This window comes from Luedemannella flava, from assembly GCF_039528515.1.
In the GTDB taxonomy this organism is placed as follows: domain Bacteria; phylum Actinomycetota; class Actinomycetes; order Mycobacteriales; family Micromonosporaceae; genus Luedemannella; species Luedemannella flava.
The window spans coordinates 1-55,364 of record NZ_BAAALT010000141.1 but is presented as its reverse complement, the minus strand read 5'-3'; the positions used below and the strand labels follow the sequence as shown (position 1 = coordinate 55,364).

Sequence of the window (55,364 nt, the reverse complement as noted above, 5' to 3'; positions counted from 1 at the left end):
GGCGGCCGCCGCCCGGATGTCGCCCTCGACGAGGGCGGGCTCGGCGTCGAGGAGCGCGCGGGCGGCCGCCCACCGGTCGGGGCCGTCCACCCGGCTGTAGGTGAGGCAGGCGAGCCGGCAGAAACGGTCGGCGACGCTCTCGTCCGTGGGCGCGGCCTCCGGCACCCACCCGTGCTCGGCCACCACGTCGAGGTAGTGACGAAGCCGCGGCCAGCTTCCGAACCCGTACTCCCGGGCGAGGACGAGCTGCGCGGCGGCGAGGCCCAGCGCGGACATGTCGGCCGGCGGCGTGGGGTGGGTCCGGACGATCCGCGCGGTCGCGGCGGGGTCACCGGCGCGGGCGGCGCGCCACAGCTCGCGGGCCTGGCGGCGCAGTTGGTCGAGGTTGGGGTTCTCCGGCAGAGACACGGTCGCCATCGCGACCTCCCTTCGGCGCCCGGGGTCCGCGTGGTCGGGCTGAAAGGAGGCGCGTGGGCAGGTGCGTCACCGCTCACCCAGGTGGGCTCTGCCCTGCCCGCGGACCGGTCGGCTGCCTGGAAGCCGGCCTCAGCCTAACAGCGGCCGCCCGCCCGCGGCGGCGTGCAGATCGCGCATGAGGGCCACCTCGGCGCCGTGGTGGATCAGCTCGTCGAGGATGTGCAGCACGAACCCGCGCCGGGTCGCGTCCGCGTACGGGCCGGCGACCGGGCCGAGCGTCGTGGCCAGGCTCTCCTCGGTGGTCGCCTCGAGCACGGTGCGCCAGTGCGCGAGGGCCAGGTCGAGGGCGTCCAGCGCGTCGGCCGCCGTGCCGGGGTCGCCGACGTCCGGCCAGGTCAATACGTTGGTCACGGCCAGCCAGCCCGCGACGCGGTCGGCGGTGAGCAGGTCGATGATGTGCGCCAGGCGCCAGGACACCGTGGTGAAGGCGCGCGGGTCCGCCTGGTCCGTTCTCGGGCCGTCGGAGCGGAACCGGCCGTCGCCGGTCGGCCGCACCGTGCGGCAGTTGGGCACGGGCTCCCACGAGTACTCCTCGTCGGTGAGGCCCGCCAACCGCTGGCGCAGGCGACCGCCGGCGTAGTCCGACAGTTGGATCAGGTCGTCGCGTGGTGAGATCACGCCTCTATTGTGACGATTTGCGGCTTCACTGCGCGGAGGGTCGAGTCGGCGGCCTGCAGGATGTCCATCGGCACCTTGAAGTCGTGCAGCGTGGTGAGCAGGTGCAGGCTGACGCGCTGGTAGGCGGCGTCGGAGATGTCCAGGCCGCCGTGGGCGGCGCCGAGGTCGCGGCCGTCGTAGTGGTCGGGGCCGCCGAGGACCTTGGCGAGCAGCAGGACCTGGTGGCGCTTGAGTGCGGCCAGCCCGTCGATCTCGACGAGGGCGCTGAAGAACCCGGCGGTCTGCGGGTCCGCGAGCAGGCGGCTGTAGAACTCCTCCACCACCGCGGACACGGCACTGGCGCCACCGATCGCCACGAACGGCGACTCGCTGTGCTTCTCCGCGGCAACCTCGTCAAGCTCGGCAAGGAAAGACATGCACCCACCTCTTCGGACAGTAAGGGATCCATAGACTATGGGTAATTGATCGATGGCTGCAACGGTCCCGGCGACGGGGAAATGCGGCGACAACTGTCCGACCCCGTCGATACTGTGCGCCCCATGGGCGACGGCGGGGCGGTCATCAGCGCACGGGGGCTGGTGAAACGATTCGACGACTTCACCGCGGTGGACGGCATCGATGTCGAGATCGCGGCCGGGGAGTCCTTCGGCTTCCTCGGGCCCAACGGCGCCGGCAAGAGCTCGACCATGCGCATGATCGGCTGCGTCTCCCCGCCCAGCGGAGGCGACCTGCGCATCTTCGGCCTCGACCCGGTGCGCGACGGGGTGCGGATCCGTTCGCGCCTCGGCGTGTGCCCGCAGGATGACTCGCTCGACCACGAGCTCACCGCGATGCAGAACATCACGACGTACGCGCGGTATTTCGGCGTCTCGCGGGCGCACGCGCGGAAGCGCTGCGCCGAGCTGCTCGACTGGGTGCAGCTCGGCGAGCGCGCCCGCAGCCGGGTCGGCGACCTGTCGGGCGGCATGCGCCGGCGGCTGGCCGTGGCCCGCTCGCTGGTCAACGACCCCGACTGCGTGCTTCTCGACGAGCCCACCACCGGCCTCGACCCGCAGGCCCGCCACCTGTTGTGGGAGCGGCTGTTCCAGCTCAAGCGCCGGGGCGTCACGCTCGTGCTCACCACGCACTACATGGACGAGGCCGAGCAGCTCTGCGACCGCATCGTCATCATGGACGGCGGCCGCATCGTGGCCGAGGGCTCCCCGCACAACCTCATCAAGGAGCACGTCACCCGCGACGTCGTCGAGCTCCGCTACGCCGGCACGCCCGACGACGCGGTGCTCGCGACGCTGCCCGGGCGCGTGGAGAAGCTGGGCGACCGCGCGCTGCTCTACGCCGACGACGGCGACGCCGCGCTCGCCGCCGCGCACCGGGCCGGCCTGGAGCTGACCAGCGTCTTCGTCCGGCGGTCCACGCTGGAGGACGTCTTCCTCCGGCTCACCGGCCGCACGCTGGTCGACTGATGGCGACCCCGGCGGTCTCCGTGCTGGAGACCCACCTCACGAGCTACCGGCAGACGTGGCGCGCCGACGCCGCCTCGTCGCTGATCACCCCGTTCCTCATCCTCGTCACCTTCGGCGTGGGCGTCGGGGCCTACGTCGGCCGGATGGACGGCGTCCCCTACGCCGACTACCTGGTCCCCGGCCTGCTCGCCGCCGGCGCGGTGCAGCTGGGCACCTGGGCCGGTTCCTATCCGGTGTTCAGCGGCCTCAACTGGCTCAAGAACTTCCACCTCATGTTCACCGCGCCGCTGCGCGTCGGCGACGTGCTCGCCGGCCACGCGCTCTTCGCCCAGGTGCAGATCGCCATCAGCGGGGCGGCGTTGCTGCTCGTCGCGGCCGCCTTCGGCACCCTGCACTCCTGGTGGGCGCTGGTCGCGCTGCCCGTCGCCGGGCTCGTCGGCCTGTCGGTCTTCCTGCCGATGTACGCGCTGGCCGCCAGCGTGCGCGTCGAGATGTACATGAACATGACGCTGCAGTTCGTGGTGCTGCCGCTGACCCTGTTCGCCGGCGTCTACTTCCCCGTGTCCGACCTGCCGACGGTGCTCCGCGCGCTGGCGTACGCGTCGCCGCTGTGGCACGCCGCCGACCTGTGCCGCGCCGCGACGCTGGGCCGCGCCCCCGACTGGAGCGCGTCCGGCCACGTTGTCTACCTGCTCTGCTGGGTGGCCACCGGCGGCTGGCTCGCGCACCGGGCGCTGCGCAAGCGGCTCTACGTCTGACCCCGGGGGAACGGATGATCCTGCAAATCATGGCCGCGCGCGCGATGGCCTCGCGCGGGCGCCTCGCCGATGCCGGCGGGCTGCGGGGCACCGGCCGACGGTCCGGGTCGGTGACCGAACGCAACTTCGCGACCATCAGCGGGCGGTCGTGGGGGTTCTTCCTCGGCGGGCTCGCCGAGCCGTTCCTCTACCTGTTCTCGGTCGGCTACGGCCTCGGCGCCCGGATCGGGTTCGTCCCGTTGTCGGACGGCCACCTGGTCACCTACGCGGCGTTCGTGGCGCCCGCCATGCTCGCGGCGTCGGCCATGAACGCGACGTTCGCCGCCATCGCGACCAGGTTCTTCGGGCTGCACCGGTTCGTCCGGCTGTACGACACGGTGATAGCCACGCCCGTCCGGCCGATCGAGATCGCGCTGGGCGAGATCGCGTGGAGCGTGCTCTGCGGCGCGGTCTACTCGACCTCGTTCGTGACGCTCATGGTCCTCATGGACCTGACGACCTGGCCGCGCGCCCTCCTGGCGCTGCCCGCCAGCCTGCTCATCGGCGCGGCGTTCGGCGGGGCGGGCGTCATCATCGCCACGTTCATGCGCGGCTGGCCCGACTTCTCGCTGGTCTACCTCGCGCAGTTCGTGCTGTTCCTGCTGTCGGGCACGTTCGTGCCGCCGCAGCACTACCCCGTCGTGATCCAGTGGCTGATGTACGCCAGCCCGCTCTACCAGTCGATCAACCTGCTCCGCGCCATCACGCTCGGCACGGGCAACCCGGCGAACTGGCTGGTCTCCCTGGCCTACCTGGCGGTGTTCGGCGTCGTCGGCATCGCGATCGCCGCCCGGCGCGTCAACCGGATGCTCTACGTCTGACCGTCCTCGGCGTCGTACTCGACCTCGTCGAGCTCGTCCACGGCGACGCTGTCGGGGACCTGGTGCATGGCCAGCTCCTCCATCGAGGCGCCGCCACCGGCCGGGCCGGCGTCGTAGGCGAAGTCCTCCGGCTCGGCGTCCGTGCCGGAGCCCTCGTCAGGGCTGACGAGCCGGCCGACCGTCGCGCCGGCCGAGTCCGCGTAGTCGTAGAGCGACACCTTCGAGTGGGGGTCCGCCGCGATCGGGGCGCCGTCGAGGTCCTCGGCGCGCAGCGGGCCGTCGGCGGTGGCCCACACCTCCGGGACCTCCCGGCGCAGCCGGGCGTCGAGCGGCTCGGCCCGGCTCGCCTCGTCGGCCGTCACGCCGTACTCGTCGAGGCCCAGCGGGCCGTCCTCCCGGTCGGGGGGAAGCGGCGCGGGTGACCGGCCGTCGGCCTCCCGGACGGAGGGGTACGCGTCGTACGCCGTCGACTCGTCGTCGGCGATCTCGGGGACACCCTGCTCCTCGGGATCCGAGACGGGGTGCGGAAAACTGTCCTGCCGCATGTCCGGCTAATACCCCGATGGGGCCCGCTCACACCCAGTCGTTGTCCGATGAAGCATGCCAAATGACGCGTTCACGGCGTCCCGTGCCATATCTCTGGTGACCTTGACGGCCGGTGCGCGACGCTCGTCGACGTGACCCTTCACCGCGTCGCCACCTACCGGAACTACTGCCGGGCCGCCGCCGTGGCGTTCGGCCTCTACACCGCGTACCCCGTGGTCGTGAAGATCGCGGAGGACCGACTGGCCCACGACTGGGCGCACAGCGCGCTGCACCTGCTCTCGGCCCTGTTCGCGGCCTACGCCGGCTGGCTCGCCGCCACGGAGCTGCCCGCGAAGCTCTTCACCTGGGGCATCGGCGCCCTCTACGGGGTCCTCGGCATCGTCGGCTGGTTCATCGACGGCCTGTTCCTTACCACCCACCTGGCCATCCCCCTGGGGCCGCCCGACAACGTCTTTCATCTGGTCATCGCGGTACCCGCAGTGGTTGTCAGCGCCGCGTCCGCGAAGTAGCCCACCTTCGCCATACTTCGGTATGGTAAAGGTATGGCAACGAGGAAGGTGACCATCACACTGCCGGATGATCTCGCGGACGCGCTCGCGGCCGAGGCCCGGTCGACCGGCATTCCCGTCTCAAGGCTCATCGCCAGCGCCGCCGAGAGCGAGTTGCGGCGCCGGATCGGCCGGCAGGTCGTCCGTGAATGGGAAGCGGAGCACGGCTCTTTCACGCCCGAGGAATTGGCCGCGGTCCGCGCCGAGTTGGCGGCCGCTGACGCCGAGGCGCTGGATCCCTCGCGCTCCTCCGCGGCGTGATCGCCGTGAACATTCCGTATGTGTACGACGCCGGGGCGCTGATCGCCGTGGACAACGGCGACCGGCGGATGTGGGCGATTCACCACCTCGCGATGGAAGAGGAACGGACGGTCGTCGTGCCGTCCGTCGTCGTGAGCCAGGTGTGGCGCAACGGCCGCGATCAGGTACGCCTCGGCCGCCTGCTGGCCAGCTGCGACGTCGTTCCGATCGGTATCGACACGGCCAAGAGCGCCGGCGTTCTGTGTGGACAGGCCAGGACGCGCGACATCGTGGACGCCACAGTGGTCACTATTGCGCTCGCGTACGGCGGGATTGTTTTCACGAGCGACCCCGACGATCTGGCGCACCTTTCGGCGGCATCCGGTGCCAAACCGGGTCTAGTCGTACGCCGCGTGTGAGGCGGTACCCAGGTCCCATTGACATTGCTCTACGGGGTGCGAGGCTGTAATCACATTTCGATATGTGAATCAGAGGAGCCCCGATGAGGTACGTCCCCCTCAGCGGCGCGACATTCCGGGCGCGGCGCAAGATCGCCGCAACCGCGGCCGTCGCCGCCCTCGCCGCGTCCGGCGCGTTGATCGCCACCTCGGCACAGGCCCTGTCCCCCGTCGCCTGCACGTATGCCTACAACATCGTCGGTCAGTGGCCCGGCGGCTTCCAGGCCGAGGTGGCCGTCACCAGCAGCAGCCGCGTCAACGGCTGGACGGTCGCCTGGACCTTCGCCGGCGACGAGCGGATCAACTCCGGCTGGAACGGCACGTTCGCGCAGTCCGGCAAGGCGGTGACGGTCACCAACCCGTCCTGGCAGCCGGTGATCGAGGCCGGCCAGACCGTCCGCCCCGGCTTCGTCGCGTCCACCAGCGCCACCCCGGTGCGGCCGGCCTCCGTGTCGCTCAACGGCCTGTGGTGCGCCACCACCGGCGTGACGACCGCCCCGCCGACCAGCACCCGGCCCACCGGCACCACGTCCCGGCCGCTCACATACCAGCCCACGACCCGGCCGCCCACGTCCCGGCCGCCGACGAGCGGGCCGGCCAGCTCGGCCCCCGTCACCAGCAACCCGGTCACGTCCGGCCCGCCGGTGCCCGTCACCAACCCGTACGCGGGCGCGATCGGCTACCGCAACCCGGACTTCGCCGCCCGCGTCGCCGGCTCGGCCGCGACCCGCACCGGCGACGTCGCGGCCGCCATGACCCGGGTCGGCCAACAGCCCACGGGCGTGTGGCTGCCGACGATCGCGTCGGTCGCGGGCCTGCGCACGCACCTCAACCAGGCGCTCGCCCAGCAGGCCGCGGCCGGACAGCCCGTCGTGGTCACCGTCGTGCTGGACAACCTGCCGAACCGGGACTGCAACGAGTGGGTCCTGCACGGCGAGCTGTCCGTCTCGAACAACGGCCTGGCCCGCTACAGGACCGAGTACGTGGACGCGATCGCGGCCGTGCTGCGCGACCCGGCCTACGCGGGCCTGCGCGTCGCGACGATCATCGAGCCGGCCGCGCTGGGCACGATAGCCCTCGGCTGGAACCGCACGGCCGCGTGCGCCGAGGTGTCGGCCGGGATGGTCTACCACGACGGCATCCGGTACGCCCTGAACGCCCTCGCCCCGATCGCCAACGTCTGGAACTACCTCGACGCGAGCCACTCGGTCGCGCTGGGGTACGAGAGCAACCTGGGCCCGGCGGTCAGCACGTTCGCGTCGCTCGCGGCGAGCACGAACGCCGGCCTGGCCAGCATCGACGGGCTCGCGATCAACACAGCGGGGTACAGCCCGGTGGTGGAGCCGTTCCTCACCGACGCCCGCGCGACGGTCACCGGCTCGCTGATCGTCCAGTCGTCGTGGGCCGACTGGAACTACGTCCTCGACGAGGAGGACTACGTCGCGGTGCTGCACGCGGCGATGGTCAGGGCCGGCTTCCCGGCCACCATCGGCATCGTGATCGACACCTCCCGCAACGGTTGGGGCGGCACGAGCCGGCCGACGGCGGTCAGCACCTCGACCGACCTCAACACCTACGTCAACCAGTCCCGCGTGGACCGGCGGATCTACCGCAGCAACTGGTGCAACCAGGTCGGCGCCGGCATCGGCGAGCGGCCGCGGGCCAACCCGATGGCGCACGTGGACGCGTACATCTGGGCCTGGGAGCCGGGCGCGTCCGACGGCGCCGCGCCGCCGGCGGCGGGCCAGCCGCGCCCCGAGGGCGCCGATCCGATGTGTGACCCGTCGTGGGCCCCGCCGATGGGCAGCTTGCGGCTCAACGGCTCCACCTACGGCGCGCCGGGCGAGGGCGCCTGGTTCGACGCGTACTTCGAGACGTTGGTACGCAACGCCTACCCGGTCCTGTAGGCAACGTCACAGCCGCCCCGGCGCGACCCCTAGGGATAGATCGGGGGAAGCGTCGGGGCGGCTCGCGCCCTGGTAAGACATGATCCACCGACCGCGTACTGGGGCTAACCCCCGTACCGCGCACGGGTTGTCCCGTCGGGGTCACACCCGATGTGTGCAACCACCGCTGTCCCTAGCGTCTCTGGTGACGAAAAGACCGATGACACCAGGGAGAAATCCGATGGAGCGCAAGCCTTTCACCGTGCGGGTGGCGCGGTGGAGCGCCGAGCACCCGTGGCGCGCCATGGCACTGTGGACGGTCTTCGTGATCGTCTCGATCGCCCTCGGCACGGCGGTCGGCACGAAGGAGGCCACCGACGGTGGCAACGTGGGCGAGACCGCCCGCGCCCAGCAGATGATCGAGGCCGGGGACTTCCCCGACGACCCGACCGTGGAGCGGGTGCTCGTCACGGCCCGCGACGGCGCGCTCGACCGGGCCAGGGCGACGGCGGCGCTGACCGACGCCGCGACCCGGATGCGGGCCCTGCCGGAGGTCGCCAGCGTCGGCGAGCCGGTCACCTCGCCCGACGGCACCACGATGTTCCTGCCGGTCACCATGGCCGGCGACCCCGAGACGGGCGAGGACCGGGTCCAGCCGCTGCTGGACACGACCGCGGCCGTCCAGGCGGCGCACGCGGATCTCCGGGTCGAGCAGGTGGGCAACGCCTCGATCCACAAGGGCCTCAACGACACGATCGGCGAGGACTTCAAGAAGGCGGAGATGTTCAGCGTGCCCGTGACGCTGATCATCCTGCTGGTCGCGTTCGGCGCGCTCATCGCGGCCGGCGTGCCCGTCCTGCTGGCGATCTCGGCCGTGGGTGCGGCGATCGGCCTGTCCTCGCTGGCCTCGTACCTCGTGCCCGCGCAGGAGGCCACCAACAGCGTCGTCCTGCTCATCGGCATGGCCGTCGGCGTCGACTACTCGCTGTTCTACCTCAAGCGCGAGCGCGAGGAACGGGCCAAGGGTGCCGGCCACCTCGACGCGGTGGAGATCGCGGCCGCCACCTCGGGCCACGCGGTGGTCGTCTCCGGCCTCGCCGTCATCGTCGCGATGTCGGGCATGTTCCTGGCTCAGGACAACATCTTCTCGTCGTTCGCGGTCGGCTCGATCCTCGTCGTGGCCGTCTCCGTGCTCGGCTCGCTGACCGTCCTGCCGGCGCTGCTGGCGAAGCTCGGCCGGTGGGTGGACCGCCCGCGCATCCCGTTCGTGTGGCGGCTCACCGCCCCGCGGGTCAACGGCGGAGAGGTCACCTCGCGGTTCTGGAACGCGATCCTGCGCCCGGCGCTGCGCGCCCCGTGGCTGACCCTGATCCTGTCGGTCGCCGCCCTGGTCGCCCTCGCGGCGCCCGCCCTGGGCATGACCCTCAAGCTCACGGGCCTGCAGGACGTCCCGCGCAGCACGGCCGTGATGCAGGCCTACGACCGTCTGACAAAGGCCTTCCCGAGTACGGGCACGAGCCACGTCGTCGTGGTGCGGGCGTCGGCCGCCGATCAAGCCAGGGTCGACACCGCCCTGGGCGCGCTCGCGGCGAAGACCGCGAACGACCCGCTGTTCGCCCACGACCGGGAGCCCAAGCTCATCCACTCGCCCAACGGCACGGTCACCATGCTGGAGATCGGCACCCCGACGATCCCCGGCACCGCCGACGCCGACAGGTCGCTGGACAAGCTGCGCGCCGACTACGTGCCGGCAACGCTCGGCGGGCTCGAGCACGCGGTCACCGGCGAGATCGCCGGCACGACCGACTACTCGAACCACGTGAAGGACAAGCTCCCGCTCGTGGTCGGGTTCGTCCTGCTCCTCACGTTCCTGATCATGGCGTGGACGTTCCGCTCCGTGGTCGTGGCCGTCACCGCGATCGCGCTCAACCTGCTCTCGGTCGGCGCGGCGTACGGGCTGCTCGTGGTGGTGTTCCAGCACACCTGGGCGGAGGGCCTGCTGGACTTCACGTCCAACGGGGGCGTCATCTCCTGGCTGCCCATCTTCCTGTTCGTCGTCCTGTTCGGCCTGTCGATGGACTACCACGTGTTCGTGGTGAGCCGCATCCGCGAGGCCCGGCTGGCCGGGGCCTCGAACCGCGACTCCGTGGCGAGGGGCATCACCAGCTCGGCCGGGGTGGTCACGAGCGCCGCCGTCGTCATGGTGGCCGTGTTCGCCATCTTCGGCACCCTGAGCACCCTGGACATGAAGCAGCTCGGCGTCGGCCTGGCCGCCGCCATCCTGCTGGACGCCACCATCATCCGGGCCGTCGTGCTGCCGTCGATCATGACGCTGCTCGGCGACGCGAACTGGTGGGGGCCGCGCTTCCTGCGCCGCCGCGACGCCGAGGGGGTCGCCGCGGCGGACCCGACACCCGCACCGGAACGCGAGCCCGTACCGATCGGCTGATACCAGCCGGCGGAACTGCGGCGGGAAGGTGCCCTATAAGGCACTTTCCCGCCGCAAGCCCGTATCTAGGCGGTGATCATTTCGGCCGTGGTGACGATCTCGCGGTCGGGGAGGAAGTTCGTCAGGACGCGCTCGCGGGCGCGTACGCCCATGGTGTGGTTTTCGGGGGTGTCGCGGAGCGCCTTTGTTACCAGGGCGCCGAAGGCGGCGAGGTCCGTGGGGTCCTCCACCAGGAGGCCCGTGTCGCCGTGGGTGATCTGGGCGCGGATGCCGCCGACGGCGCTGGCCACGACGACGCGGCCCTTGAACATGGCCTCGGCGACCGTCAGGCCGAAGCCCTCGACCAGGCTCTTCTGGGTGACGGTCGTGGCGGACCGCTGGATCGCGTTGACCAGCAGGGCGTTCTCGCTCAGGTCGGCCATGGGCAGGCAGATGATGGCCACCCGGGAGCGCAGGTCGGGTGGCAGGGCCTGCCAGTCGGTGACGCAGCGCTGGAACCAGACGCCCTGCTCGATGTCGTCGGGGATGCTGGCCGGGTCGGGGCCGACGAGGGCCAGGTAGCCCTCGGGCACGAACGTGGTGAACGCGGCCAGGACGCCGTGCATGTCCTTGAGCCGGTCCCACCGCGAGATCTGGGCGGCCAGCGGCTGGCCGGGCTCGGGCGGGCCGGCCGAGACGACCGTGGCGGCGTGGTTGAGGTGGATCGCGCGGCCGCCGACGTCCACTGTGGTCGGGCGGGTGGCGGGCGGCGCGGCCGAGAGGCCGCAGCGGGTCAGCACGTCGGCGATGACGTCCGGCGCCAGGTCGGTGTTCTTGGCGATGAACGGGGCGACGAACGGCGGCAGGATGGTGACCGCGCGCTCGCGCAGCCGCTCCGGCACGTGCCAGTCGACCGAGAAGATCAGGCCGTCGGCGTGGTCGAGCATCGGGGTGAGGAAGTCCCAGCCCAGCGACGAGGCCTCGGTCTGCTCGTCGACGCCGACGTGGCAGCGCCAGTACGTCGCGGCGACGTCCTTGCCCAGCAGGTCGATCAGGCCGGTCGTCTGGAAGTCGTGCAGGATCAGGATGTCGTCGGGGGTGAGCAGCTCGCGGAACGCGTCGGCGACCACGCCGAGGTGGCGCAGGTAGTCGGCCCGCTCCTCGTCACCGAGCGTGCCGCCGTCGCCGATGCTGCCGTACAGCGCGCCGTAGAGCCGCTTCGTGATCGAAAAAAAGCGGTCATCGCCTCCGATGACCGCCCACTTCGCCCGCACCCCCAGACTCGTATAGAGGGGTATCGCCGTATGCAGCATCTCCGCGACGCCGCCGCCGGCACCCGTGGAGTTGACATGCCACAACGTGCCGCCGCCGAGCCGCTCCCGGATGGTGTCCGCGGCGCTTCGCAGCTCCGTCGCCCGGTCCGGGCCTATCAGCGCCTCCAACGCCTCGCGGTCGGCCGTGTTCGCGGTGGCCTGCACAGTCAACATCGCCCTGGTCCTTTCGCACTACGACGCGTCCTCGGTGACGCGCCCAGCACCGACGGTAGCGAGGCGATATGGCGTACAGGTTACGAAAGTCATCTATATATTGCGGAACCGGCTATCACGCGGCGGCCGCGTCGAGCGGGTCCGCCAGCAACCGCTCGAAGGCCAGCTCAGCGGCACCGTACAGGGGTGCGTCGTCGGCCAGATCCGGGGTGCGCAGGCGGACGTGCTCGCGGCACGCGGGAAGCGCCATCCTGGTCAGCCGCTCGCGCACCTGCGTGGCCGAGGCCAGGTACACGTCGCGCAGGGTGCCGCCGAAGATGACCATTTCGGGGTTGAAGATGTTGACCAGGTTGGCCACCCCGAAGCCCAGCCAGCGGCCGACCTGCCGCACCGCCGCCTGGGCCACCACGTCGCCGCGCCGGGCGGCGTCCACCACATCGGACACCGCCTGCCGCCCCGTGCCGTCGCGGTCGGCGGCGCGCAGCAGCGCGTACTCCCCGATTTCTGTTTCCCAGCAGCCCTGCGAACCGCAACCGCACCCGCGGCCCTGCGGGTTGACCACCATGTGGCCGACCTCGCCGCCGTGGCCGCCGTGTCCCGTGACGGCGCGCCCGCCGGCGATGATGCCGCCGCCCACGCCCGCGTCACCGTGCAGGTAGATGACGTTGTCGCAGCCCACGGCCACGCCCCGGGTGTGCTCGGCGAGCGCCGCCAGGTCGGCCACGTTGCGCACCGCCACCGGCGGCGCGGCCTTGCGGAACTCCGACAGGGCCGCGGTCAGGCCGGCGGCCAGCGTCTCCTCCAACTCGGCCGCGTCGCCCAGGTAGACGCGGCCGTCGGCGCGGCGGGCCATGGCGCTGACCGCCGCGCCGCTGCCCACGCAGACCGTGTCCGCACCCACCGCCGACTCCGTCCGGCGGACGAACGCCGCGAGCGGCTCGACCACGTCCGCGTCCGGGCCGCGCGGCACCTCGTGGCGGTCGAGGACCACCCCACCGAGGCCCACCCGGGCGGCGGTGAGGCGGTCCACCTCGACCGCGAACGCGTACGCGTAGACCCGCTCGTGCTCGGGGCGCACCACCAGCGACGGCCGGCCGGTGCGGCCGTGGTCGCGGGGCAGTTCCTCGCGGACCAGGCCCGCCGCGGTCAGGTCGGCGGTGAGCGCCCCGATCGTTGAGCGGTTGAGCCCGAGCGAAGCGGTCAGCTCCGCCCGGGACGTCGGACCCTTCACGTGCACGTAGCGCAGGAGCACGCCGAGGTTGTGCCGGCGGATCTCCTCCTGGGTGGGACTGGCCCGCATGTGCCCGCGTCAGCTCAGGCCGCGGGCCGCCGCGCGCCGCCGCGACAGCGCGTCCACGCCGGCCGCGGCCAGCAGGACCAGACCCGTGACGACGTACTTGATCCACGATTCTTCAGTGATCAGGTTCATGCCGTTGTCGATGATGGCGACCACCGCGCCACCGAGCACCGCGTCGAGCACCCGACCCTTGCCGCCGAAGAGGCTCGTGCCGCCGATGACAGCCGCGCCCACCGCGTACAGCAGGACGTTGCTGCCGCCCGACGTCGGGCTCACCGAGTTGTCCCGCGACGCCGCGATAATGCCGCCGATGGCGGCCAGCAACGAACAGATGACGAACGCGCTGGTCCGCAACGCGTCGGTGGCGATGCCCGCCCGGCGGGCCGCCTCCAGGTTGCCGCCGACCGCGTACAGGTGCAGACCATAGGTGGTCCGCTTCAGCACGAAGGTCAGCACGACGAGCAGGATAAGCACGATCGGAACCACGATCGGCACGCCGCGCAGGGACGTTCGGGCGGGGTTGAGCGACCGCTCCAGGTTGAGGATGTAGACGGCGACGCCGCCGAGCACCGCGAGGGCGCCGATGCGCAGGCCCACCAGACTCATCGGCTCGCGGGTCAGACCCCGCCTCCCCCGCCGGAACGTGCGGTAGAGCTGCACCGCCGCGTACCCGGCGACGGACACGGCGTAGAACAACCAGCCCTGCCAGATGAGCAGGTTCTTGTTGCCGATCGCCAGGATGGTCTGGTCCTGGATCGAGATGATCTGCCCCTGCTTGACGATGACCAGCAGGATGCCCTGGAAGGACAGGAACGCGGCGAGGGTCACCACGAACGACGGGATGCCGACCTTGGCCACGAGCAGCCCGAGCAGGAGCCCCGTGACCAGGCCGGTGCCGAGCGCGATGAGCACCGCGAAATACCACGCGATGTGCTGCTCCAGCATCAGGACCGCGGCGAGCGACGCGCAGACGCCGCTGGTGTAGCCCGCCGAGAGGTCGATCTCGCCGAGCAGCAGCACGAAGATCAGGCCCATCGCGATGACCGTGACGGCCGCGCCCTGGAACAACAGGTTCGCGAAGTTGATGGCCGTGAGGAACCGCGGCTGCGTCGACGAGAACCCGATGACCAGAACAATGATCCCGAGTACGGCCGGCAGGGCGCCCATCTCGCCGCCACGCACCCGGCGCCCGTACGCCGTGACGTGGTCGACCAGCGTGGTCACCGGCTGCGTGCGCCCGTCGGTCGTGGCGGTCATTGGCTGACTCCGTCATCCGTGCTCGAGGGACCGGTCTCGGGCGCTAGCCCCAGGTTGCCGCTGCGCCCCGCCGTGATCAGCTCGACGATCTGGGCGTGCGTGACGTCGCTGGCCTTCACCTGCGCCACCATGCGGCCCAGGTACAGCGCGGCGATGCGGTCGGCGACCGCGAAGACGTCGTTCATGTTGTGCGAGATGAGTACGACCGCGAGGCCGCTGTCGGCGAGCCGGCGCACCAGCTCCAGCACCTGCGCGGTCTGCGCGACGCCGAGCGCGGCGGTCGGCTCGTCGAGGATGACGACGCGGCTGTTCCACAGCACGGCCTTGGCGATCGCGACGGTCTGCCGCTGACCACCGGACAGGCTCGACACCCGCTGGCGCACGCTCGTCACGGTGCGGACCGCCAGGTCCGACAGCGTCTTCGCGGCCAACTGCTCCATGGTGTCGTCGTCGAGGACGAGGCCCCGGCGACGCTCGCGGCCCAGGAACATGTTCTGGACGATGTCGAGGTTGTCGCAGAGCGCCAGGTCCTGGTACACGATCTCGATGCCGAGGGCGGCGGCGTCACGCGGCCCGTGGATGGTCACGGGCGCCCCGTCGAACAGGAACTCGCCCGCGTCGTGACCGTAGATGCCGCTGATGCACTTGACCAGCGTGGACTTGCCGGCACCGTTGTCACCGACGAGCGCGGTCACGGCACCGGCGTTGATAGCGAAGTCCACGTCCCGCAGCACCTGCACCGGCCCGAAGCTCTTATGCAGGCCGCGCAGCTCCAGCAGCGGCGTGTTCTCGGATGTCACGTTCGCCTCCCCTCACTACTAGTGGGCCGCGCCGCACCGGGGTCCCCGGTGCGGCGCGGTCCTGGCCGATTTAGGAGATGCCGGCCTTCGTGCACAGGTCAGCGAAGGCGCCAGCGCAGAGCTCGTCCTTGGTGACGTAGCCGTCGGCGACGACATCCTTCACGTTGTCCTTGTAGATCGCCACCGGGGTCAGCAGCTTGGACTTGACCTCCTTCTTGGACTCGGTGTCCATGACGGTGGTCAGGCCGCTGGGGGTCTGCCCGTTGGCCAGCGCGAGAGCCAGCTCGGCGGCGCCGTCGGCCTCCGCCTTGATCGCCTTGTAGACGGTCATGCACTGGTCGCCCACGAGGATGTTCTGCAGGCCCTGGACCGTGGCGTCCTGCCCGGTCACCGGCACCTTGCCGTTGAGCTTGTTGCGCTTGAGCACCGCGATCGCGGCGTTGCCGAGGCCGTCGTTGGCGGCCAGGACACCGTCGATCTTGCCGCCGGTCTTCGTCATCATGTTCTCGAAGATCTTGCCGGCCTCGGTGTTGTTCCAGTCGGGCACGAACTCGTCCGGACCCTTGACGTACTCCTTCGAGTCGTACTTGGGCTTGAGGACGCCGTCGTAGCCCTGCTTGAACAGCGTGGCGTTGTTGTCGGTCGGCGAGCCGTTGAGCTCGGCGATGACCGGGCTCTTCGCGCCGCCGTCGGTGAGGCACTTGACCAGGCCCTCACCCTGCAGGGTGCCGACCTTCACGTTGTCGAAGCTGACGTAGTAGTCAGCCCCGCCGTTGAGGGTCAGGCGGTCGTAGTCGATGGTGCCGATGCCCTGCGCCTTGGCCTTGTCCAGCACGGCCTTGCCGGTGCCGGAGTCCAGGTTGACGATCATCAGGACGGTGACGCCGCTGGCGATCATCTGGTCGCCGATCGTCTGGAACTGCGCCTTGTCACCCTGCGCGTTCTTGATCTCGTAGTCGACGCCGGCCGCCTTGAAGGCCGCCTCAAGGTACTTGCGGTCCGCGCTCTCCCACCGGGCCGACGAGGCACTGTCGGGGAGGATGACGCCGATCTTCGCCTTCTTCGTGGGGGTGGTGCCGCCGCCTTCTCCCTTTTCGCCGCAGGCGGTGAGTCCGCCGGTGGTGACGAGGGCGAGGGCCGCGAGAGTGGCGATTCCTCTTCTCATCGCCGGTCCTTTCTGCCAGGTGCCGCCGAATTGTTGTGCCCGGCAACGTATTACCACTCCCAACGTCGACACAAGACATCGGCGGTTCGAAAAATGTTGCGGGCGGTAACAATTCCGCAACAAGCCCGTGACCTGGCGTTCTCGATGCCGCGTCCACACACGCAACCCCGCGCGGCGTCCGCGCGGGGTTGCGCGGCACCGCCGGCTCCGCCGGCGGCGCCAGCTCGGCGTTTGGACCGTCAGGCGGGTAATTTCGCTGCGAATACCATGCCTAACGGTCCAAACACCGGCCTATGTGGTCAGATGCGCGAGTTCGTCGTGGCGAAGAAGGACGTTGGGGCGGTCGCGCCCGTGTTGGTGAAGCAGACCAGGCGGAGGAGGAGGTCCGGGGAGCCGGACCAGTCGGCGATGGTGCAGTAGTTGGGGTCGTCGCCGTAGGCGGTGACCTGGGCGTGGGTTTCCTTCACCGCGATGCCGGGGAACTTGTACGCGTAGTGGCCCGGCAGGCCGATCACGGGCGCGCCGGAGTTGGCGCCGAAGCCGTACAGGTTGTTGTAGTTGCTCGGGCCGGCCAGGTCCGGCGTCCACACGTAGCCGAAGTACTTCGGCGGGTACGTCGCGACGATCGGGCGCTCGCGGTGGTAGGAGACGGCGAACTCGGTGTTCGTCCGTACGCCGGCCGCGTCGAAGCAGAACACGTACGCGACGACGTCCACTCCGGACACGCCCCACTTAGCGATCTTGCAGCGCCTCGGCTGGGCGTTCGGCCCGATGGCCGTGGCCTGCAGGTTCCCCGCGAGACTCCCGGCCACCGCGACGCCGGGGAGCTTCACCGAGTACGCCCCGACGCCGATCGGCCCGGCACCGTTCAGGGCGCCGGTCGAGTTGTCCTGCGCCACGATGCCGGCCGTGCCGTACCGGACGAAGGCGTACGCGCCCGGCGCCCAGGTGGCGCCGCCGCCCGAGCCGAGCGTGAACATCACGGTGAACCGGGAGTCGTCGGGCGCCCCGCCGGGCTTGAAGCAGGCCACTCCCACGATGAGGTCGGCGCCCGAGTCCCGCGCGAACATCGTCTCGCAGTACTGACCGGTGCGGTTGACGGCCGTGACGTGGACGATGCCCGCCCCGGCCGCGGCCAGGTGGGGGAAGCGGACGTAGTACCGGCCGGCCGCGATGCGGTAGCCGGTCACGAGGTCGGCCGGGAAGGCGACCCTGGACGTGCTCCACTGCCGGTTGGGGTCGAGCGTGATCCAGCCGGCCGGCGGGGTGGGGTTGTCGAAGTAGGCGAAGCCCCACTGGTCCGCCGGGGCAGCCGCCGCCGGCGACGCCGGCAGGACGAAGGTGACGGTGCTGACCAGGCTCAACACGAGCGCGGCCAGCATGGGACGGAAGCGCATGGTGCCTCCATATCGATGTGTGGCGATGGATGGCTCACATCATGGGGCATCGATGCGCGACGGTGCTGTGACTGACCGTGATCAGTCACTCGCGCGTAAACGAAGGCGGCGGGAGACGGCCTCCGGAAAGGCCGTTCCCGCCGCGGTCGCGGTTCAGTCGATCAGTGCACCAGCACCGGGGCCTGGGCGGCCTCGTCGCTGGTCGGGTCGCCCGTGGGGGCGGCCTTGTGGCGCGGGAGGAACAGCGCCGGGATGAGGCACGCCGCGATGAGCACCAACGCGACCACGTAGGTGGACCCGAACGCGTCGGCGAACGCCGACCGGCCCGCGTCGAGCGCCCCCGGCGGCAGCTGGTCCGCCGGCACGAGGCCCTGCAGCACCCCGCCGTACGTCGCGGCCGCCTTGTCGTTGAGCACGGTCTGCGTGAAGATCATCGACATCGTGGCGGTGCCGATGGAGCCGGCCGTCTGCTGGACGATGTTCATCAGCGTCGAGCCGCGGGCGACCTGGTGCTGGGTCAGGCTCGCCATGGCCGCCGACATGATCGGCATCATCGTGAGGCCCATGCCCATGCCCATGACGAACAGGGCGCCGAGCAGCACCCAGTACGACGAGTCGGCCGCGACCTGGGTGAAGACCGCCATGCCGGCACCGATGATCACGATGCCGAAGAGCACCAGCTTGCCGGGCCCCATCTTGTCGGTGAGCTTGCCGCCGATCGGCATGGTGAGCATGGCGCCCAGGCCCTGCGGCGCCAGCAACAGGCCGGTGTGCAGCGTGTTCTCGCCGCGCACCTGCAGGAAGTAGCTCGGGAACAGCAGCATGCTGCCCATGAACGCCACCGAGAACAGCGTCATCGTGATGACGGCGATGGTCAGGTTGCGGTTGGAGAACAGGCTCAGGTCGATGAGCGCGTGCTCCCTGCGCAGCGCGTGCAGCACGAACCCGATCACGAGCACCAGGCCGATGACGGCCGGGATCAGCACCTTCCTGGACCCGACCGTGCCCTCGCCCGGGATGGACGAGACGCCGTAGAGGAACAGCGCGAGGCCCGGCGACAGCATGAGCATGCCGAGGAAGTCGAACGACTCGCTCGCGGACGCCGTGTCCTTCGGCAGGATCTTCAGCGCGGCGGTGAAGGCGATGATGCCGACCGGGACGTTGATCAGGAAGATCCACTGCCAGCTCGCGGTGTCGACGAGCCAGCCGCCGAGGATCGGGCCGCCGATGGGCCCGAGGAGCATGGGCACGCCCAGGACGGCCATGACGCGGCCGATCCGGTCGGGGCCGGCGGCCTTCGTCATGATCGTCATGCCGAGCGGCATGAGCATGCCGCCGCCGAGGCCCTGCAGGGCGCGGAAGGCGATCAGCGGCCCGATGTCCCAGGCCATGCTGCACAGCACCGAGCCGGCGACGAACAGCGCGATCGACGTCATGTAGAGGCGCTTGGTGCCGAAGCGGTCCGCGGCCCAACCGGTGACCGGGATCACAGTGGCCAGCGCCAGCGTGTACGCCGTCATCGTCCACGCGGCGGTGGCCGGCGTGGTGTGGAACTCGCTCTGGAACTTGGGCAGCGCCACGCTGACGACGGTCACGTCGAGGATCGCCATGATCGCGCCGATCACGACCACACCAGCGATTTTGAGGACGCCGCTGTCTAGCTTGTCGGACGCCGCGTCCGGGGCGGCTGTTGTGGTCATGCGGGGGTGCTCCTCCGGGTGGGGGCGTAGAAGGCCGCGGCGATGCTAGCTCGGCCCCATCCGCCGCTCAAAGCGCGTAACACGTCGGCAAACCGCGCTGTTGCGCTAGTCACGCCGTGGGTCACGGAATGCTGACAACAGCTCGTCGGGCGCGACGGCCGGCACCTCGAGCCCGCCGGCCAGGCCGGCGCGGGCCACGACGAGCAGCGGCGTGGCGCCGTCCGCGCCGGGCAGCCGGGTCCGGTGCGTGAGCAGCCGGCCCAGGTCGTGAGCGTCGAACGGACGCTGTTCGAGCCATTTGACCGACCCCACGAGAGTGACGCGCCGCGCGACGGGCGCCCGGTCGGCGCCGACCAGATCGATCTCCGGGTCGTTGGTCCGGGTCCAGTAGCCGCCGACCACGGCCGTGTCGGCGGGCAGCCGCCCGACCGGCAGCCGGCGCAGCGCCTCCCGGACGACCGGCTCGATGGCCCGACCCCGCCAGGACGACCACTGCGTACGGATCCGGTCGAGCACCAGGTCGCCGCGCCCCCGGTCGATCTCCGCCAGGTGCGGCCCGAGCATGGCGAGCCAGAACCGCAGGTGCGGATCGGCGACGAGGTAGCGGGTCTCCCGCGACGGCTGGGTGGACAGCGGTGTCACGGCCTCCACCACACGCTTGGCGGTCAGGGTCTGCAGCGCCCGGTTCAGCGACGCCGCGCCGAGCCCGCCGGCCCCGCGCCCGATCGACGAGAAGGTGCGTTCGCCGGTGCCGATCGCGCCGAGCACGGCGCGGGCGTGCGAGTCCGGCGGGAACTCGGCCGCGAGGGCCCGCTCGCCGCTGACCAGCAGCGCGGACGTCGGGTCGGGCACCGCCTCGGCGAGGTAGTCCAGGGCCGGCCGGCCGGTGGGCCACTCGTCGAGGACCAGCGGCAGGCCGCCCGACACGAGGAACGCGTCGAACGCGTCGGCGGCCGGCAGGTCCAGCATCTCCGCGACGTCAGCCGGGTTGAGCGGCGGGACCACCATCTCGGTGGCCCGCTGGTGGAACGGGCGTCCGTACCCGTTGAGGGCCTCCATCATGGCCAGGTCCGAGCCGACGCAGATGAGCAGGACCGGTCGCCGCGAGAACTCGCGGTCGAAGATCTTCTGCAGCGTCCCCTCGAACCCCGCGTCGGTGGCGATCAGATAGGGCATCTCGTCCAGGACCACCACGCTCGGTCGGTCGGCCGGCAGGGCGGTGGCCAGCAGGCTCAGGGCGGCGTCCCAGGTCTGTGGTGCCTGGCCCGCGAAGGTCGCCGCCCCCGGCAGGTCCGATGCCTGCGCCGCCTCGGTGAACAGGCGCAGCTCGGCCTGCGCGGTCGGCTGCGCGGAGGCGGTGAAGTAGAGCGACGGCACGCCGGCCCGGTCGATGAACTCCTCCACCAGGCGCGACTTGCCGACGCGGCGACGGCCCCGCATGAGCACGGCCCGGCCGGGGCGACCGGCGCGGCCACCGTTCTCCACCCGCCCGAGCATCGCGGCGAGCGTGGCCAGCTCCCGCTGCCTGCCGACGAACCCGTCCACAAGCGCCCCCAAGACTTTCAACAGCGATAGTATCAGCCTTGATAGTATCGTGATTGAAAGCTATGCGACGAGGAGGCCGTGGGCGGCGAAACGGTCGCGGGTCCCCGCGATGAGCTCCTCGTCCGGCGGCTCGGTGTGCCGCAGCGGGAACTCGATGCCCAGCTCGGCGTACTTGGTGGCGCCCAGGCGGTGGAACGGCAGCACCTCGACGCGCTCGACGGTCGGCAGGCCGGCGACGAAGCCCGCCACCCCCTCGACCACCTCCGGCCCGTCGGTCAGCCCTGGGACCAGCACGAACCGGATCCACATCGGCATCCCCCGGTCCGCGAGCCGGCGCGCGAAGCGCAGCGTGGGCGCGAGCGGCCGGCCGGTCAGCTCGCGGTAGCGCGCCTCGCCCCACGACTTCACGTCCAGCAGAACCAGGTCGGTCGCGTCGAGCAGGGCGTCGTCGGCGCGGGCGCCGAGATAGCCGGACGTGTCGAGAGCGGTATGCAGACCGTTCTGCTTACACATACGCAGCAGCGCCCCGGCGAACCGTGGCTGGAGCAGCGGCTCCCCGCCGGTGACGGTCACCCCGCCGTTCGTCCCGATGAAGTCCTCGTACTGCTCGATCTCCGCCATCAGGTCGCCGACGGAGCGACGGGTGCCCGACCGCATCGTCTGGGTGTCCGGGCTGTGGCAGTACCTGCACTTCAACGGGCAGCCCGCGAGGAACGCCGCGAACCGGACCCCCGGCCCGTCCACCCCGATGGAGATGTCCCAGGAGTGGACGGAGCCGGTGACCTCCAGGTCAGAGGGCGCCATGGAAGGTCCGGTTGATGACGTCGCGCTGCTGCTCGGCAGTGAGCCGGACGAACGTCACCGCGTACCCGGAGACCCGGATGGTCAGCTGCGGGTAGTCCTCCGGATGGGCCATCGCGTCCTCGAGCGTGGCCTTGTCGAGGACGTTCACGTTGAGGTGGAACCCGCCCGAGCGGGCGTACCCGTCGAGCACCCCGACCAGGTTGGCGACCCGCTCGTCGCGGGTGTGCCCCAGCCCGTCCGGGGTCACGGTGGCGGTCAGCGAGATCCCGTCGCGGGCGCTGTCGTAGGGCAGCTTCGCCACCGACAGCGCGGCCGCCACCAGGCCGTGGTGGTCACGGCCGTTCATCGGGTTCGCACCCGGTGCGAACGGCTCGCCGGCGCGACGTCCGTCGGGCGTATTGCCCGTGTGGCGGCCGTAGACCACGTTGGAGGTGATGGTGAGTACGGACAGGGTCGGCTCCGCGCCACGGTAGGCGCGCTGGCGCTGGATGCGGTTCATCAGCGCCTCCACCAGCCACACCGCGATCCGGTCGACCCGGTCGTCGTTGTTGCCGAACGTCGGGAACTCCCCGTCGACCGCGTAGTCGGTGACCAGGCCCGTCTCGTCGCGCAGCACCTTGACCCGGGCGTACCGGATGGCCGACAGGCTGTCCACGGCCACCGACAGGCCGGCCAGGCCGGTCGCCAGGAACCGGTGCACCGGGTAGTCGTGCAGCGCCATCTCCAGACGCTCGTAGGCGTACTTGTCGTGCATGTAGTGGATGACGTTCAGGGCGTCCACGTACGTGCGGGCCAGCCAGTCCAGGGTGTGCTCGAAGGCCGTGACCACCTCGTCGTAGTCGAGGTACTCGCCCCCGACCGGCGGCGTGCGCGGGGCCACCTGCTCGCCGGTGAGCTCGTCGCGGCCGCCGTTGATGGCGTACAGGAGAGCCTTCGCGACGTTGGCCCGCGCGCCGAAGAACTGCATGTCGCGGCCGACCCGCATGGCCGACACGCAGCACGCGATCGCGGTGTCGTCGCTGAACCGCGGCCGGATCAGGTCGTCGGACTCGTACTGGATAGCGCTGGTGTCCAACGACACCTGGGCGCAGAAGTCCTTGAACCCCTGGGGCAGCTGCGGCGACCACAGCACGGTCAGGTTCGGCTCCGGCGCGGCGCCCAGGTTGTACAGGGTCTGCAGGAACCGGAAGCTCGTGCGGCTCACCAGCGTGCGGCCGTCGGCGCCCATGCCGCCCAGGCATTCGGTCACCCAGGTCGGGTCGCCGGAGAACAGCTCGTCGTACTCGGGGGTGCGCAGGAAGCGGATGATCCGCAGCTTGATGACGAAGTCGTCGACCAGCTCCTGCGCCTGCGCCTCGGTCAGCACGCCGTTGTCCAGGTCGCGCTCCAGGTAGACGTCGAGGAACGTGGAGACCCGGCCCAGCGACATGGCCGCGCCGTTCTGCTCCTTGGCCGCGCCGAGGTAGGCGAAGTAGAGCCACTGGATCGCCTCGCGGGCCGTCGTCGCGGGCCCTGAGATGTCGAAGCCGTACGACGCGGCCATCGTCTTCAGGTCGGCCAGCGCGCGCAGCTGCTCGGCGAGCTCCTCACGGTCGCGGATCACGTCCTCGACGGACGGTACGTCGTCGAGGCGGGCCCGGACCTCGCGCTTCTCGGCGATCAGGCGGTCCACGCCGTACAGGGCGACGCGGCGGTAATCGCCGATGATGCGGCCGCGCCCGTACGCGTCGGGCAGGCCCGTGATGATGTGCGACCTACGGGCCGCCAGGATCTCCGGCGTGTACGCGTCGAACACCCCCGCGTTGTGCGTCTTGCGGTGCTGGGTGAAGAACCCGCGCAGGATCGGGTCCAGGTCGTACCCGTAGGCCTTGAGGCTGGCCTCCACCATCCGCAGGCCGCCCGCGGGCATGATGGCCCGCTTCAGCGGCGCGTCCGTCTGCAGCCCGACGATCACCTCGTTGGCCTTGTCGATGTAGCCGGGCCCATGGGAGGTGATCGTCGACGGGGTGTACTTGTCGACGTCGTATACGCCGCGCGCCCGCTCCTCCGGGAACATCTCGCGCAGTCGGCGCCACAGCTCGGTCGTGCGCTCCGTGGGCCCGGCCAGGAACCCGGCGTCCCCCGCGTACGGACGGTGATTGGCCCGGATGAAGCCGGCCACGTCGATCGCGTCGCGCCAACCGGTCCCGGTGAAACCGCGCCAGGCGTTCGCTGTGTCCATGTTTCCTCCCTCACGCTCCTGTAGTCAGGGTCGTCTCGGGAGGAACGGCGCTGTAGGGGCGGAAGTCCCGCCCCTACCTGCTGGTCGTCCCCACCAGCTCGCGCGGGTGCGCCGGCTCCTCGCGCGGGATCGGGACCACCACCACCGGACACGTGGCCGCGCGTACGCACTCTTCAGAAACCGATCCGAGTACGGCCCGGAACAGGCGGTTGTGGCCGTGACTGCCGACCACCAGTAGATCCGCATCGGCCGCCGCTTTGGTGAGGACCCGCGCCGGCCGGCCCTCGACCGCCTCGAGCGCGAGCGGCACGGCTTCGTGTGTTTTTAGTGCGCGCACGGCGTCCGCAAGCGCCGCCTCGGCCTCCGCGCGCATCGCGTCGCGGCTCGGCCCGGACAGCAGCGCCGCCTCGGTGGGACCCCAGGTCCACGCGCTGACCGCCTGGACCGTGCCGCCCAGCCGGGCCGCCTGCTCGACCGCCCAGCGCAACGCCCGGCGGCCGCCCTCGGAGCCGTCGACGCCGGCGACAATCCGGTATGTGCTGCTCATCTGACCTGCTCCTTTCGGTCCTGGCGGGCGGGCGCGGAACGCCGCCCTGAACACGCCCCGCGCCCGCCGACCGCGCCGCGCCGGCCCTAACGATGCGATGTCGCGGTCACCCTCCAGTCAGCGCCTCCGCGCCGCGCTTCGTCAGGGCCGAAGGTCCCGGGTCGGGGCCGCGGATGGGCAGCCGCGCCGGGGTCGCACGGCACTACGCGGTCTGACGTTGCGGGAGTCAACTGAAGGTGTCACGGACAACGAAAGGATGTGACAGCAGTGACCGCGCTGCAGACCCCCCACATCGCGGTCGTCCACCGGACGACCGAGGCGGCCACGGTGAAGCCGGTCGCCGTCGAACGGAAGGCCACCCGGTTCGTCTTCGCGGGCCTCCGCATCGGCCTCGGCTGGATCTTCCTCTGGGCCTTCCTCGACAAGCTCTTCGGCCTCGGCCACGAGACCGCGGCGGCGAAGGCCTGGATCAACGGCGGCAGCCCGACCACGGGCTTCCTCAGCAAGGGCACGACCGGCCCGTTCGCCGACCTGTACCACGGCATCGCCGGCGCGGCCTGGGCCGACTGGCTGTTCATGGCCGGCCTGCTCGGCATCGGCGTCGCGCTCATCGCGGGCATCGGCCTACGCGTCGCGGCGGTCGCCGGCGGCCTCCTGATGGTTCTCATGTGGACCGCAGTCCTGCCGCCCGAGAACAACGTCTTCATGGACGACCACCTGATCTACGCCGGCGTCCTCGCGGCCCTGGCGCTGGTCAACGCAGGCGAGACGGTCGGCCTCGGCAAGCTGTGGGCCCGACTTCCCCTGGTGCAGCGGGCACCCTGGCTGAAGTAGCCACCGTCCGGGGGAAGGGGCGCGGCGCGAGCCGCGCCCCTTCCTGCCGCGCGCGGCTGGGTCCGTGCACGCCACGAACGCCTCGTGCCGAGACTGTTCGCGTTCCGCGCCGCCACATGCGCTCGCCTGGCGGGGTCGCGGGTCGCCGGGGTCGCCGGGGTCGCCAGGGTCGCCGGGGTCGCCGGGGTCGCCGGGGTCGCCGGGGTCGCCAACAGTGAACATGTGGCGAGGCTGGCAGCCCAGCACTCCGCCACATGTTCACATCTGGCGGGAGTCGGGCGGTGAGCGCTCGGCAGATGCGCACACTTGGCGAGTCCGGGAGAGCCGCAAGCCGCCAGATGTGAGCATCTGGCGAGGACAGAACGCCCCCGATCCGCCAGAAGTGAGCATGTGGCGGGTGGTGCCGGCGCTGACGTCGCCAACTGTGCGCATGTGGCGGCGCAGGGCGGTGGCGGCCTCGCCACATGTGCGCTTTAGCGGCCCCACGATCCCGCCCGCCCACAGATGTGCCCTTCTGGCGAGGCGTCGACCCCGGGAGCCGCCAAGAGTGTGCGCATGTGGCGGGCGGCGGCTGGCACCGGACTCCGGATGTCACCATGTGCCGAGGTAACGGTCGGGAGCAGGTCACCAGTGGTGGGTGGGCGGCCGGAGCGCGCGTGCTTCCGTCAGGCGGCGTCGGCGGTCAGGTGGGGGTGGGTCAGGTCCGTGAGGACCTCGGCGACCGGGCGGCGCGGGGTGGGGGTGCCGGGCACCCCGTACCCGGTGCGGAGCAGGATGCGGGGCGAGCCGCTGCGGCGCAGGCCCAGGCGGAGCTGCTCACGGATCGACGGCACGTCGATGGGCTGGGAGAACAGGGAGGTGCTCAGCCCGTTGCTGGTGGCGGTGAGCAGGACCCGCTGCAGGGCCTGCCCGGCGATCAGGTCGTCCGTCGGCAGTTCGCCGTGTCCGCCGAGCACCGCGACCAACGGGTCCGTCTCGAACGGGCGGGCGGCGGGCCGGGGCGGGCCGCCGAAGTCGCGGGTCACCAGCAGGTCGCCCGGGTCGGGTGCGGGGCCGCCGGCGCTGCTCGGCACGCCGTCGGCGTCGGTGTCGACCCGGCGGGTCCAGGTGGCCAGCTCGGCGCGGTACCCGTCGTCGTGGTTGAGGATGCCGTCGGCGACCCGGACCAGCTCCGCGACCATGTCCAGCGCGGGCGGGCCGATCATCAGGTCCAGCCAGGCGCCCTCCTCGCGGGCCGCCTGCACGAGCCGGGTACGCAGGTCGGGTGCCACGTACGTGGCGAGGAACGGCTGACGGTTGCTGTGCCGGCGGGCGATCGCGGCGTAGAGGGTCTCCTCGCGCCAGGTCGGGCGGGTGCGCCCGGTGAGGTGCACGCGCGCCAGCAGCGCCGGATCGTCCCGGTCCGGCAGCAGCTCACACGACAGAGCGTGGCCGAGGTGGGCGAGGCCCAGCCGCAGGTTGAGCAGGGCCGCGCCGCAGGACAGCCGCAGCGCGCGCCCGTCCGGGTCGCTCACCGGGAGCTGCCGCGCGGGGTCGGCGTACAGGTCGACCCCACTGTCCCGCAGCCGGAAGAGCCACGGCTGGGTGTTGTGAATCGACGGCGCCCGCACGGCCGCGCTGATGGCCGTGATCAGGTCCGACCGTTCCGCGACAGAAATGGTCATCCCCTCACGATCCCCCGCCGGCGGCCGGCTGGTCAGGGCCGTTAGACCTGCCCGGGCGGGACCGTACGCACGATCGCGACGGGGCACTCCGCGTGGTGCGTCAGCGCCTGGCTGACGGAGCCCAGGAGCAGCCCGGTGAACCCGCCCCGGCCGCGCGAGCCGACCACGACGAGGGACGCGTGCGCGCTGGTCTCGATCAGTTCCGCCTCCGCGTCGGCCCCGTGGGTGAGCCGGGTCTCGACGGCCACGTCCGGATACCGCGCCGACCAGCCGGCGACGGCCTCCGCGACGATCCGGCCGGCCTCCGCCTCCAGCTCGGCCGGGTCGACCTGCCACGGGTCGCCGGGCGTGATCCCGTCGAACGCGGGCGCCCACCACACGTGCTGCACGACGAGCGGCACCCGCCGGGAGGCCGCCTCGGCGAACGCGAACCCGACGGCGCCCTCGCTGACCGCCGACCCGTCGACGCCCACGACCACGGGCAGCCCGGGGTGGGGACGCTTGTCGGGGTCCGCGGGGCGGACGACGATCACGGGCCCGTACGCGTGGGCGCACAGTTGGGCGCCGACCGAGCCGAGCAGCAGCCCGGCGAAACCGCCCCGGCCGCGGCAGCCGACGATCACGACGTGGGCGGTGCGGCTGGCGTCGGCGAGGGCGCTGGCCGGGTGGCCGAGCTCGACCTTGGTGGTGACCGTGAGCCCGGGATGGTCGCTGCGCACCTCGGTGGCGATGTCGGTCATCATGTCCGTCAGCGAAGCCCGCCAGTCGTCGACGTTCATCGCGTACGGGATGAGGCCGGTCGCCCGCGTGGGCTGGAGGGCGTGCAGCAGGCACAGGGGCAGGCCCAGCCGGGCGGCGGTGTCGGCGGCCAGCGCGATGGCGGCTTCGCCGGACGGCCCGCCGTCGACGCCGACGACGACGCCGGTGAACGCTTCGGACATCACGTGCTCCTCTCGTGCGTCCCCTACCGTCGCAACGACCGGGCGGGCGGCACAGAGTCACAGGTCCCGAAATCTAGAGGGGCACCGACCAGCACAGGCTCGTCCCGTCGCCGGGCGCCGACGTCACCGTGAACTCGCCGCCGCGCCGCTCGGCGCGTTGGCGCAGGTTGTGCAGGCCGCTGCGCTCGTCCACCTCGGCGATGCCCACGCCGTCGTCGGTGACGGTGAGAACGGCGCGTCCCGGGCGTACATCGAGATGGATTTTCACGTGGCTGGCGCGGGCGTGTTTCACCGCGTTGGACAGCCCTTCGCGCAGCGCCGCGAGCAGATCGGGGCGCACCTCGTCGGGCACGGCGCTGTCGATCGGGCCGTCGAGCACCAGCTCGGGACGGAAGCCGAGGCCGGCCGCCGCCGAGTCGACCTGGGCGCGGACCTCGGCCCGCAGGTCGGCCGGGGCGGGCGAGCGCAGCTCGAAGATCGCGGACCGGATGTCGCGGATGGTGGTGTCCAGGTCGTCCACGGCGGCGCTGATCCGGGTGCCGACCTCGGGCCGGGCCAGCCGGGCCGCCGACTGCAGCTGCAGGCCCGTGGCGAACAGCCGCTGGATCACGACGTCGTGCAGGTCGCGGGCGATGCGTTCGCGGTCCTCCAGGACCACCAGCATCTCGCGCTCCTCGTGCGCCCGGGCCCGTTCCAGGGCCAGCGCGGCCTGGTCGGCGAACGTGACGAGCAGCGTCGGGTCGACCTCGGCGTCCAGGGCCGCGCCGCCGGGGGCGTGCGCGACGGCGAGGACGCCGAGCACGCTGCCGCCGACGGCCAACGGCGCGAGCAGCGCCTCGCCGCTCTGCACCGGCTCGGGCCACTCGGCGGCCTCGGCGAGGTTCGGCACGACCACGTGCCGGCGCCCGCCCAGGACCTCCTCGAAGACCGTCCCGGCCACGGTCAGCTCCGCGCCGGCCAGGTCGGCGTCGGCCGGATCCGCGACCTCGACGGTCAGCTCGTCGCCGTCGTCGTTCGCGAGCAGGATGAGCACCCGCTCGGCGCCGGAGACCTCCCGCGCGCGGCGGGCCACGAGGCGCAGCGCGTCCGTGCGGCGCACGTCGCCCAGGAGCAGGTTGGTGATCTCTGCAGTGGCCTCCAGCCAGCGCTGGCGCCGCCGGGTCGAGGCGTACAGGCGGGCGTTCTCGATCGCCACGCCGGCCGCCGCCGCGAGCGCGATGACGATCTGCTCGTCGTCCTCGGTGAACTCGTCGGCGTCGCGCTTCTCGGTCAGGTACAGGTTGCCGAACACCTGGTCGCGGATGCGCACGGGCACGCCCAGGAAGCTACGCATCACGGGATGATTCGGCGGGAAACCGTACGACATGGGGTGTTGGCTGATGTCCGCGAGCCGCACCGGCTTCGGGTCGGTGATCAACAATCCGAGTACGCCGCGACCGGTCGGCAGATCGCCGATGCGCTGGTGCTCCTCGGCCGTCACGCCGTCGGTGATGAACTCGACCAGCCTCCGGTCGGGCCCGATCACGCCCAGCGCCCCGTAGCGGGCGTCCACGAGCCGGCACGCGGCGATCGCGATGCGCTGCAGGGTGCTGCGCAGGTCGAGGTCGCTGCCGATGCCCACGACGGCCTCCAGCAGCGCGGACAGGCGCTCCCGGCCGGCCATCACCTCGCCGACGCGGGCGAGCAGCTCCTGGAGCAGTTCATCGAGGCGGACCCGGGAGAGCGCGCCGAACGGGGGCGCGTTCCAGAAGTCGTCGGGCTGAGCGGGTGCGGCCACGCCCGGATCATAGCGAGCGGCCGACGGGCGAGAGACGTGAGAACGTCAGAAGAAATCCAGATGGTGCGATGCGTCAATACACTGATCACCGAAAGGAGTCAGTGCATGCGCAGAGTCATCCGCGGGCTGATCGTCGTCCCCCTTGTCACGATCATTGTCAGTCTCTTCCACGCACCCGCCGCCCACGCCGGGATCTGGCAGTTGAACGACGGGTTCGAGTACAACCCCACCGCCACCTGGGCGTGTTGGCACACCATCGACGACCCCGAGTACGTCAACGGTTGCCGCCTCCCGTACCTCGACGCGCCCAACCCGCACGGCGGGACCACGACCTCGTGGATCCAGGGCCACTCCGGATGGTCCGACATCGGCCGGACCGTGAGCATCACCCCGTACAGGGCGGGCCGCACGATGACGTGCGCCGCCCAGATCTACGGCCGGATGATCACCGGCGGCACACAGCTGAACGGGCAGCTCCAGGTGATCGACTCGGCGACGTGGCGGTACACCTCCATCAAGAAGTTCACCCTCACCAAGGCCAACGATCTGCTGAAATGGCGGGCCATCACCACGGCGTCGTGGGTGCCGGCGGGCAAGGACGTGTACATCCGCATCGGCATCGACGGCGAGAACATCGATAACCAGGTGGACGCGCTCGAACTGGACGACCTCATCGTCCAGTGTCAGTACACCTGATACAGGTCCCGCGAGGCGCCCACCGGCGCCCCGCGGGTTCAGGCGGAGCGCCAGGAGTGGCGGGGCTCGTAGCCGAGCAGGCGGCGCGCCTTGTCGATGGACAGCAGCGTCTCGTGCGTGCCCAGCTCGCGGGTGACCGGGACGTCGGGGAACACGGTTCTGGCCAGCTCGGCGGTCGGCCGGCTCATCACCGTGTCGGCGTTGGCGATGAGGAAGATCTCCAGGCCCGTCGCGGCGTACTCCAATGACCTGCGGACGGCCTGGGCCCCGTCGCGGGCGTCGATGTACCCCCACAGGTTCCAGCGGCGCAGGGCCGGGTCGGCGTCGAACGCCGGGAAGCCCGCGTAGTCGTGCGGCTCCATCACGTTCGAGAAGCGCAGGCCGATCGCCTTGAGCCGCGGTTGCCAGCGGCAGAACTGCGCCGCGAGCTGCTCCTCCAGGTGCTTGGCCAGGGCGTACGACGTCTCGGGGCGGGCCGGGTAGTCCTCGTCCACCGGCAGGTACGGCGGCGGGGTGTCGAACGGCAGGCCGAGCAGCGTCTCGCTGGACGCCCAGACGAGGTTCGTGATCCCGGCCGCGCACGCGGCGGCGAACACGTTGTACGTCGCGGCGATGTTGTTGTGGAACGTCGCCGCGTTCGTCGCGACGCCCGGTCCGGGGATTGCCGCCAGGTGCACGACCGCGTCCACGCCCCGGTAGCGGCTGTCGATCGCGCCGAGCACCTCGACGACCTGCCCGTAGTCGGTCAGGTCCGCGCGGGTGTGCGGGCAGGTCGGCTCGCGCGGCGCCACGGCGTCGACATTCACCACGTCGTAGGAGTGCCCGACGAGTTCCGCGACGACCGCCCGCCCGAGCTTCCCGCTCCCACCCGTGACCACGACTCTGCTCATGGCCCGATCCTCCCCCACCTGGCCGCCGCATCAGGGACAGTTCAAAGATTCGAGTCGATGTAGGGTCGTCGGCATGCCGACCGCCCCCACCGCGCGACTCGCCCGTCGTCTGGCCGTCTGTCTCGTGGTCCTGGCGGCCGCGCTCGCGCCCGCCGCGCCCGCCGCCGCGGCCACCGGCTGCACCAGGACGTCCAACCACGCCGGCTACGCGACCTACAACTGCTACATGTACAAGACGTCCACGCACTCGTGGGACATGTGGCAGAACTCGACCAGGCTGCAGATCATCGACAACCTGAGCGGGGTTCTCTACGCGGGCACCAGCTGGTTCGTGTGCCAACGGACGTTCGGGGTCACGTTCCAGACCGGCAACGCGGTGAACAACTACTGGGCGTACACGTTGTCGGACACCGGCCGCTGGGGCTGGATCAACGCGATCTATATCTCCGGCGGCGACAACTACGGGCCTGTTCCGGGCCTGCCGAAGTGCGCGTCCGCGTTCGGCTCCACCAGCACGAACCCGCACACCGGCGGCGCGTACAACTACATCGACACGTCGCCCAACGACGCCGCGCTCACCACCGTCAAGTGGCCCCTCGTCATCTGGGGCTGACCTCGAACACCGCGCCGGGGGTCATGCCCAGACCGCCCAGGCAGTGCACCAGGATCGTGTACTCGTCGGCGGGGATCGGCACGGCGTCGCGGTTCCAGTCCTTGGTGACGGCGGGGTCGCGGCTGTGCTCCGCCATCGCTTTCGCCGAGCACACCGCCTGGATGTCGGCGCGCTCCATGAGGTGGCTGAGGTCGCGGTCGGTGCGCGCGTCGGCGGGCAGTTTGACGGCCGCGAACGTCTCCCAGTAGTGCGACTGGGTGCACGGCAGAGGGCGGGGCGGGGTGAGCTTGTCGCCGTGCTGCACGCTGCCGTGCCAGCACATCGGCTCATTGGGGCACAGCACGCCGCCGCACGCCACGAAACCGTCCGGGATCTCCGCCTTCCTGGCGCCGGTGCCATTGTTGGTGTTGGTGTTGGTGCCGCCGCCAGGGTCGGTGCCGCCGGGCAGCTTCTGCCACACGACGGAGCCGGCTCCGGCCAGCAGCACCGTGACGACCGCCGCCGCGATACCGATCACCAGTCCGCGCCGGCGGGGTGGTGCCGCCGGTCCCGGCTGGCCGACGCCCGGCACCACGATGCGACCCGAGGTCGGGGCGATCACCGCGCGGCCTGAGGTGGGATCGGCACCGGCAACGCCGCGTCGGCCCGTGGCGGCCGCGAGCTCGGCGGCCGACGCCCAGCGCAGCGACGGGTCGGGCGCCAGGGCCCGCTCGACCACCGCCACGACGTCCGGCGGGAACTCCGGGCCGAGCCGCGGGGGCGGCTGGTTCACCCGCTGCATGGCGACCGCGAACGGGTTGTCGCCGGCGAACGGACGCGTCCCGGTCAGGCACTCGTACGCCACGAGGCCCAGGGCGTACACGTCGCTGCGCGGCGAGGCGGCCTGACCCAGGACCTGCTCGGGCGCCAGGTAGGCCGGGGTGCCGAGGATCGCGCCCGAGGCGGTCAGCGCCGTGCCGGCCGTGCCCAGCGCGATGCCGAAGTCGGCCAGCACCAGCGACCCGTCGGGGCGCACCAGCAGGTTGCCGGGCTTCACGTCACGGTGCACGATGCCCCGGTCGTGCACCGCCTGCAGCGCCCGCGCCGCCTGCCCGACCAGGTCCATCGTGGCCTCGGGCGCGAGCCGGCCGACCCGCGCGAGGACCCGCGACAACGGCTCGCCCTGGACATACTCCATCACCAGGTACGCGCTGGTCGCGTCGCCGTAGAAGTCGTGGATCGCCACGACCCCGGAGTGCTGGACGCTGGCCATGGCCCGCGCCTCGGCGAGGAACCGGCGCAGGAAGTCCGGCTCGGCGAGCAGGGTCGGCAGGATCAGCTTCACCGCCACCGCGCGGCCGAGCAGCTCGTCCGTGGCGGCCCACACCTCACCCATACCGCCCGCGCCGAGCCGCTCACGCAGGACGTACCGATCCGCCAACACCGTCGCGCCAGAAGGCATGCGACGCACCTTATCGGCCTGGGGCGACATGGCCCGCGCCGGCGGGCAACCTCACCCACGGCCCGGCTCGTATCTCCGGCGACCGATTCCCAAAGGGAGACGCCCATGTCGAGACAGCGGGAGTTCGACGAGTTCGTGCTGACGCGGTCACCGCGGCTGTCACGGACCGCCTATCTGCTCACCCGTGACTGGGTCGCTGCCGAGGACCTGCTGCAGACCGCGCTCGCCAAAGCCTGGTTCGCCTGGCCCCGCATGAACGGCGACCCCGAACCCTACGTGCGCCGCATCCTCGCCAACACCTACGCGTCCCGGTGGCGACGACGATGGACCGGCGAGCACCCGAGGGCACAACTGCCCGACGGTGGCCGACAGCCGGCCGACGCACGCGACGAGTTGTGGCGCTCGCTGGGACGGCTGCCCAGGCGGCAACGCCTCGTGCTCGTCCTGCGCTACTTCGAGGACCTCAGCGAGAAGGAGGCCGCCGAGATCATGCGCTGCTCCGTCGGCAGGGTCCGGAGCCAGACCGCCAAGGCACTGGCCAAACTCAACCTCGACAGAACCCCCGGGGTGTACGCATGAACACACCGCTACGTGAGTTGTTCGAGGACCTGGCCGCCGCGCCGCCCACATCGATGCCACAGGCCGCCCGCCTCACCGACGTCCACCGCCGCATCTCGCGTACGCGCCGCCGGCGGGCGCTGGCCGCCACCGCGACGGTGACGGCCGTGGTGCTGGCGATCGGGGGCACGACCGCCGTCCTGCGTGACACCGCCGCGCCGCCGGTAACGCCGGCGGCGACGCCTACGCCGAGTCCATCGCCCTCCCTCAAGACAATCGGCGGAGTCCCCGAGTACGTGGCGGGCGTACGGATCTTCGCGGGGGCGACGGCGGAGTTCCCGGACAATACGGTCACCGTGCGGTTCACCCCGACGTCGAAGCGCCTGGCGATCGTCGTGCGCTGCAGCGACAACGCGATCAGAGGGGAGCTGTCCTATTCAGGCAAGGGCCCCAGGTTCGCCCATTGCGGGACGGTGAGCGCCGTCGACGATCTCTCGGAAGTCAATCTGGAGGTCGGCAAGCCAGCGACCGTGACCTTCACCGCCACCATGCTGCTCCGGCTAGCGGGCAGGCACCACGACTCGCTGCCGTTGCCGGCGCGGGGCGGTATCTCGCTGGCCGTGGGCGTGCCGGTCGCATTCGGGGACTTCCCGCTGCCGCCACGACCAGCCACCCTGCCCGCGTTGCCCGGGCCACCACCGGGGTGGTCGGTGGTGAAGACGGTCCGCAACGCGCCGGGCGACCCGCTGACCCCGGTCACGGTCGAACTTCCGTGGAAACCGCAGGACCTGAACTTCATCGTGCACCTGCAGACACCCGGCACGGTGCGGGTGTCGCTGACCGGCAAGGAGTTCCTCACCTGCGTGAAGTGGGACTTCGAGCCCGGAATGGCCGACCCGACGCAGCCCGACGTTCCCGACAGCTGCACGGAGGAACGCCTCCTCGGCCCAGCGGACAAACCGCGTTCCAACACACTGGCGATCACCGTGAGACCCGAGCATGTGACCGGCGACTGGGTCGTCTTCATCAGCTCGGACGCCTCGCTCGTGGGCGGACCTCATGGCTGATCGTCATTGCCGACGGGCAACCTCGCCCAGGGGCCGGCACGTACCTTGTTCAACCGATTCGCAGGGGAGGCGCGTGTGTCGAGACAGCACGAGTTCGACGAGTTCGTACTGACGCGGTCACCGCGGCTGCTCCGCACCGCCTACCTGCTCACCCGGGACTGGGCCAGTGCGGAGGACCTGCTGCAGACCGCGCTAGCCAAGGCCTGGTTCGCCTGGCCCCGCATGAACGGCGACCCCGAACCGTACGTGCGCCGCATCCTCGCCAACACCTACGCCTCCTGGTGGCGACGACGATGGAACGGCGAGCACCCGACCGCGGACCTGCCCGAAAGGCCACCACATCTCACCGAACCGCAGGCGGCCGTCGACGCCCGCGACGAACTGTGGCGCTCGCTGGGACGGCTACCCAAGCGGCAACGCCTCGTGCTGGTCCTCCGCTACTTCGAGGACCTCAGCGAACGGGAAACCGCCGAGATCATGCACTGCTCGGTGGGCACGATCAAGAGCCAGACCGCCAAAGCGCTGGCCAAACTCCGCCTCGACAAGACGTTGGGGGTGTACGCATGAGCGAGCGACAGCGAGCGAATCATCGGCACGGTTGGACCTCATGTCGACTCCGGAGCGCAGCGGAGGTGGCGGCATGAGCGAGCGTCTCCTGCGTGAAGTATTCGAGGACCACTCGGCCACGCCGCCGGCCTCGATGCCGCAGACGGTCCGGCTCACCGATGTTCACCGCCGGATCGCGCGCACGCGCCGCCGACGGACCTTGGCCGCGACCGCGACGGTAGCGGCCGCGATCCTCGCGATCGCGGGCGGCGCGGTGGCCCTGCGCGGTCCGTCCGCGCTACCGATGCCCCCGACGGCGACCACAGAGCCGAGCCCGTCGCCGACCGCGAAAACGTTCGCGGGCATTCCTGAGTACGTCGAAGGCGCCCGTGTGTTCGCAGCGGCCTCGGGCGAGTTGCCCACAACGTCGGTGAAGCTCCGATTCACCCCGACCTCGAAGCGCCTGGCCATCATTGTCCGGTGCAGTGTGCCCGGCATCGGGGCGGGGATTGAGCTGCCGAACAGCGCCGGCATCCTGGGCGTCGCCTGTGGCGCGGACGTCGTCCTCGACAACGTGAAGTACCACGGCATGAAGGTCGGCGAGCCGGTCACGCTCACGCTCAAGGTCGGCCCCACGAGCGAGCGCACGGAGACGACGATTCGCCAACTGCCGTTGCCGGAGAGCGGCACGTTTTCACTGGGTGTGGGCTTGCCGGTCGCGTTCGAGGACTTCCCGCTGCCGCCGCGTCCGGACACGCTGCCCGCCCTGCCCGGGGCGCGGCCGAACACGAAGGCGAAGGTGGTGAAGATCGTCCGCAACGACCCGGCGGACCCGCGGGCGCCGGTCACGGTCACGATTCCCTGGGCGGCGAACCTGAACTTCGACGTGCACCAGCAGACGCCCGGCACCGTGCACGTGTCGCTGGACGGCAAGGAGTTCATGGCCTGCGAGAAATGGGACTACGCGCCGAGATCGGCGCAGCTGACCGAGAAGGACTTCAGCGACGGTTGCGGCGAGGAGCGGGTCCTCGGCGACACGGACAAGCCCGGTCGCCCGGGCGACACCCTCACGGTGAGGGTGCGACCCGAGCACGTCACGGGCGACTGGGAGGTCATCATCCTGGACTTCGGCAACCCCTAGCCGGTTCCACCGCTCACTCCCAGTCAATCTTGGGACGAAACCCGTGGCTATCCGCGGATTTCGTCCCAAGATTGATTATGGAGATCGTTTCCGAGCGCCTCGGCGACCGCCCGCTCGTCATCGCTCAACCGCGCCGCCGTGAGGAGCACGCGAGCGCCCTCGTAGTCTCCCAGGCGCCCCGCGGCGAACGCCGCCGTTACGGCAGGCTGCGGACCATGGTGGTACGGGTTGTCCGCCTGTTCCCGCGCAGCCGCCAGCAGTCCTTCCGGTGACGCGGTCGTGGCCCAGAACGCCTCGACCCGATCGCGGACGACCGCCCAGATGGCGTTGATGTCGTCCGCGACGGCAACCGGACCGTTGGACGTGTGGACGCCGCCGTCGATCGGCCAGGGGTCGCGGCCGGGCTCGATCTCCCGACCGCACGTCCACAGCACGGCTGTTGCCTGCTTGAGGGTCCGCGCCCAGCGCACCTTCGGGGTGAGCGCCACCGGCACGTAGCTGGCCGATGTGCCCCAGGCGACCTGGACCGACCCGCCCTTCATCGACCGGAACCAGAGCACGCTCACGTGCTCGTGGTCGCGGCGGCGTGCCCACGTGCGCGGCCCGATCGCCGTCAGGCCCAGCCCGACCGGGTCGACAACGCTCGTGAGGATCTCGTACACCTGCGGCTTCGGTACCAGAGCGCGGCCGTAACGCTCGCGGCGCGCCGCGAAGTGGCGGAGCCGGCGGCGCTGTTCCATCGTCGGCGCCGTCACCCACTCCGCGAGAGCCTGGAGATCCACCGCGCCACTCTGACCTGACCAGCGCCCTGAGGACAAGGGGCCGTGGCCGAATCTGTGGGGTATTCGGCGTTGCTGCCATCGTGGCGGCGGCCAAGACTGGAGGCGTGGCAGCGCGGCAGGTGGTGGTCGTCGGGTACGACGGGGTGCAGGGGTTGGACCTGACCGGCCCTATGGACGTCTTCGCGGGCGCGCAGCAGTGGGTGGCCCGGACGGGGTCGGAGGACCGGGGCTACCGGGTCGTCGTCGCCAGCGTCGACGGGGCACCGTTCCGCACCACCGCGGGGCTGACCGTCCTGCCCGAGGTCACCCTCGACGAGGTCGCCGGGCCGATCGACACGCTCGTCGTGCCGGGCTCCGAAATCACCGTTGTCGAGGCGTACCCGGTGGAGCTTGTGGCCTGGCTCCGGCGGCGGGCGGGGCGCGCGCGGAGGGTGACCAGCGTGTGCACCGGCGCGTTCCTGCTGGCCGAGGCCGGGTTGCTGGACGGGCGGCGGGCGACGACCCACTGGGCGGCGGGCGACCGGATGGCGCGGCGGTATCCGGCGGTGACCGTCGAGACCGACCCGATCTACGTGCGGGACGGGGACGTGGTCACGTCGGCGGGCGTGACCGCCGGGATCGACCTGGCGCTCGCGCTCGTCGAGGACGACCTGGGCCGGGAGGCGGCGCTGACCATCGCCCGCTGGCTGGTGATGTTCCTGCACCGGCCCGGCAACCAGGCGCAGTTCAGCGCGCAGCTGGCCAGCCGGTACGCCGACCACGAGCCGATCCGGGACCTGCAGCACTGGCTGGGCGACAACTTCGGCGCGGAGCTGACGGTCGACGCGATGGCGCGGCGGGCGCGGATGAGTCCCCGGCACTTCGCGCGCACGTTCACCCACCAGGTGGGCGTGGCGCCCGGGCGGTACCTGCAGCAGGTGCGGCTGGAGGCGGCGCGGCGGCGGCTGGAGGAGTCGGACACGCCCGCCGAGCACGTGGCGGCCGCGTGCGGCTTCGGCAGCGCGGAGACGATGCGCCGCGTGTTTGTCCAGGTCCTGGGCATGCCGCCCGCCGAGTACCGGCGGCGGTTCCGAACCACGTGAGGAGAACCTTTGTGGACATCGCGATCCTGCTCTACGACAAGCTGACCGCCCTGGACGCCGTCGGGCCGTATGAGGTGCTCAGCCGGATGCCCGGCGCGACGGTGCGGTTCGTCGCCCGCGAGGCGGGGCCGATCCGGGCCGACGCGGGCCTGGGGCTGCACGCCGACCTGGCGTTCGCCGACCTGCCGCACCCCGACATCGTCCTGGTGCCCGGCAGCAGCGACCCGACCGGCGCGCTGTCCGACCCCGCCACGCTCGACTGGGTGCGGACGGCGCACGCGACCGCGACCTGGACGTTGTCGGTGTGCAGCGGGTCGCTCATCCTCGCGGCGGCCGGGGTCCTCGCCGGGCGCCGGGCGACCAGCCACTGGGCCTGCATGGAGCTGCTGGGGGCCATGGGCGCCACGCCGGTCGAGGAGCGCGTCGTGACGGACGGGAACGTCGTCACCGCGGCCGGGGTCAGCGCCGGCATCGACCTCGCGCTGCGGTTCGTGGCCAGGCTGCACGGCGACGACACCGCCCGCGCGGCGCAACTCGCCATCGAGTACGACCCGGACCCGCCGTTCGACGTGCCGTCCTACCCGGCGGACGAGCCGCTGCGGCAGGCGGCCGTCGCGCTCATCGGCGGCGCGGCCGCCTGAACGCGCGAGGGGGGTCCCGCGCCGGACCCCCCTCGCGGTTAACGATCTCAGGCGGAGGCGACGGGAGCGCTCGGCTGCGCCGACTCCTCGTCCTTGCCGCGGGCGCCGACGATGATGCGCACGATGCCGGCGATGGCCAGCACGCCGCCGATGCCGGTCAGCGCGTAGCCGCCGAGCTTCTGGTTCTTGAGCGTCTCCTCGGTGGTGCTCTCACCGGTCTCGACGCCGGCGCGCGAGGTCACACAGACGTCACCGGCCTGCATGACCTCGCCACCACAGGTCGCCTTGTCCTGGTTGAGCAGGTAGACACCCGCGCCGACCATGATGAGACCGAGAATCAGCATGCCGAACTTGTTCTTGGCGATGCCCCAGATGAACATGTGGGTTCCCCCCGAATCAGCAGGAATGAAGCCCACGCAGGCTAGTGGCGCTGTTAACACTGCGGCCATCGTCTATTCAGCTGATCTCCAGGAAACACGGAGCACCAGCCGGTGATCTGATAATCAGATAGAATGGCGGCTGTGCGAACCATCTCGGCTACCGAAGCCTCGCGACGGTTCTCCGACCTTCTCGACGCCATCGAGCGGGGTGAGTCCGTCACAGTGACGCGCGGCAACCGGCCGATCGCCGAGATCCGCCCGGCGCGCCAACGCACCGGCCGCGACCTGCGCGCCGCACTGGCCGAGATCGCCCCTCCGGATGAGCAGTTCGAGGCGACCATCGCTGACGCCCTCACGCACGTCACCGACGACCAGGCGGATCCGTGGGCCGGCGCCTGATCCTCGACACGAACATTCTCATCGCCTACGAACGCGGCACCATCGACCGCGGCGCGCTCGACAACGACGAACTCGCGGTGTCGGCAGTGTCGATCGCGGAATACCGGGTCGGCATCGAACTGGCCGACTCGGCACAACGCGCGGCGGACCGGGCCCGCGCGCTCGCCGCGATCGTTTCTGCGGTCGAGGTGCTTGAGTACACAGAGGCGACGGCCGCACACCACGCCCGCCTCATCGCGCATGTCCGCAGGGCCGGCACGCCTCGCGGCGCGCATGACCTGATCATCGCGGCGCACGCGTCGGAGTCGGGTCGCATCGTTCTCAGCCGGGACGCCGCAGCCCGGTTCGGTGACCTTCCGGGTGTCGCGGCCGCGCAACCCTGATCACGCGCGGACACCCGCGCCCTCGTCGAGGACCGGGCCGACCCAGCCCGCGCCGTTGTCGAGCTGGAAGTCCAGGTTCATCGCCGCGCTGATCAGCGCCAGGTGGCTGAACGCCTGCGGGAAGTTGCCGATCTGCTCGCCGGTCGGCGCGATCTCCTCGGAGTACAGGCCGAGGTGGTTGCTGTAGGTCAGCATCTTCTCGAAGGTGAGCCGGGCGTCGTCGAGGCGCCCCGAGCGGGCCAGCGCGTCCACGTACCAGAACGAACAGATCGTGAACGTGCCCTCCGAGCCGCGCAGCCCGTCCGGCGACGCCACCGGGTCGTACCGGTAGACGAGGCTGTCCGACACCAGTTCGCCGTCCATCGCGCGCAGCGTCGACTGCCACAGCGGGTCGTTCGGCGCGATGAACCCCACCAACGGCATGTACAACAACGACGCGTCGAGTACGTCCGTGTCGTAGTGCTGGACGAACGCCTCCCGCTCCGGATGGAACCCGCGCGCCATGACCTGCTCGTACACGGCGTCGCGGGCGCCCGTCCAGCGGGTCAGGTCCGCCGGCCGGCCCCGGCCCCGCGCCAGCCGGATCGCCCGGTCGAACGCCACCCAGCTCATCAGGCGGCCGTACGTGAAGTCCTGCCGGCCGCCGCGGGTCTCCCAGATGCCGTCGTCGGGCCGGTCCCAGTTGTCGACGAGCCAGTCCATGAGCGTCCGGATGTTCGACCAGGCGTCGTGCGACATGCGCAACTGGTGGCTGTCGGCCAGGTACACCGAGTCGAGCGCCTCGCCGTAGATGTCCAGTTGAAGCTGGCCGGCCGCGCCGTTGCCGATGCGGACAGGCCGTGAGCCGCGGTAGCCGTCAAGGTGGTCGAGGGTCTCCTCGGCCAGGTCCGGCGACCCGTCGATCCGGTACATGATCTGCAGCGGGCCGGACCCGCCGGCCGCGTCGCGGACCCGGTCGTTGAGCCAGCGCAGGAAGGCCTCCGCCTCGTCGGTGAAACCCAGACCCAGGAGGGCGTACACCGAGAACGACGCGTCGCGGACCCAGGTGAACCGGTAGTCCCAGTTGCGCTCACCGCCGATCTGCTCCGGCAGGCCCGCGGTCGGCGCGGCCACCAGCGCGCCCGTCGGGGCGTACGTCATGAGCTTGAGGGTCATCGCGGCGCGCTCGACCATCTCCCGCCACCGGCCCCGGTACCGCGACCGGCCGATCCACGCCCGCCAGAAGTCGCGGGTCTCGGAGAACAGGCGCAGCAGCTCGTCCGGCGCGACGGCCCGGGCCGGCCCCGACGTGTTGGTCTCCAGGAGCACACCCCCGACATCGCCGGCGTTCAGGGTGGCGCGGGCGCGTAGGCCGTACTCGGTGCGTTGAAGGTCTTCGGGGCGGATCAGGCGACGGTCGACGCGGCAGGGGCTCACGGTCAGCGTCATCGTCGGGGAGCGGAACGTCGCGCCATCCTCGTTCAGGTCGATCTCGGCGCGGTCGCGGCCGTAGTTGAAGCGCGGCTCGCATTCCAGCCGGAAGCGCATCTGGCCACGCACGACCCGCACCATGCGGACCAGGCGGTGGCGGTCGGTGGCCCGCTCGCCGGCGATGGGCATGAAGTCGACGACCTCACCGACGCCGTCCGTACTCATGAACCTGGTGATCAGGATGGGCGTGCCGGGCAGGTAGAGCTGCTTGGTCACGTAGTCGACGCCCTCGGGCGCGATCCGGAACGCACCGCCGGCCTGTTGGTCGAGCAGCGCGGCGAAGATGCTCGGCGAGTCGAACCGCGGCGCGCAGAACCAGTCGATGGTCCCATCGGTCGCGACGAGCGCGGCGGTCTGCAGATCACCGATCAGCCCATGATCGCCAATAGCCGGATAAGAGTTCATTGGCCACCCCCGTCAGCGCCTGGTGTGCCCTAAGGATCACCCCTCAACGGCCGGACTGTGGCGGGAATGCGCCCCTATGGGGCCCCCAGGGGGCACTTCCCGCCGCACTACGCGCTGGCTGCGGCTGCACCCCGGCGGCGGCTACCTGGTGTGGAAGCCCGCTGGTGGCGTGAGCGACGCCGCGAACTTCAGCAACCACCTGGCAGGTTGATACGGAAAGCCATCCGACGTCGAAACATCAGTGTCAACTAAGGAGTTGATAGCCGAGAGTTTTGGCTTTCCGTCCGTCACCGCAACGAAGTTCCAGGAATCACCCTTCCGGAACAGGCAGGGGCGAAGGCCAACGGCGGACCTGCCCTCGTCGACCCTGACGATCGTGTAGTCCGGGTGCGAGGAGTTCATAACGTCGAGCAGCGTGCAGTTCAGCTCGACATAAAAGGGTTCGCCATCGTGAAAGTGGGCCGACGCAGCGTCTGCGGGGCCGCCGTTCTCCAGGACGACGATGGTTACGTACGGGTCGTCAACCACTACGTCCTGGAAAGTCACCTTCAATACGTTTTTCGCAATACCGCTGAACGATTTGGAGGGCATCAACGAGGCGCTGGTGTAGGTGAGGAACAGCCGCCTTCGGCGCGTTCCCCATCTCCGGGCGGCCAGGACGCCAACGACGATCGCGACAACCCCTACAGCGACACCGACTGCGCTCAGCTTCTGGTCTGCGGTCATAAGACGAGTCTGGTGCACAAGACCAAACGACGGCTTGCGGCCGGGTCAGCCGTTGCGGACGGCGACCGTGCACAGCGTGACGCCCTGGATGGCCTCGGTGTGGATCACCCGGTACTCCGGGCCGGGCATGTTGGGCCAGTTCTTGACGACGAAGTCCGGCGTGTCGGAGCTGGTGAAGTTGTTTTCCGGCAGCCCCCATACGGCGGCCTGGACCGCGTCCACGCTCGGTTGTGGGTTGTCGGAGTATTCCTTGTGGTGGGCGATCAGCCACTCGAGCGCCGGGCTCTCGCACGCGAGCCAGTAGTCCGTCTCGAAGTCCTCGTGCGCGCCGAGGTAGCCGCCGACGACGGGGCTGAAGTACATGTACTGGTACGGATGCAGGCGCACGGCCGACACGACGACCTCGGCCTGGCTGGCCACCAGCACGACGGCGGCGGCGATGAAGGCGGCCCGCCGGCCGTGGCGGTGCAGCGCCCGCATGGTCCGCACCGCGGCGTACGCCGCGAGCAGGACGAGGAACGCGGCGACGTACAGGGTGTGCCGGAACCCGTTCAGCATGGTCGGGCGGGTGATGACGATGGTGGCGATGGTGATCACGGGCAGCGCCGCGATGACGAGCAGGCGCGCGTCCACCCGACGCCGCAGGAGGTCGGCGACGATGAACCCGAGGCCGAGGACGCACAGCACGATGGTCGGCAGCGGTGAGCCGATCACCAACCACACCGGCAGGTAGTGCCACGGCAGTTCGGTCGCCCCGTCGAGGCCCTGGCCCATGTACAGGACGTCGCCGGTCCAGTCGTAATGCGACATGACCTGGTACGCGTCGAACAGGCCGTGCACCGGGTTCAGGAACAGGTACGGCCAGGTGGCCAGCATCGTCACGTAGGCCACGGCGCAGACCACGAACGCGGCGACGGCCTGCCGCCACAGGGCCGCGACCCAGGTCCGGTCGGCGCGCGCGGCGCGGCCGTTGCGGATCCACCAACCGAGCCAGACGGCGCCCAGGACGGGGAACCAGATGACGCCGGCGATGCGCAGCGAGGTGGCCAGCCCGACGGCGACACCGACGAGGGCCCAGTCGAACAGGCGCCAGCCGAGGCGACCGTTCCACCGTCGCATTCCGCGCAGGACGGTCCAGGCGGCGAAGGCCATGAGCGCCACCAGCGGCACGTCCTTGGAGTTGGTGAAGCCGGCGCCGCTGTAGCGGGGATACAGCGCCATGCCGACGGCGGCGGCCAGGGCGCCCCAGCGGCCGGCGATCTCGGCGCCGCAGGCGGCCACGGCGGCGACGCCGAGGACCATGATCACGCCGCCGAGGACCGACCTCGTGTACCAGTGCGACTGCGACCCGAACGCGTGCTGGAAGGCGGCGATGAGCGTCTCCCACCACACGCCGTGCTCCTGCATGTACCATTCCGCGGGGAAATTCTGGAACGACAGGTCGGCGCCGCCCGTGCGGTACCACTGATAGACGCTCTCGCCGTAGGAGTCCTGCAAGGGCTCGTCGAACGTGCGGCCGTAGTCCCCGGCCCGGGTCGCCACGAAGCCGATCAGCGCGGCGAACAGCGCGCCGAGGGCGACCAGCGGGAGCAGTGACCACCGTGGTCGCGGCGCGGCGTCCTGGACCGGTTCGGACGTGGCCGCCGTGGCGACGCCGCTGGCGGTCACCCGCGCCGTCCACGGCTCGCGGCCGCCGCCAACAGACAGGCAGACATCGGCCGTGCTGGATGAGGGATCACGGGCAGATGCTAGCTGAAACAGGTTCCCGGTGGAGGGGCGCTGTATCCGCGCGCCAACAAACCACATGATGATCAAGGACGGCAGTCCGGTAACCTGTCAAGGCACGCAGTTGGGGCCGCTAGCTCAATGGTAGAGCTGTGGACTTTTAATCCATAGGTTCGGGGTTCGAGCCCCCGGCGGCCCACAGTTCTGACCTGCGGAAACGCGACCAAGGCATCGAGTGTGCCGACTATCTGATCCCGTTACTGCCGGACAGGCGCGAACGCCGCAGCCCGCGAACACCGGAAACCGGCCGAACGTACGTTCCGCCGCCACGCGTCCTCGGCCGCGGCCGCGGCGAACTCCAGTGCCCTGGCCAGGGCGGCGAGCCGGTCGTCGAGGTCGGGCCACAGCTGGTGCGGCCGGCCGGGCTCAGGTGACGGCGACAACGCGTACCGGCGGGCGACGTAGTCGACCGTCGCCCGCAGCGCGCCGTGGACGGCGAGGTCCACGTCGTGGCGGTTGTCGCACCACTCGTAGTTGCGTTGGCAGCGCAGCAGTTCCTGCGCGTAGGGGTCCTTGAGCCGCTCGGCGCCGTGGGCGCCGTGCTCCGGCCGGGTCGCCGCCTCGGTGACGTCCGCGGCGAACAGCAGCCCGGCCGCGTACTCGGTGTCGAAACGGAATCCCGCCAACATCGCCTCCCGCTGAAGTGTCACGCCCATAGTGCCCGCACAACGCTTCACCCGGCGCGGGCGGTGACACGCCGACGGGAGGGTTGGCCGGGCGCGCGGGCGGGTAAGAAGCGCACGGGAAAAGGCCTGTTCAGCTGGGGGACACCGATATGGAGCGCACTGGGGCGATCGTGGCGTTGCGGGCGTCGGGGCTCGGGGATCTGCTGACCGCTGTACCGGCGCTGCGCGCCCTGCGGCGGGCGCGGCCCGACGCGGAGCTGACGCTCGCCGCGCCGGCCGGGCTGGCGCCGCTGGTGGAGCGGTTGCGCATCACGTTGGACACGCCGGCGGGCGGCCACCACGCGGCGGGCCGACACACCGACAGACGACCCGCGGACCACGCCGTGGTGGATCACGTTGTCGACGTGTCGGTCAAGGCGCCGCCGGAGCGCCTGCGGTGGCTCGGGCCCGAGGTCGACGTCGCGGTGAACCTGCACGGCAAGGGCCCCGGCTCGACCCGGCTGCTGCACGGCCTGGCACCCGGCCACCTGTGGGCGTACGGGATGCCCGACGCGCCGCCGTGGGACCCCTACGAGCATGAGGTGGCCCGGTGGCGACGCCTCGTCGAGGCGTACGGGTGCCCGACCCGGGGCGACGACCTGTACCTCGGGTCGCCGGGTCACCGGGACGGGCCGGTGCTCATCCATCCGGGCGCGTCGAACCCGGCCCGGCGGTGGCCGGCCGACCGGTTCGCGACCGTAGCCCGGGGTGTCGCGGAGCAGGGGCTGGACGTCCGGATCACAGCCGGCCCCGGCGAGGAGGGCCTCGCCGGCGACGTGGCGGTCCAGGCGGGGCTCGGGCCGGACGCCGTGCTGAAGGACATCGACCTCAGCGAACTGGCCGACGCCGTCCGCGCGAGCCGGCTCGTCATCTGCGGCGACACGGGCATCGCGCACCTGGCCACCGCGTACCGGACGCCGTCGGTGGTGCTGTTCGGGCCGCTGTCGCCGTCGCACGGGGGTCCGCCGCCCGGCGGGCTGCACCGCGTGCTGTGGTGCCCGCTGCCCGGTGACAGCCACAAGCACACCGACGGGCCGCACCCGGCGCTGCTGCGCCTCGACGCCGAGGACGTGCTCGCCGCCGCGGCGGACCTGCTCAGGACCTGATGATCTACATCGGCACCTCGGGTTGGCAGTACCGGTCCTGGCGGGGGCGGTTCTATCCGGAGAAGGTGCCGGTGCGGCTGTGGCTCGATCACTACGCGGCGCGGTTCGCGACCGTCGAGGTGAACAACGCGTTCTACCGGCTACCGGACCGGCGGGTGTTCGCCGCGTGGCGCGACCACACGCCCGCGGACCTGGTCGTGGCGGTGAAGATGAGCCGGTACCTGACGCACATCAAGCGGCTGCGCGATCCGGCCGAACCCGTCGCCCGGTTCTTCGACCACGCCACCGCGCTCGGCCCGAAGCTGGGACCCGTGCTGCTGCAACTGCCGCCGAACCTCAGGGCCGACCCGGAGGCGCTGAACGAGGTGCTCCGACGGTGCCCACGGGATGCCCGCATAGCCGTCGAGCCGCGCCACCGGTCCTGGTTCACCCCCGAGGTCGAGGCGGTGCTGCGCGCGCACAACGCCGCGCTGTGCTGGGCCGACCGCCGCGGCCGGCCGGTCACACCCCTGTGGCGCACCACCGCTTTCGGGTACCTGCGGATGCACGAGGGCAGGGCGTCACCCGCGCCCCGCTACGGCCGGACGGCCCTCGCGTCGTGGCTCACCCGGGTCACGGACGCGTTCGACCCCGGGGAGGACGTGTTCGTGTACTTCAACAACGACCACAACGCGGCCGCGATCGCGGACGCCGTCGCGCTCGCCGCGCTCGCCCGCCGGCGCGACCTGCCCGTCGCCCGGGTGCCCGCGGAATAGGCGCAGGACGTCCATATTGGACGTAGACTGGTTGGACGCCCGTCCGGATGGGTAGAGGGACGACATGTCGCACCTACCGGTGAACCACCCGATGCGCCCGCTGTACCGGCTCCTCGCCGCGCTGTGCGGGCTGTACGTGCTGACGTTCGGCGCGCTCGCGCTGGCCCGGACCGCCGACCTGGCCCTGTTCGCCCAGGATGACCTGCCCTGGGTGCTCGGGCTGAAGGCCAACCGCGCGTTCGCGCTGCTGTCCATCGTCGCGGGCATCGTCATCGTCATCGGCGCGCTGGTCGGCCGCAACGTGGACCGCTACGTCAACCTCACCGGCTCGGTCGCCTTCATCGGCGCCGGGATCGTCATGATGACGCTGCTGCGTACCGACCTCAACGTGCTCGGCTTCACCATGGCGACGTGCGTCATGTCGTTCATCATCGGCCTCCTGCTCGGCCTCGCCGGCCTGTACGGGCAGGTGGGCACACGCGAGCAGGAACGCCGCGAAGAGGCCTTCCGGCACGGTGAGGGCAGCGACCCGGAGACGCATCCCCTTGGGGCGGAGAACGTCCCGCGTTCCTGAACACGACACCGGGTTCACTTCGGCACGTAACCTGCCGAGGCGCCTCTGACCTGCGGTGTTACCACTACCGGCGGCCTAGACTGAGGCTTACGGATCAAGCTTTGCCGGACGCGGTACGCGTTTAGCGCACCCACTCGTGGGGGAGGCTGTGCGGGGGCGGAGGAGGCAGACGGATGAACCGACCGATGCTGCATACGCACCTCGTTGACGGTGTTCAGCTCGTCGTCGCCGAGGGTGACCTCGACCTGTCCGCGTCCTCCGCGGTGCGGCGCACGCTGCGTCGGGGCGTGGACACCGCTCCCGGCGGGGTGGTGTTCGACCTCGCCGATGTGAGCCTCATCGACGCGGCCATCGTGGGCGTCCTCGCCGGCGCCCTGAGCCACGCCGAGGAGGTCGGCAGCCGCCTGCGCGTCGTCGGCGCCGAGGGCACCGTCCTGGACGTACTCGAGATTGTGAGTCTGGCCAAGAAGCTCGGGGCGTACGCGCCCCGCGACAGTGCCCCACCGCGGCCCGCGCGGCCGTGCTGCACGATGCACGCGCGCAGCCCGCACGAGGTGGTCCACGACGTCATCGCGGCCGGACAGGACTCGCTCGCCATGACGAACGAGATGATCGGGCAGCTGCTCATCGAGGCAGCCGCGCTGCCGGTCAACGATCCGCGGCGCGGGCCGCTGCGCGAGCAGGCGGTGGAGCTCGCGCTGCCCGCCGCGCACCAGATGGCGGCCCGCTACCGCAACCGGGGCGAGAACGAGGACGACCTGCGCCAGGTCGCCGCGTTGGGGCTGCTCAAGGCCATCGACGGGTGGGATCCCGAGCGTGGGCACGGGTTCAGCGACTACGCGATCCCGACCGTGCTGGGCGAGCTGCGCCGGCACTTTCGCGACCGGGGCTGGGCCATGCGGGTGCCGCGCCGGCTCAAGGACGTGCTGCTGGAGACCCGCCGGGTCAACGACCAGCTCACCCAGGAGCTCGGCCGCTCGCCCGACCCGGCCGACCTGGCGACCAGTCTCGGACTGCCGACCGAGGCCGTCGAGGCGGCGCTGGACGCCGCGGAGAGCTACCGGCCACGGTCGCTGTCGGTGCCCGTCGGCGACGGGTCGGCGGAGCTCGCCGACCTGATGGGCGCGCTGGATCCCGGCTACGAGCAGGTGGACAACCTGAACTCGATCACCGATGTGATCGCCGCGCTGCCCGAGCGGACGCGACGGATCCTCGCGCTGCGCTTCACCCAGGACCTCTCCCAGGCCCAGATCGCGGCCGAGGTGGGCCTGTCGCAGATGCACGTCTCGCGGATCCTGAACCAGACCATCGCGACCCTGCGGGACGCGATCATGGCGCAGGACTGACCGGCGGCTCCGCCGGTTGCCGCAGCAGCGCCCAGGTCGTCTTCCCGTCGATCGTCGGGAAGCATCCCCAGGCGGACGCGTACGCGTCCACGAGGATCAGGCCGCGACCGCCCGCGCTGGTCGGCGTCAGCGGGCCGAGCAACCGCGCCGGACGATCATCCCCGTCCCGTACGGCCAGGTAGAGCGTCGCGCCCGAACGCCGCAACACCAGCTCGTACGGGGTCCGCGCGTGCCGGACGGCGTTGCCCGCCAGCTCCGTCACGATCACCTGAACGCGCTGGGTCACGTCCGGGGGAATCTCCCATCGTCCGCAGACCGCGGTGGCCGCGGTCCTGGCCCGCGGCACCGACTCCGCGACCGGCGCGAACGTTTCGGTGACCCGCTCACCGTTCACGATGCCCCGACAGATCAGTCGCGACGCCACCACAACCACGCCCCTTTGGCGGGAAGCTCCGCCCGCCGCGCATCTGACCCTGTGGTCCTACCCAGCCAGCGCCGGACGTAACGCGGTGGACGCCGGACGGGACACCTCACTTCGGCGCCGGGTTCAGCGGTGACATGTCCGTGACCAGCGTCAGGTGCGCCGTCGCGGGGTCAAAGAGTTCCCAGGCCCGCAGGCGCCCCCCGGAGGTGTCGAGAGGAGCCGTCGAGGAACGGGAGAGCAGCAGGCCCTGCGGGAGCACCCGGAGCAGACGCCGGTCCTCCCGGACATCCCCCTGCACGACCGGCGCCGGAAGCGCGATGCGCTCGCGGACGCGCCGACCGGCGAGGTCGATGACCAGCACGTCGCCGTACTCCGCATAGGGGTCCAGCAGTTCGTTGTTCATCACCAGCTGCAGATAGAACACGCCGTCCCCGTCGAACTGGACGCCGTAGCTCGACATGGCGAAGATCCAGGCCGCAGCCATCCGGGATCGTTCGTCGGCGGTCGTCATGCCCGACAGGTCCACGCTCGCCTCCCGGACGCGCCCGCCCGTGCGCCGGTCGATCACCATGACGCGCAGGGTTGTGTCGAGGTCGACCGAGGTCAGCGCGATGTCGCCGGTTGCGGTGACCCCCATGAGCTGCCAGCCCATGAACGAGCGCAGATCCACGGAGGCGGGCGCGCTGTCGAGGTGCCGGGTGTCCACCACCGCGACCCGCCCGGGCCCCTCCTCGTTCGGCTTCTTCCGCTCGATCGCCAGGTAACGCCCATCCGGCGACCAGAAGCGGTCGTTTCCGGAGATTCTGACCGAAGTGCCGGCGTTCAGGTCCCGCAGGATCACTTCGCCCCACGGCGGCTCGGTTCCCAGGCTCCCGACCAGCCAACGCCCGTCCGGGGACAGTTCGTAGCGGTGCGTGGGCTCGCCGCCGACCGGGCCCAGCCGGTACTGACTGCCGTCAACGGCCACCAGGTACTGGATGTAGCCGGTCCGTTCCTCGGGCTTGCTGTAGTACCAGTACAGGCGCACCGCCGGGCCTACGGCGGTCTTCGGCAGTTCGGGCGCCTGGGGCTGCGGAAGGATCCGCGCCGGGAGGTTCAGGCCCTCGGGAGTCGGCGACGGGGTCGGGGTCACCGTGGGCTGGTTGATCGCGACGGGCCTGGGCAGGGCGTAGACGATCCCGCCGAGGGCGAGGACGGCCAGGGCCGCGGCGACCACGGCGAACCGGCGGGTGACCCGGCGCCGGCGCGCGGCGGAGAGCGCGACGTCGCGCACCTCGTACACGCGGGCTTCCTCGGCGTACTCGCGGAGAAGTTCCTTCAACTGTTCGGTCATGCCCGCACCTCCTGCGGCTCACGCACGAGATCGGCCAACTCGGGCGCGACCGCGCGGATACGGGCCAGCGCCTGATGGGTCTGGGACTTCACGGTGCCGAGCGAACAGCCGAGCGCCTCGGCGGTCGCGGCCTCGCTCAGGTCCTCGTAGAAGCGCAGCACGAGCACGGCGCGCTGCTTGGGGGTCAACCGGGCCATCGCGCGGCCCACCAGGACCCGGCGCACGACCGCCTGCGACAGGTCGCCGGGGTCCGGCTCGTCGTCGACCACGTCGACGGGGCGCTCGTGGTAACGCCGGCGACGGCGCCACGACGTCAGCTCGTTCACCATGATCCGGCGCGCGTACGCGTCGGGCGCGCCGTCGCGCAGCCGCCTCCAGTGCGTCGCGACCCGCGACAGGGCCACCTGCAGCAGGTCCTGTGCCAGGTGATGGTCCCCGGTCAGCAGGTACGCGGTGCGTGACAGCGCAGCGCGGCGGGCCACGACGAACTCGTCGAAACCGTCGTACGGATCCACGGGCACCCCCCTTCGACACTGGTAACGCGCTGACCCGGCCCGGAAGTTGGTGCCGAATCATGAAAGCTGGGCTGCCCGCTGATGGGGCTGTTCGGCGCCGAGGACCGCTTCCCCTCGACGGAGCAGACAGCGGTCCTGGAGAAGGAGCTCACCCGGCTGGGCAGGACCTTCGAGTTCCACACGTACGACGACGCGGGGCACGCGTTCTTCGACCGCCACCTGGGGAGCGCCGCCTGATGTTGCACCTACCTGACCGTGGGGTTCGACGCGTCCGGCGCCGGCAAGGGCGCGGGCGGCTGGTTGGACGTGACGGCCGGGCAGGTCTACGTCGACCACCCGGTGCACGCCCGCAGCCGCGCGGCCTTGGCCGCCGCACCGCCCGGGCTCGCCAGCGCGACGCCTCCGTCCCCGATCGAGGCCTTACGTCACTACGCAACGTAACATGCCCAACCGGCCACCCCACACCACGCTCCCACTTTGCTCTGCTTCCCCATAGGAATCAGTTACCCATTGTGAGCATGGTTGCGCACGCGCGATTCGACCTGCGCTGGTCAGGCACCGTTTCCTATAAGGAAGCAGAGCAAAGTCGGTGTGAGAGTGTCGCACTTGCCCATACGGCCATCACGCTCAGCAACGTCACGCACCGCAATCCCACAAACTGATCGTCTAAGGTGGCGCGATGGCCGCTCCAAGCCCCACTCAGCGCGCGTTGACCCCACGTGACGTCGAGGCGCTTGTCGCCTGGTCGTTCGGGGAAGGGGTGCGGGTCGTCGGTTGCGGTCCGCTGTCCGGCGGCGGGTTCGCGGCCGTCTGGTGGGTACGCCTCGACGACGGGCGGACCGTGGTCCTCAAGACATCCCCGCCCGCGCACGCGCGTCTGCTGCGCTACGAGCGTGACCTGCTCGACGTCGAGGTGGGTTACTTCCGCCTGGTCGCGGAACGGGCGCCGCACCTGCCGGTCCCCCGCGTCCTCGCGCACGGCCACGACCCGGCACTGCTCGACGGCGGCTGGCTGTTCCTGTCGCTGCTGCCCGGCGACTCGCTGGCCACCCTCGCGGAGGCGACCGGGCGCCCCGGCCACGAGGCGCACGACGACCACGCGACCGTCCGCGAGGAGTTCGGCGCGATGATCGCCGGGCTGCACCGGATCACGGGCGATCATTTCGGGTACGACGGCGCGCGCCGCGCCGCCGCGACCTGGCCGGAGGCGTTCGCCGGGATCATCGAGGACCTGCTCGCCGACGCGGTCGACTGGGACATCACGCTGCCCGTGCCGGCCGACGACGTCCGGGCGACCGTGCGCCGCCACGCCGACGCCCTGGCGACGGTGGCGCGGCCCGCGCTGGTGCAGTTCGACAACTGGAACGGCAACGTGCTCGCCGCGCCCGACGCCGACGGGGTGCTCCGGCTCACCGGCATGGTGGACGGCGAGCGCTACCTCTGGGGTGACCCGCTCGTGGATCTGGTCTCCCCGGTCATGTTCCGGAGGATCGAGGACGCGCCCGACGACGCCTACCTGCGCGGGTACGGCCCGGTGGTGTTCGACGAGAGCGCCCGACGCCGGCTCGGCCTCTACCGGATGCACCTCTACCTGCTGATGAACGTGGAGATGCCCAGCCGTGGCGTGTTCCGGGAGGACGACCCCGGGCGCTACGAGTTCTTCGCGACCATGCTGCGCCAGCAGGTCGCGGAGCTATGAGCGCAGGTAGGTGAGCACGGCCAGGACGCGGCGGTGCTGCTCGTCGTCGCGGGGCAGGTCGAACTTCGTGAAGATGTTGGTCACGTGCTTCTCGACCGCGCCCTCGGTGACCACCAGCTCGCGGGCGATCGCCGTGTTGGACCGGCCCTGCGCCATGAGGGCGAGCACCTCGCGCTCGCGGGCCGTCAGCACGGCGAGCGGGTCCCGGTCGCGCCGGCGCACGAACAGCTGCGACACCACCTCCTGGTCGAGCACGGTGGCGCCGCCGGCCACCCGGTGCAGCGCGTCGAGGAAGTCGGCGACGTCGGCGACCCGGTCCTTGAGCAGGTAGCCGATGGCGCCCGCGCGGTCCGCCAGCAGGTCGTCGGCGTAGGACAGCTCGACGTACTGGGACAGCACCACGATCGGGCAGCCGGGGCGCCGCGACCGGGCCTCGACGGCGGCGCGCAGGCCCTCGTCGGTGAAACTGGGCGGCATCCGCACATCCACGATGGACACATCAGGCGCGTGGGCGACGACCGCCGCCACCAGGGCGGGACCGTCGCCCACGACCTCGACGACGTCGTGACCGTTCTCGGTCAGCAGCCGGACGAGGCCCTCCCGCAGGAGGACCGCGTCATCGGCGATCACGATTCGGAGACCCCGTTCGGCAGGCACGGAACAACAGCGTAGATGGTCGTCGGGCCGCCGGTGGGGCTGACCACACTGAGCTCGCCGCCGGCCGAGTGGACCCGGTCGACCAGGCCGGCCAGGCCACTGCCCTTCGCCGGGTGGGCGCCGCCCACGCCGTCGTCGGTGACCGTGATCTCCATCTGGTCGCCGACCACGGTGAGCACGACCCGGCAGCCGTTCGCGTGGCTGTGCTTGGCGACGTTCGTGAGCGACTCGGCGATCACGAAGTACGCGGTCTGCTCGGTGGCCGGATCGAGGCGCGGCAGGTCCGGGACGGCCAGGGCGACCGGCACCGTGCAGCGGCCGGCCAGGGCCGTGACGGCGGCCGTCAGGCCGCGGTCGGTGAGGATCGGCGGGGCGATGCCGCGGCCCAGGGCGCGCAGCTCGTCGAGCGCCTCGCGGGTCTGGTCGAGCGCCTCGGCCATCGTGCGGCGGGCCGCGTCCGGGTCGGTGTCGAGCTGCTGCTGGGCGCGGCCCAGGTCCACGGCGAGTCGGACCAACCGCTGCTGGGGGCCGTCGTGGATGTCACGCTCCAGCCGGCGCAGCGCCGTGGCCTCGGCGGACACGGCCGCCGCCTTCTGCGCCCGGGCCGTGGTCGACACCTCGGTCAGCTCGTCGACCTGCGCCCGCAGCCGGGCCACGCTGTTGAGCATCCCGTGCGCCAGGCCGCTCTCCATGAGCGTCACCAGCCGCAGGATGAACGGCAGCGTGATGGCGAAGAACACGCCCACACCGAGGTAGAACACCAGCTCCGTGCGGTAGGCGTCGCCCAGTCCGAGCAGCTCCGGCAGGGTCACGTTGTCGGGGTTGTCGCGCGGGATCGCCCACAACCACAGCGGGTTGGTCAGCCCGGCGAGCGCCACCGTCCACCAGGTGACCGTGACGACGAAGCTGAGGATGGCGAACGGGAACCGCAGGATGGCGTGGGTCAGGTCGAGCCACGACTGCACGTCCGCGAACGGCGTGAGCAGCCGGCGCCACGTCCCGGCGCCCGGCCGGGCCTTCTTGTAGATGCCGGGGATCATGGCGTGGTTGAGCACCTGGGCGATGCGCATCCGCTCCAGCTGGGCGAATCCGCGGGCGACGTAGAGCGTGCCGGCCAGGATCGGCAGGCCGACCCAGATCACGAGCGTGCCGAGGCCGACGGAGAACCCGGTGATGACCAGCACGAACGCCGCGATCGCGATGGGGAACCCCGCGATGGCGTACGCCGTGTCGACGCCCAGGGTGCGCATGAACCCTCGGCGGGGCGGGTCCGCCACGGGCGCGGCGGGTGGGGGAACAGTCATCGTCGTCATGTCCTCGACGGTATGGATTCGAAGCGGCGACACCCATCCTGCCGGCTGGCCTCTTAATGGTGGGGTTATCCCCAGACCGCCGCGGCTGACGTTGACAGAGCCCGATACCTACCCCTACCGTCGACCGACGGGGGAAAACGCTTTCCGATGACGTTGCCGCGCAGGCCGTCGCGGCACCGTGGGGGCGCGTCACGCGGGCGGTGTCACGGCGGCCGCACCTGGGCGCCGCGGGCACCGGCGCTCGGGTCGGCCCG

The 55,364-nt window shown here is 71.1% G+C and carries 56 protein-coding genes, 1 tRNA gene and 1 pseudogene; 27 read left to right on the top strand and 31 right to left on the bottom strand.

Annotated elements, in window-relative coordinates; genetic code table 11:
* The 3 genes and pseudogenes from ABD211_RS21345 to ABD211_RS21335 form a co-directional block, all read right to left on the bottom strand.
* Nucleotides 1–417, bottom strand: a pseudogene (locus ABD211_RS21345) (hypothetical protein); the annotation flags it as partial.
* Nucleotides 418–546: 129 nt separating this feature from the next.
* Nucleotides 547–1,095, bottom strand: a complete 549-nt coding sequence (locus ABD211_RS21340; protein ID WP_344134688.1) for a DinB family protein — start codon at nucleotides 1,093–1,095, stop codon at nucleotides 547–549.
* Nucleotides 1,092–1,511, bottom strand: a complete 420-nt coding sequence (locus tag ABD211_RS21335; RefSeq protein WP_344134686.1) for a group I truncated hemoglobin — start codon at nucleotides 1,509–1,511, stop codon at nucleotides 1,092–1,094. Before ABD211_RS21335 ends, ABD211_RS21340 begins: the two co-directional genes overlap by 4 nt.
* A 123-nt stretch (nucleotides 1,512–1,634) precedes the next feature.
* On the opposite strand from ABD211_RS21335, the gene ABD211_RS21330 reads away from it, so the two are divergent.
* From ABD211_RS21330 to ABD211_RS21320, 3 genes are read left to right on the top strand one after another with little or no spacing between them, the layout of a single operon-like run.
* Complete coding sequence (locus ABD211_RS21330; protein ID WP_344134683.1) at nucleotides 1,635–2,558, top strand: ABC transporter ATP-binding protein; 924 nt, start codon at nucleotides 1,635–1,637, stop codon at nucleotides 2,556–2,558.
* Nucleotides 2,558–3,316 (top strand): ABC transporter permease, encoded by a 759-nt coding sequence (locus ABD211_RS21325; protein ID WP_344134680.1) that lies wholly within the window; start codon nucleotides 2,558–2,560, stop codon nucleotides 3,314–3,316. Before ABD211_RS21330 ends, ABD211_RS21325 begins: the two co-directional genes overlap by 1 nt.
* 44 nt (nucleotides 3,317–3,360) lie before the next feature.
* Nucleotides 3,361–4,176, top strand: coding sequence for an ABC transporter permease (locus tag ABD211_RS21320; RefSeq protein ID WP_344134705.1), 816 nt, complete (start codon nucleotides 3,361–3,363; stop codon nucleotides 4,174–4,176).
* On the opposite strand, the gene ABD211_RS21315 is transcribed toward ABD211_RS21320, so the two are convergent.
* The gene (locus tag ABD211_RS21315; RefSeq protein ID WP_344134677.1) at nucleotides 4,167–4,721 is read right to left on the bottom strand and encodes a DUF5709 domain-containing protein; all 555 of its coding nucleotides are present in this window, start codon (nucleotides 4,719–4,721) and stop codon (nucleotides 4,167–4,169) included. The genes ABD211_RS21320 and ABD211_RS21315 overlap by 10 nt on opposite strands.
* A gap of 132 nt (nucleotides 4,722–4,853) precedes the next feature.
* On the opposite strand from ABD211_RS21315, the gene ABD211_RS21310 reads away from it, so the two are divergent.
* The 5 genes from ABD211_RS21310 (at nucleotide 4,854) to ABD211_RS21290 (ending at nucleotide 10,303) form a co-directional block, all read left to right on the top strand.
* Nucleotides 4,854–5,231 carry a hypothetical protein gene (locus ABD211_RS21310; RefSeq protein ID WP_344134674.1) on the top strand — a complete coding sequence of 126 codons (378 nt, stop codon included), beginning with the start codon at nucleotides 4,854–4,856 and terminating at the stop codon, nucleotides 5,229–5,231.
* A gap of 48 nt (nucleotides 5,232–5,279) precedes the next feature.
* Nucleotides 5,280–5,531 carry a ribbon-helix-helix domain-containing protein gene (locus ABD211_RS21305; RefSeq protein ID WP_344134671.1) on the top strand — a complete coding sequence of 84 codons (252 nt, stop codon included), beginning with the start codon at nucleotides 5,280–5,282 and terminating at the stop codon, nucleotides 5,529–5,531.
* Entirely contained in the window at nucleotides 5,528–5,929 is a 402-nt protein-coding gene (locus ABD211_RS21300) for a type II toxin-antitoxin system VapC family toxin (protein WP_344134668.1), read from the top strand. The genes ABD211_RS21305 and ABD211_RS21300 overlap by 4 nt, the downstream gene beginning before the upstream one ends.
* Nucleotides 5,930–6,012: 83 nt before the next feature.
* A complete protein-coding gene (locus ABD211_RS21295) occupies nucleotides 6,013–7,875 on the top strand; it encodes a glycoside hydrolase family 6 protein (protein WP_344134664.1) in 1,863 nt (620 codons plus the stop codon).
* Between the two features lie 220 nt (nucleotides 7,876–8,095).
* Nucleotides 8,096–10,303: an MMPL family transporter gene (locus ABD211_RS21290; protein WP_344134661.1), complete on the top strand. Its 2,208-nt coding sequence runs from the start codon at nucleotides 8,096–8,098 to the stop codon at nucleotides 10,301–10,303.
* 65 nt (nucleotides 10,304–10,368) lie between these two features.
* Here ABD211_RS21290 and ABD211_RS21285 read toward each other — a convergent pair whose 3' ends face one another.
* The 11 genes from ABD211_RS21285 to ABD211_RS21235 form a co-directional block, all read right to left on the bottom strand.
* A complete protein-coding gene (locus tag ABD211_RS21285; RefSeq protein ID WP_344134658.1) occupies nucleotides 10,369–11,769 on the bottom strand; it encodes a glycosyltransferase in 1,401 nt (466 codons plus the stop codon).
* A gap of 115 nt (nucleotides 11,770–11,884) precedes the next feature.
* Complete coding sequence (locus tag ABD211_RS21280; protein ID WP_344134655.1) at nucleotides 11,885–13,069, bottom strand: ROK family transcriptional regulator; 1,185 nt, start codon at nucleotides 13,067–13,069, stop codon at nucleotides 11,885–11,887.
* A 9-nt stretch (nucleotides 13,070–13,078) separates the two neighbouring features.
* A complete protein-coding gene (locus ABD211_RS21275) occupies nucleotides 13,079–14,323 on the bottom strand; it encodes a sugar ABC transporter permease (RefSeq protein ID WP_425560477.1) in 1,245 nt (414 codons plus the stop codon).
* Nucleotides 14,320–15,123 (bottom strand): ATP-binding cassette domain-containing protein, encoded by an 804-nt coding sequence (locus ABD211_RS21270; RefSeq protein ID WP_344134653.1) that lies wholly within the window; start codon nucleotides 15,121–15,123, stop codon nucleotides 14,320–14,322. Before ABD211_RS21270 ends, ABD211_RS21275 begins: the two co-directional genes overlap by 4 nt.
* A gap of 70 nt (nucleotides 15,124–15,193) precedes the next feature.
* Entirely contained in the window at nucleotides 15,194–16,288 is a 1,095-nt protein-coding gene (locus ABD211_RS21265) for a sugar ABC transporter substrate-binding protein (protein WP_344134651.1), read from the bottom strand.
* Nucleotides 16,289–16,587: 299 nt separating this feature from the next.
* Complete coding sequence (locus ABD211_RS21260) at nucleotides 16,588–17,685, bottom strand: hypothetical protein (RefSeq protein WP_344134649.1); 1,098 nt, start codon at nucleotides 17,683–17,685, stop codon at nucleotides 16,588–16,590.
* Between the two features lie 161 nt (nucleotides 17,686–17,846).
* A complete protein-coding gene (locus ABD211_RS21255) occupies nucleotides 17,847–19,385 on the bottom strand; it encodes a DHA2 family efflux MFS transporter permease subunit (RefSeq protein ID WP_344134647.1) in 1,539 nt (512 codons plus the stop codon).
* Nucleotides 19,386–19,490: 105 nt separating this feature from the next.
* Nucleotides 19,491–20,951 carry an ATP-binding protein gene (locus ABD211_RS21250; RefSeq protein ID WP_344134645.1) on the bottom strand — a complete coding sequence of 487 codons (1,461 nt, stop codon included), beginning with the start codon at nucleotides 20,949–20,951 and terminating at the stop codon, nucleotides 19,491–19,493.
* A gap of 39 nt (nucleotides 20,952–20,990) precedes the next feature.
* Nucleotides 20,991–21,734, bottom strand: a complete 744-nt coding sequence (gene pflA, locus ABD211_RS21245; protein ID WP_344134643.1) for a pyruvate formate-lyase-activating protein — start codon at nucleotides 21,732–21,734, stop codon at nucleotides 20,991–20,993.
* A complete protein-coding gene (gene pflB, locus ABD211_RS21240) occupies nucleotides 21,721–23,955 on the bottom strand; it encodes a formate C-acetyltransferase (RefSeq protein ID WP_344134641.1) in 2,235 nt (744 codons plus the stop codon). Before pflB ends, pflA begins: the two co-directional genes overlap by 14 nt.
* Nucleotides 23,956–24,028: 73 nt before the next feature.
* Nucleotides 24,029–24,502, bottom strand: a complete 474-nt coding sequence (locus ABD211_RS21235) for a universal stress protein (protein ID WP_344134639.1) — start codon at nucleotides 24,500–24,502, stop codon at nucleotides 24,029–24,031.
* Nucleotides 24,503–24,829: 327 nt separating this feature from the next.
* Here ABD211_RS21235 and ABD211_RS21230 point away from each other — a divergent pair, with 327 nt between their 5' ends.
* Nucleotides 24,830–25,336: a DoxX family membrane protein gene (locus tag ABD211_RS21230; RefSeq protein ID WP_344134699.1), complete on the top strand. Its 507-nt coding sequence runs from the start codon at nucleotides 24,830–24,832 to the stop codon at nucleotides 25,334–25,336.
* 665 nt (nucleotides 25,337–26,001) lie between these two features.
* Here the strand turns inward: ABD211_RS21230 and ABD211_RS21225 are convergent.
* The 3 genes from ABD211_RS21225 to ABD211_RS21215 all read right to left on the bottom strand — a co-directional run bounded on the left by ABD211_RS21225 (nucleotide 26,002) and on the right by ABD211_RS21215 (nucleotide 29,718).
* The gene (locus ABD211_RS21225) at nucleotides 26,002–27,000 is read right to left on the bottom strand and encodes an Acg family FMN-binding oxidoreductase (RefSeq protein WP_344134637.1); all 999 of its coding nucleotides are present in this window, start codon (nucleotides 26,998–27,000) and stop codon (nucleotides 26,002–26,004) included.
* Between the two features lie 41 nt (nucleotides 27,001–27,041).
* Nucleotides 27,042–27,941: a universal stress protein gene (locus ABD211_RS21220; protein WP_344134634.1), complete on the bottom strand. Its 900-nt coding sequence runs from the start codon at nucleotides 27,939–27,941 to the stop codon at nucleotides 27,042–27,044.
* Between the two features lie 73 nt (nucleotides 27,942–28,014).
* Nucleotides 28,015–29,718 carry a GAF domain-containing sensor histidine kinase gene (locus ABD211_RS21215; protein ID WP_425560476.1) on the bottom strand — a complete coding sequence of 568 codons (1,704 nt, stop codon included), beginning with the start codon at nucleotides 29,716–29,718 and terminating at the stop codon, nucleotides 28,015–28,017.
* Nucleotides 29,719–29,823: 105 nt separating this feature from the next.
* Here ABD211_RS21215 and ABD211_RS21210 point away from each other — a divergent pair, with 105 nt between their 5' ends.
* Nucleotides 29,824–30,414 carry a hypothetical protein gene (locus ABD211_RS21210; RefSeq protein ID WP_344134631.1) on the top strand — a complete coding sequence of 197 codons (591 nt, stop codon included), beginning with the start codon at nucleotides 29,824–29,826 and terminating at the stop codon, nucleotides 30,412–30,414.
* Nucleotides 30,415–30,452: 38 nt separating this feature from the next.
* On the opposite strand, the gene ABD211_RS21205 is transcribed toward ABD211_RS21210, so the two are convergent.
* On the bottom strand, nucleotides 30,453–31,304 hold the full coding sequence (locus tag ABD211_RS21205; protein ID WP_344134628.1) for an NAD-dependent epimerase/dehydratase family protein: 852 nt from the start codon (nucleotides 31,302–31,304) through the stop codon (nucleotides 30,453–30,455).
* Nucleotides 31,305–31,377: 73 nt separating this feature from the next.
* On the opposite strand from ABD211_RS21205, the gene ABD211_RS21200 reads away from it, so the two are divergent.
* Nucleotides 31,378–31,917: a hypothetical protein gene (locus ABD211_RS21200; RefSeq protein WP_344134625.1), complete on the top strand. Its 540-nt coding sequence runs from the start codon at nucleotides 31,378–31,380 to the stop codon at nucleotides 31,915–31,917.
* Here the strand turns inward: ABD211_RS21200 and ABD211_RS21195 are convergent.
* Nucleotides 31,904–33,358, bottom strand: a complete 1,455-nt coding sequence (locus tag ABD211_RS21195) for a serine/threonine-protein kinase (RefSeq protein WP_344134622.1) — start codon at nucleotides 33,356–33,358, stop codon at nucleotides 31,904–31,906. The two genes, ABD211_RS21200 and ABD211_RS21195, sit on opposite strands and share 14 nt — an antisense overlap.
* A gap of 105 nt (nucleotides 33,359–33,463) precedes the next feature.
* Here ABD211_RS21195 and ABD211_RS21190 point away from each other — a divergent pair, with 105 nt between their 5' ends.
* The 4 genes from ABD211_RS21190 (at nucleotide 33,464) to ABD211_RS21175 (ending at nucleotide 36,670) form a co-directional block, all read left to right on the top strand.
* Entirely contained in the window at nucleotides 33,464–33,937 is a 474-nt protein-coding gene (locus ABD211_RS21190) for a SigE family RNA polymerase sigma factor (RefSeq protein WP_344134619.1), read from the top strand.
* The gene (locus ABD211_RS21185; RefSeq protein ID WP_344134616.1) at nucleotides 33,934–34,983 is read left to right on the top strand and encodes a hypothetical protein; all 1,050 of its coding nucleotides are present in this window, start codon (nucleotides 33,934–33,936) and stop codon (nucleotides 34,981–34,983) included. Before ABD211_RS21190 ends, ABD211_RS21185 begins: the two co-directional genes overlap by 4 nt.
* A gap of 75 nt (nucleotides 34,984–35,058) precedes the next feature.
* Entirely contained in the window at nucleotides 35,059–35,550 is a 492-nt protein-coding gene (locus ABD211_RS21180) for a SigE family RNA polymerase sigma factor (RefSeq protein WP_344134613.1), read from the top strand.
* Nucleotides 35,551–35,623: 73 nt separating this feature from the next.
* Entirely contained in the window at nucleotides 35,624–36,670 is a 1,047-nt protein-coding gene (locus ABD211_RS21175; protein ID WP_344134610.1) for a hypothetical protein, read from the top strand.
* Nucleotides 36,671–36,717: 47 nt separating this feature from the next.
* Here the strand turns inward: ABD211_RS21175 and ABD211_RS21170 are convergent, their stop codons facing one another.
* Complete coding sequence (locus ABD211_RS21170; RefSeq protein ID WP_344134607.1) at nucleotides 36,718–37,452, bottom strand: hypothetical protein; 735 nt, start codon at nucleotides 37,450–37,452, stop codon at nucleotides 36,718–36,720.
* A gap of 104 nt (nucleotides 37,453–37,556) precedes the next feature.
* On the opposite strand from ABD211_RS21170, the gene ABD211_RS21165 reads away from it, so the two are divergent.
* Both ABD211_RS21165 and ABD211_RS21160 read left to right on the top strand, forming a co-directional pair.
* The gene (locus ABD211_RS21165) at nucleotides 37,557–38,534 is read left to right on the top strand and encodes a GlxA family transcriptional regulator (RefSeq protein ID WP_344134604.1); all 978 of its coding nucleotides are present in this window, start codon (nucleotides 37,557–37,559) and stop codon (nucleotides 38,532–38,534) included.
* Nucleotides 38,535–38,545: 11 nt separating this feature from the next.
* Nucleotides 38,546–39,175 carry a DJ-1/PfpI family protein gene (locus ABD211_RS21160; RefSeq protein ID WP_344134602.1) on the top strand — a complete coding sequence of 210 codons (630 nt, stop codon included), beginning with the start codon at nucleotides 38,546–38,548 and terminating at the stop codon, nucleotides 39,173–39,175.
* Nucleotides 39,176–39,222: 47 nt separating this feature from the next.
* On the opposite strand, the gene ABD211_RS21155 is transcribed toward ABD211_RS21160, so the two are convergent.
* Nucleotides 39,223–39,555, bottom strand: coding sequence for a hypothetical protein (locus ABD211_RS21155; RefSeq protein ID WP_344134599.1), 333 nt, complete (start codon nucleotides 39,553–39,555; stop codon nucleotides 39,223–39,225).
* A gap of 141 nt (nucleotides 39,556–39,696) precedes the next feature.
* Between ABD211_RS21155 and ABD211_RS21150 the strand changes: the two genes are divergently transcribed.
* Nucleotides 39,697–39,954, top strand: a complete 258-nt coding sequence (locus tag ABD211_RS21150; protein ID WP_344134596.1) for a type II toxin-antitoxin system Phd/YefM family antitoxin — start codon at nucleotides 39,697–39,699, stop codon at nucleotides 39,952–39,954.
* Nucleotides 39,939–40,337 carry a type II toxin-antitoxin system VapC family toxin gene (locus ABD211_RS21145; protein WP_344134593.1) on the top strand — a complete coding sequence of 133 codons (399 nt, stop codon included), beginning with the start codon at nucleotides 39,939–39,941 and terminating at the stop codon, nucleotides 40,335–40,337. Before ABD211_RS21150 ends, ABD211_RS21145 begins: the two co-directional genes overlap by 16 nt.
* Here ABD211_RS21145 and ABD211_RS21140 read toward each other — a convergent pair whose 3' ends face one another.
* The 3 genes from ABD211_RS21140 to ABD211_RS21130 all read right to left on the bottom strand — a co-directional run bounded on the left by ABD211_RS21140 (nucleotide 40,338) and on the right by ABD211_RS21130 (nucleotide 44,606).
* The gene (locus ABD211_RS21140) at nucleotides 40,338–42,212 is read right to left on the bottom strand and encodes a glycoside hydrolase family 15 protein (protein ID WP_344134590.1); all 1,875 of its coding nucleotides are present in this window, start codon (nucleotides 42,210–42,212) and stop codon (nucleotides 40,338–40,340) included.
* Between the two features lie 141 nt (nucleotides 42,213–42,353).
* Complete coding sequence (locus ABD211_RS21135; protein WP_344134587.1) at nucleotides 42,354–42,938, bottom strand: hypothetical protein; 585 nt, start codon at nucleotides 42,936–42,938, stop codon at nucleotides 42,354–42,356.
* Nucleotides 42,939–42,983: 45 nt separating this feature from the next.
* A complete protein-coding gene (locus ABD211_RS21130) occupies nucleotides 42,984–44,606 on the bottom strand; it encodes a hypothetical protein (protein ID WP_344134584.1) in 1,623 nt (540 codons plus the stop codon).
* Nucleotides 44,607–44,790: 184 nt separating this feature from the next.
* Between ABD211_RS21130 and ABD211_RS21125 the strand changes: the two genes are divergently transcribed.
* Nucleotides 44,791–44,862 (top strand) — tRNA-Lys (locus ABD211_RS21125).
* Nucleotides 44,863–44,920: 58 nt separating this feature from the next.
* On the opposite strand, the gene ABD211_RS21120 is transcribed toward ABD211_RS21125, so the two are convergent.
* Entirely contained in the window at nucleotides 44,921–45,373 is a 453-nt protein-coding gene (locus ABD211_RS21120; RefSeq protein WP_344134581.1) for a hypothetical protein, read from the bottom strand.
* A gap of 125 nt (nucleotides 45,374–45,498) precedes the next feature.
* Between ABD211_RS21120 and ABD211_RS21115 the strand changes: the two genes are divergently transcribed.
* From ABD211_RS21115 to ABD211_RS21100, 4 genes are all read left to right on the top strand, one after another.
* Nucleotides 45,499–46,494, top strand: coding sequence for a glycosyltransferase family 9 protein (locus ABD211_RS21115; protein ID WP_344134578.1), 996 nt, complete (start codon nucleotides 45,499–45,501; stop codon nucleotides 46,492–46,494).
* Nucleotides 46,494–47,249 carry a DUF72 domain-containing protein gene (locus ABD211_RS21110; protein ID WP_344134575.1) on the top strand — a complete coding sequence of 252 codons (756 nt, stop codon included), beginning with the start codon at nucleotides 46,494–46,496 and terminating at the stop codon, nucleotides 47,247–47,249. Before ABD211_RS21115 ends, ABD211_RS21110 begins: the two co-directional genes overlap by 1 nt.
* 64 nt (nucleotides 47,250–47,313) lie before the next feature.
* The gene (locus ABD211_RS21105) at nucleotides 47,314–47,823 is read left to right on the top strand and encodes a DUF4383 domain-containing protein (RefSeq protein ID WP_344134572.1); all 510 of its coding nucleotides are present in this window, start codon (nucleotides 47,314–47,316) and stop codon (nucleotides 47,821–47,823) included.
* Between the two features lie 173 nt (nucleotides 47,824–47,996).
* Nucleotides 47,997–49,169, top strand: a complete 1,173-nt coding sequence (locus ABD211_RS21100; protein ID WP_344134569.1) for a SigB/SigF/SigG family RNA polymerase sigma factor — start codon at nucleotides 47,997–47,999, stop codon at nucleotides 49,167–49,169.
* On the opposite strand, the gene ABD211_RS21095 is transcribed toward ABD211_RS21100, so the two are convergent.
* From ABD211_RS21095 to ABD211_RS21085, 3 genes are all read right to left on the bottom strand, one after another.
* Nucleotides 49,153–49,596, bottom strand: coding sequence for an ATP-binding protein (locus ABD211_RS21095; RefSeq protein WP_344134566.1), 444 nt, complete (start codon nucleotides 49,594–49,596; stop codon nucleotides 49,153–49,155). The two genes, ABD211_RS21100 and ABD211_RS21095, sit on opposite strands and share 17 nt — an antisense overlap.
* 103 nt (nucleotides 49,597–49,699) lie before the next feature.
* Complete coding sequence (locus ABD211_RS21090; protein WP_344134564.1) at nucleotides 49,700–50,926, bottom strand: TolB-like translocation protein; 1,227 nt, start codon at nucleotides 50,924–50,926, stop codon at nucleotides 49,700–49,702.
* Entirely contained in the window at nucleotides 50,923–51,441 is a 519-nt protein-coding gene (locus tag ABD211_RS21085; protein ID WP_344134561.1) for a SigE family RNA polymerase sigma factor, read from the bottom strand. The genes ABD211_RS21090 and ABD211_RS21085 overlap by 4 nt, the downstream gene beginning before the upstream one ends.
* A 66-nt stretch (nucleotides 51,442–51,507) precedes the next feature.
* Here ABD211_RS21085 and ABD211_RS21080 point away from each other — a divergent pair, with 66 nt between their 5' ends.
* The 3 genes from ABD211_RS21080 to ABD211_RS21070 all read left to right on the top strand — a co-directional run bounded on the left by ABD211_RS21080 (nucleotide 51,508) and on the right by ABD211_RS21070 (nucleotide 53,140).
* Entirely contained in the window at nucleotides 51,508–51,678 is a 171-nt protein-coding gene (locus ABD211_RS21080) for a dienelactone hydrolase family protein (RefSeq protein ID WP_344134694.1), read from the top strand.
* A 12-nt stretch (nucleotides 51,679–51,690) separates the two neighbouring features.
* Nucleotides 51,691–51,882 carry a DUF6295 family protein gene (locus ABD211_RS21075; RefSeq protein ID WP_344134691.1) on the top strand — a complete coding sequence of 64 codons (192 nt, stop codon included), beginning with the start codon at nucleotides 51,691–51,693 and terminating at the stop codon, nucleotides 51,880–51,882.
* A gap of 238 nt (nucleotides 51,883–52,120) precedes the next feature.
* Complete coding sequence (locus ABD211_RS21070) at nucleotides 52,121–53,140, top strand: phosphotransferase family protein (RefSeq protein ID WP_344134558.1); 1,020 nt, start codon at nucleotides 52,121–52,123, stop codon at nucleotides 53,138–53,140.
* On the opposite strand, the gene ABD211_RS21065 is transcribed toward ABD211_RS21070, so the two are convergent.
* Both ABD211_RS21065 and ABD211_RS21060 read right to left on the bottom strand, forming a co-directional pair.
* Nucleotides 53,135–53,797: a response regulator gene (locus ABD211_RS21065; protein WP_344134555.1), complete on the bottom strand. Its 663-nt coding sequence runs from the start codon at nucleotides 53,795–53,797 to the stop codon at nucleotides 53,135–53,137. The genes ABD211_RS21070 and ABD211_RS21065 overlap by 6 nt on opposite strands.
* A complete protein-coding gene (locus ABD211_RS21060) occupies nucleotides 53,767–55,101 on the bottom strand; it encodes a sensor histidine kinase (RefSeq protein ID WP_425560479.1) in 1,335 nt (444 codons plus the stop codon). Before ABD211_RS21060 ends, ABD211_RS21065 begins: the two co-directional genes overlap by 31 nt.
* Between the last annotated feature and the right edge of the window lie 263 nt (nucleotides 55,102–55,364).

Coding starts and splice junctions, on each gene's coding strand:
- ABD211_RS21325 (WP_344134680.1), top strand. CDS start 2,558: ATGGCGACCCCGGCGGTCTCCGTGCTGGAGACCCACCTCACGAGCTAC.
- ABD211_RS21275 (WP_425560477.1), bottom strand. CDS start 14,323: ATGACCGCCACGACCGACGGGCGCACGCAGCCGGTGACCACGCTGGTC.
- ABD211_RS21190 (WP_344134619.1), top strand. CDS start 33,464: ATGTCGAGACAGCGGGAGTTCGACGAGTTCGTGCTGACGCGGTCACCG.
- ABD211_RS21285 (WP_344134658.1), bottom strand. CDS start 11,769: ATGTTGACTGTGCAGGCCACCGCGAACACGGCCGACCGCGAGGCGTTG.
- ABD211_RS21105 (WP_344134572.1), top strand. CDS start 47,314: ATGTCGCACCTACCGGTGAACCACCCGATGCGCCCGCTGTACCGGCTC.
- ABD211_RS21265 (WP_344134651.1), bottom strand. CDS start 16,288: ATGAGAAGAGGAATCGCCACTCTCGCGGCCCTCGCCCTCGTCACCACC.
- ABD211_RS21320 (WP_344134705.1), top strand. CDS start 3,361: ATGGCCTCGCGCGGGCGCCTCGCCGATGCCGGCGGGCTGCGGGGCACC.
- ABD211_RS21195 (WP_344134622.1), bottom strand. CDS start 33,358: ATGCCTTCTGGCGCGACGGTGTTGGCGGATCGGTACGTCCTGCGTGAG.
- ABD211_RS21290 (WP_344134661.1), top strand. CDS start 8,096: ATGGAGCGCAAGCCTTTCACCGTGCGGGTGGCGCGGTGGAGCGCCGAG.
- ABD211_RS21280 (WP_344134655.1), bottom strand. CDS start 13,069: ATGCGGGCCAGTCCCACCCAGGAGGAGATCCGCCGGCACAACCTCGGC.
- ABD211_RS21255 (WP_344134647.1), bottom strand. CDS start 19,385: ATGACCACAACAGCCGCCCCGGACGCGGCGTCCGACAAGCTAGACAGC.
- ABD211_RS21315 (WP_344134677.1), bottom strand. CDS start 4,721: ATGCGGCAGGACAGTTTTCCGCACCCCGTCTCGGATCCCGAGGAGCAG.
- ABD211_RS21235 (WP_344134639.1), bottom strand. CDS start 24,502: ATGAGCAGCACATACCGGATTGTCGCCGGCGTCGACGGCTCCGAGGGC.
- ABD211_RS21090 (WP_344134564.1), bottom strand. CDS start 50,926: ATGACCGAACAGTTGAAGGAACTTCTCCGCGAGTACGCCGAGGAAGCC.
- ABD211_RS21070 (WP_344134558.1), top strand. CDS start 52,121: ATGGCCGCTCCAAGCCCCACTCAGCGCGCGTTGACCCCACGTGACGTC.
- ABD211_RS21335 (WP_344134686.1), bottom strand. CDS start 1,511: ATGTCTTTCCTTGCCGAGCTTGACGAGGTTGCCGCGGAGAAGCACAGC.
- ABD211_RS21140 (WP_344134590.1), bottom strand. CDS start 42,212: ATGAACTCTTATCCGGCTATTGGCGATCATGGGCTGATCGGTGATCTG.
- ABD211_RS21175 (WP_344134610.1), top strand. CDS start 35,624: ATGAGCGAGCGTCTCCTGCGTGAAGTATTCGAGGACCACTCGGCCACG.
- ABD211_RS21135 (WP_344134587.1), bottom strand. CDS start 42,938: ATGACCGCAGACCAGAAGCTGAGCGCAGTCGGTGTCGCTGTAGGGGTT.
- ABD211_RS21100 (WP_344134569.1), top strand. CDS start 47,997: ATGAACCGACCGATGCTGCATACGCACCTCGTTGACGGTGTTCAGCTC.
- ABD211_RS21110 (WP_344134575.1), top strand. CDS start 46,494: ATGATCTACATCGGCACCTCGGGTTGGCAGTACCGGTCCTGGCGGGGG.
- ABD211_RS21200 (WP_344134625.1), top strand. CDS start 31,378: ATGCCGACCGCCCCCACCGCGCGACTCGCCCGTCGTCTGGCCGTCTGT.
- ABD211_RS21225 (WP_344134637.1), bottom strand. CDS start 27,000: ATGACCATTTCTGTCGCGGAACGGTCGGACCTGATCACGGCCATCAGC.
- ABD211_RS21220 (WP_344134634.1), bottom strand. CDS start 27,941: ATGTCCGAAGCGTTCACCGGCGTCGTCGTCGGCGTCGACGGCGGGCCG.
- ABD211_RS21155 (WP_344134599.1), bottom strand. CDS start 39,555: ATGTTCATCTGGGGCATCGCCAAGAACAAGTTCGGCATGCTGATTCTC.
- ABD211_RS21205 (WP_344134628.1), bottom strand. CDS start 31,304: ATGAGCAGAGTCGTGGTCACGGGTGGGAGCGGGAAGCTCGGGCGGGCG.
- ABD211_RS21115 (WP_344134578.1), top strand. CDS start 45,499: ATGGAGCGCACTGGGGCGATCGTGGCGTTGCGGGCGTCGGGGCTCGGG.
- ABD211_RS21260 (WP_344134649.1), bottom strand. CDS start 17,685: ATGCGCTTCCGTCCCATGCTGGCCGCGCTCGTGTTGAGCCTGGTCAGC.
- ABD211_RS21295 (WP_344134664.1), top strand. CDS start 6,013: ATGAGGTACGTCCCCCTCAGCGGCGCGACATTCCGGGCGCGGCGCAAG.
- pflA (WP_344134643.1), bottom strand. CDS start 21,734: ATGGCGCCCTCTGACCTGGAGGTCACCGGCTCCGTCCACTCCTGGGAC.
- ABD211_RS21210 (WP_344134631.1), top strand. CDS start 29,824: ATGCGCAGAGTCATCCGCGGGCTGATCGTCGTCCCCCTTGTCACGATC.
- ABD211_RS21185 (WP_344134616.1), top strand. CDS start 33,934: ATGAACACACCGCTACGTGAGTTGTTCGAGGACCTGGCCGCCGCGCCG.
- ABD211_RS21330 (WP_344134683.1), top strand. CDS start 1,635: ATGGGCGACGGCGGGGCGGTCATCAGCGCACGGGGGCTGGTGAAACGA.
- ABD211_RS21060 (WP_425560479.1), bottom strand. CDS start 55,101: ATGACTGTTCCCCCACCCGCCGCGCCCGTGGCGGACCCGCCCCGCCGA.
- pflB (WP_344134641.1), bottom strand. CDS start 23,955: ATGGACACAGCGAACGCCTGGCGCGGTTTCACCGGGACCGGTTGGCGC.